Source organism: Corynebacterium sp. MC3, assembly GCF_900099485.1.
Classification (GTDB): Bacteria; Actinomycetota; Actinomycetes; order Mycobacteriales; family Mycobacteriaceae; genus Corynebacterium; species Corynebacterium pseudogenitalium.
In genome coordinates this window covers 57,090-113,181 of record NZ_LT622810.1, presented here as the reverse complement: position 1 = coordinate 113,181, position 56,092 = coordinate 57,090, and the positions used below count along the sequence as shown (strand labels likewise).

The window sequence follows — 56,092 nt, the reverse complement described above, 5'->3', positions numbered from 1 at the left end:
CATCAAGGGCGCCCAGCACGTGCGGGACTACCTCGGCCCGGAGCAGTCCGTGGTGTACAACGAGGCCCACGACAACTACACGATGTTTGACAAGCTCAAGGGCAGCATGCCGCACGCCTCTGATGGAGAGATCACAAAGCGTCACGCGTTGGGTACCGCTACGCAGTACTTAGCGAACGGCGCAGTGTTCATTCACGCAGGGCAAGAGTTCTTGCGCACGAAGTCGGGCGATCATAACTCGTATAAGTCGCCCGACGCAGTCAACGTATTCGACTACGACAGGGCAGCACAGTTCGCAAAGGAAGTGCAGTTCTTCCGCGACCTGAACGCGTTCCGCAAGCAGTACGATTTCATGCGCCTACCGAGCTATGGGGCGATCAACAACAAGTACACTCATGAAATCACTGCGGGAGCAGACAGCATCAACACGAACCACGTGGGCTACACCGTGAAGGACGCATTTGCAGGTGATATCGACGCCTTCGTGTACGTGAACGCTGCAGACGAACCATGGCAGGCCCCACTGCCTGCCGGCGAGTACGAAGTGATGATTCAGGGGATGGACGTCTACGACGAACCGCAGGCTCTTTCCTCGGACGGTGAAGTCGCTGTTCCACCGTTGAGCATTATGCTGCTGCGCGAGACCCCTGAGCCTGAGCCGTCGCCGGAGCCGACGCCGAGCGAGGAGCCGAGCACGACCGCGAAGCCGAGCACGACCGCGAAGTCGGAGCCCACGACGACGGTGAAGCCGGCGCCGAGCGTGAAGCCGAGCACGAGTGCGACCGCGAAGCCGAACCCGACTACGAGCGAGGAGCCGAGTGCGACCGCGAAGCCGAACCCGACTACGAGCGAGGAGCCGAGTACGACCGCGAAGCCGGACCCGACGACGACGGTGAAGAGTTCTACAATGGCAGTGCCGTCACCGAGCACGTCTGTCAAGCCAACCACGTCTACAAAGTCGGAGCCGACGACGGTGCAGCCGGAGCCGACGACGGTGCAGCCGGAGCCGACGACGAGCGAGGAGCCGAGCACGACTGCCAAGCCGGAGCCGACTACGACAGTGAAGCCGAGCACGACCGCGAAGTCGGAGCCCACGACGACGGTGAAGCCGGAGCCGAGCGTGAAGCCGAACCCGACTACGAGCGAGGAGCCGACCACGACCGAAAAGCCGGAGCCGAGCACGAGCGTGGAGACTTCTACAAAGGCAGTGCCGTCACCGAGTGTGTCTGCCAAGCCGACCACGTCTGTCAAGCCGGAGCCGACTACGACGGTGAAGCCGGAGCCGAGCACGACGGTGAAGCCGAGCACGAGTGTAAAACCAAAGCCGAGTTCGTCTGTCAAGCCGGAGCCGAGCACGAGCGTGGAGACTTCTACAATGGCAGTGCCGTCACCGAGTGTGTCTGCCAAGCCGACCACGTCTGCCAAGCCGACGCCAACCACGAGCGTTAAATCTGACTCGAGCAGTAATTCAAGTTCCGAGTCACGTGGAATATGCTCCAGCAATTCTTCCAGCCAAAGTAGTAAGGGAGACAATGGGAGCAGCACTGGTGCAGCCGTGTGTGGAGTGGTCTTTACCGGGCTCCTGCTGATCGCACTGGGCATCCTTGCCACAGTGCCCCCACTGAAGGACCAAATCGATCGGTGGTTGCGTAGTTTGTGATGCATTGAACTGCCTAGGATGGCAACCTAGGCAGTTCTCACGCGGTACCAATTTGAGTGATTTGTTCCCGCTCGCTTGAAGGAGAGGCTATTTCCTCAGGAGAGCGGGAAGGTCCTCTGTATGCATTTGCCTCACATTAAACGCACGGTATAAGCTGACTTTTACGCGTGTTTCAGCGTGCGCGGGGCTATGGCGCAGTTGGTAGCGCACCACACTGGCAGTGTGGGGGTCACGGGTTCGAATCCCGTTAGCTCCACAGAAAAAACCGCAGGTTGCTTAGGGCCTGCGGTTTTTGTGTTCCCGGACCGGCGCCGTCACCGCGACGCGCTCGCCGTTGCGCAGCGTGAACTCCAGCTGGTAGGCGTGCAGGAACATCCGCTGCGCGCCCGTGCGCGAGCCGTACGCGCGGTCGCCGACGATAGGGTGGCCCTCGTGGGCCGCGTGTACGCGGATTTGGTGGCGTCGTCCAGTAATGAGCTCGGCCTCGACGAGCGTGTTCGGCCCGCGGTTTTCCACGCGGCGGAATCGTGTGTGGGCGTCGTCGCCGTCGGCACGTACGACCATGGTTTTCGGTGTTCGCGCGATCGGGGCCTTTACGTCGCGTGTACCCGCCCAGCGTCCCTCCACGACCGCGCGGTAGATGCGGATCACGTTCTGCTCGCGGAAGGCTCGCTGCAGGTGGCGCAGCTCTGCATGGTTGAGCGCGATCAGCAGCGCCCCGGACGTCTCCTTATCGATGCGGTGCGCAAGCTCAGCGTCGGGGTACACGTCACGGATGCGCTCGATGACGCCGCGCCGCGTCCCGGTTCCCGCATGCACCGGCACCCCCGCCGGCTTATTTACTACCAGTGCCGTCGGCCCCTCCCACAGCACCTCAAACCCGTGGCCCTTACTTTTCGACGCCCTCTTCGCTTCCTTACAGAATTCGCCCGGCAACGTGATCACGTCCCCACCCCGGACGCGGTAATCCTGCTTGATGCGTTTCTGGTTGACCCGCAACGCCCCCTTGCGTGCGAGCTTGAACAGCATGGTCGCCGGGCACGTGGTGTAGCTGGCGAGGAACTTGTGCATCCGCCGACCGTCGTGGTCCTCCGGGACCGTGATCGCCGTGTATCCAGGTGGGGGAATGCGGGTGGTCATGGCTGGCACCATAGCAAAACGCCCACCGGCGGGCTGCCGATGGGCGAAAAGGGGAGCGGTTGACTACTTGAACACTGGGTTCTGCATGGTCAGACCGATGATATTCGTCTTTGCGCCGGAGTTGTTGATTCCGTGGAAGTCAATCTGCAGCTCGCGGACATCCTTCAGGTCGTACTTCAGGTTAAACGGCTCGTTGCCTGGGCGAAGCTGGAGGCGGCCGTCCTTACCGAAGGTGAAGCCTGGGTAGTCCTTCGGGTTGAGGAACTTCTCGGTGTCGCCTTCCCAGAACCGCACCAGCGTGTAGAAGGTCGATGGGGTGTTGTCCATGAAGTCGAACGTCGCGTCGAACTCAGAATATGAGTACGGAGTTGCGTTGTTCGCATTGTTGAATGACAAGATGTAAAGGTTGTCCCAGAAACGGCTGTTGCTGGCACGCCCCTCGACGTCGGTATCCCAGTTTCCCCATCGGTTGGGGTACAAAGCGACGTATGCGTCGTAGTCCGGGGTGCCATTCAGCATTACGCCGGCTTGCATCTGGCGGAACTCGTAGCCGTTGTTACGGCCTTCGAAGGTCACGTCCGCCAGTGGCACCGGCTTCGAGCCCGTGTACAGCGGTGCTGGCTGCGGCATGGTGTCGACCGGGTTCTCGGTAGTGGTCGGCGTCGTCTGGCTAGTGGTCGGTGCTGCCGAAGGGCGTGGGTTAGCCGTCGGGCGGGTGGTGCCCTGGTTGCCTGGCTTTGCTGGAGCTGTCACGCTTGGCTTGCTGTCATTCGACGAGCCCTTGATGCCTGCCTTGGAGGAAGTGTCGCCGCTGGCAAGGCCACCGATGATGCCGATGATCATGGTGATGGCAACACCAATGGCCGCAATAGCACCTTTGACGTCGCGCACGCCGAGCGCAGTGAATACTTGCTGCACTTCCTTTGGAAGCTTCACGTTGTCCATAAGAATCCTTAAGTCTCAGAGAGGATACGGAGAATTGCCAGGCAACACCTAGCTTACTGTGAGCGTAGTTTTCGGGGGGGGGGGCTGTCAAATGCTTTTTAAGATTGGCCTATAATTTACCCCCTAAGGTGGGTGCCATGTGTGAAACATCATTCGCTACCGTCGAGACGCAGGTCGGGACGTTGACGGTCGTCGTTTCGCCGCGCGGGGTGCGCCGGATCTCGTTGCCGACGGACGACCCCGCTGAGGTAATCCACGCCACAGGCGCGCGCCCCGGACCGATTGGTGCCATCCGCGGGCAGCTCGAGGAGTACTTCGCCGGGACACGAACGTCTTTCGATGTCCCGCTCGACCTTGAGGGCTTCCCGCCGTTCCGGACGAAGGTGCTGGGCGCGCTCCAACACGTGCCGTTCGGTGAGACGATAACGTACAAGGAGCTTGCTGCGGACGTCGATAATCCGGGGGCGGTGCGTGCCGTCGGCACTGCGTGCGCGAAAAATCCGCTGCCGCTGCTCATTCCGTGCCATCGGGTCGTGCGTAGCGACGGCCACCTCGGGCGCTACCGTGGTGGGGAAGACATGAAGCGATTCTTGCTTGCATTGGAGGGCCACCATGAACGATTTCAGTAAGCGTTGTACCGCGCCGGGCCAGGCGAGCAGCGAGGCCGCCGGCCTGCGCTGGCTGCGCGAGGGCAGCGAGGCAGTCGTGGAGGTCCGCGGCGTGGACGAGGAGCAGCGGACGTTGCGAATAGAACGCGTCGAAACCGTGCGACCCACTCGTGACGCAGCGCGCCGGGCGGGGGAGGAGCTGGCGAAGATTCACGCGATGGGCGCGGAAGCCTTCGGTGCGCCGCCGACCGGGTGGGATGGCCCGAACTTCATCGGCAGGGTAGAGCAGGACTGCGTGCCGGAGCAGCGGTGGGCGAAGTTTTATACCGAGCAGCGCGTGCTGCCGTTCGCTAGGAGCGCACATGTGGCGGGAAATATTTCGAAGCAGCAGCTAGAGCTCGTGGAACGCGCCTGCGCTGCGCTTGTTGAGGGGGACGAGGACGCCCCGCTGGCGCGTATCCACGGCGATCTTTGGGCGGGCAACCTGCTCTTCGACGAGTCCGGCCCGAGGTTCATCGACCCGGCGGCACACGGTGGGCACCCGTTGACGGACATCGCCATGCTGGCGTTGTTCGGCGCGCCGTTTTTGGAAGATATCCTTGCGGGCTACGAGTCGCGGGCAAGCCTGGGGGAGGACTGGCGTCGGCGCATCCCGATTCACCAGCTTCACCCGTTGGCCGTGCACGCGTTGACGCACGGCCCGGCGTACGCGGGGGAGCTTGCCAACGCCGCGCAAGCGACGTTAGACGTGACGGGCTAAGCCTTCCACCAGGAGGAATCTGGCCCTGGCGGCAGGTGTCGTTTGTGCTGGCCGATGCGCCAGAGGTGCTCGATGCGTTCCGCCGCCGCGGACGGAACGGTTTTGCCTTCGAGGTAATCGTCGATGTGCTGGTAGGTCACGCCGAGCGCTTCTTCATCGGGCAAGGCCGGGCGGTCCTCTTCCAGGTCGGCGGTGGGGACTTTCTCCCAGAGGCGAGGGTCGGCGCCGAGCTCGCGGAGGAGAGCTGCGCCTTGGCGTTTGTTGAGGCCGGCGAGGGGGGTGAGGTCTGCGGCGCCGTCGCCAAACTTGGTGAAGAAACCGGTGACGTTTTCCGCCGCGTGGTCAGTGCCGATGACCAGGAGGTTGCGCTCGCCGGCAAGCGCGTACTGCGCCACCATTCGAAGGCGGGCTTTCACGTTGCCCTTGTTGAAGTCGCTGAGGGGCGCCCCCAACGCACCGGCGACCTCATCGCTGAGCGCCTTCGTGGCAGGAGCAATGTCAACGGTCACCGTCTCATCCGGTTCGATGAAGCGGAGCGCCAACTGGGCGTCGTCCTCGTCGACTTGGACACCGTGGGGGAGGCGGACGGCGAGGAAGTGGGCGTCGACACCCGAGTCCCGCAGCCGCTCGACAGCGATCTGTGCGAGGCGACCTGCGAGCGTCGAGTCCTGGCCCCCGGAAATGCCGAGTACGAAACCGGCTGAGGAGGCTGCGCGGGCATAGTCGCAGAGGAATGCGACGCGACGCTCAATTTCTCGCGCGGGATCAATCGAAGGTTGGACCCCGAGCGTGTCGATGATCTCTTGCTGTTTGCTGCTAACTTGCGGTGAATCTGGCCGAGACATAGGAACCAGCGTACCCACGGTGCATATTGGTATGCATGCAACAACTCACCACTGCCCAACGAAGCTACGTCCGGAAGGTTGCGGGCGTCGCCGCGCTGGGCGGGCTGCTCTTCGGCTACGACACCGGCGTGATGAGCGGCGCGCTGCTCTACATCACCCCCGAATTCCAGCTCACGCCAGGGCAAGAAGGGCTTGTGACCTCGATGTTGCTCGTCGGCGCAGCGGTCGGCGCGCTCAGCGGCGGGTCGATCGCGGACAGGCTCGGGCGCAAACGCACCTTAATAATGGGCGGCCTCGTGTTCATCGCGGGCTCGCTGTGGTGCGCGCTTGCAGGATCGGTGGAAGCACTCGCGGCGGCCCGAACGTTCTTAGGAGTCGGCGTCGGCGGAGTGTCCATCGTGGCGCCGATGTACATCTCGGAGATGGTGCCCGCCCGGGTGCGCGGCAAGATGGTGTCACTGAACACGCTGATGATTGTGGTGGGGCAGCTGCTCGCGTACTCCGTGAACTCCGCACTCGCCTCGACCGGCAGCTGGCAGCTGATGCTCGGACTCGCCGCAGTGCCCGGAGCCGCGCTGGCCGTCGGCATGGCATTCCTGCCTGAAACACCCCTGTGGCTCGCCCGCCACCAGCGTATCGACGCAGCCCTCACCATCGGCTACCGCGTCGGCATGACCCGCGAAGAACTCACCCTCGAAACCACCGAAGACGCCGAGCTTCGCGCCCAGCGCGGCGGCGAGTGGGCACGTCTGCGCAACGTTCGGTGGCTACGCATGACCGTGCTGATCGCCGCGCTACTCGGCATTACGCAGCAGGTCACCGGTGTGAACGCCATCGTCTACTTCGCGCCAACGATGATGAACAAAGTCGGCCTCTCCACCGAAAACGCCGTCTACACCTCAATGATCATCGGCCTCGTGTCCGTTGTCGCGTGCTGGGTCGGACTGCAGGTCATCGACAGGATCGGCCGCAAACGACTACTGCTCATCGGCCTGAGCGGCAACGTCATCTTCCTCTTCGCACTCACGCTCACGTACCGTGCCGCGGAAAACAACGCCGCACTCGCGTGGGTCTCACTCGCCTGCATGGCGCTGTTCATCGCGTCGCAGCAAGCAGCAGTCTCGCCCACCACCTGGCTGCTTATCTCCGAGCTGGTCCCGCCACAAATCCGCGGCGCCGGCATGGGCCTCGCAGGACTCGCACTGTGGGTCATGAACTGGATCGTCGCCCAGTTCTTCCTCCCACTTGTCGACGCCCTCTCCGCCACCGCCACCTTCTCCATCTTCATCATCTGTGGCATCCTTGCAGCAGGATTCGTCCGCTACTTCGTCCCCGAAACAATGAACCGGAGTCTGGACGAAGTGGCGTCGGAAATGGAGCAACGCTACACCAAGTAGCAACGGCGTTTTGGTTTCCCCACGTGATGGGGTAATATAACGCGACGTGTCGCGACCAGACTGTTTCCAGTGGTCGCACGAAGATGAAGATCCTCGATTAGAAAGGAGCGCCCGATGAAGGTCCGCAAGTCGCTTCGGTCGCTGAAGAACAAGCCGGGCGCCCAGGTTGTGCGCCGCCGTGGCAAGGTTTACGTCCTGAACAAGAAGGAGCCACGCTTCAAGGCTCGTCAGGGCTAATTCAGCACTCGTGAAAACCCGCACCTCGTGTGCGGGTTTTTTCGTGCCCAGGGCACTAGGGTGGTGAAGGTGAAACGAGGGGTTAAGGGTCAAAATGTGTGTCTGGCTCGGCGTGTCGCGGGGGTTAGATTTGGCCTTTTTGAATGCCGATTGAGTGGGTGTAGTCGGTGTCGATAGCGTTGTCGTAGAGGGCTGGGCGTCCTGTTTCGTGGTCGGCTTGGTTCTCGGTTTGGGTCAGGGTGGATACTTTGGCGAGTTGGCCCTGGCCCCAGTCGGACTGCCTGGCGATTCGTACTGGATCGTCAGGCAGTTCCGTTTTTAAGTAGAGCCACCAATCCAGCATGCGGCGTTGTCGTTCGCCTGATCTGCCGCGGTGGGTTCTGGCGAGCAGTTTGAGCTGGGCGTTGATGCCGCCTTCTAAGCTGTTGGTGGTGGATTTGATCCGCTCGGGCGCAAGGACTCCTGCTGGCGGGTTGAGGTAGACAAACAGCATCTCGGACCGCCAAAGATGGTTGAGGCTGTTGTAGGCCTTGCGCACGTTGTGGTGGGTCCACACGCGGGTCCATGCACCTGTTTTGGGGTCTTTGATCATGGTTTTCTCGTTCATCCATTCCCGGTAGATCGTTGAAAACTCGTGTAGTTGCACACCCCACGCGGCGGCTTCATCCAGTGTGGTGATCCGGGTCAGTTTCAGCGCAAGTCGGTAGATGGTGCGCCCGGCATCGGTGCGTGGGTTGGTGGTGGTGTAGCGGCGGACCACGCGTTGGGCGTGGACGAGGCAGCGTTGAATTTTCGTAGTCGGCCAGCACTTTTTGATTGCGCTGTATGCGCCTTGGCCGCCGTCGATGACGGCGATGAGTGGGGCTTCGATGCGTTCAAGCAGCAGTTGGTAGTCGCGGGTGGTTTCGTGTTTGCACCAGTGCCAGGCGATCACGTGGTCGATGGTCGCCGCGACGATCAGGCAGCCACCGGCGGTGTAGGTGCCATCGAGAAATACCTGGTCGTAGATCCGCTTGTGGTGGCCGGCGGTGGGGTCAGGCACATCAACGAGCCAGCACCACTTGAAGCGCCGCTTCATGGTGGCGCGGCTAACACCGTTTCGTTTGGCTAGGTCGTCGAGTGATATTGCGGTGGTGCAATGCTCGATGAACTGGGTGAACACTGCCGCGTTGGTGATGTCGTTTCGACGTTTGACGCTGGAGGCGCCGCATTGTTTGCAGCGCCATCTGGTGGTGCCTTTGCTGGTGGTGCCGTTGCGTTTCATTTCACCGCCGCAGTGGCAGCGTGGTTGGTTCTTCGACATTGCGACACCACACCACGCCGCGCATAGCACATCACGGCTGCCACACCGAGGATTTCCCGTCGGGGGCTAGATATATGCTTCCGGAGCATATACTTTCCGGAAACCTACAGGTCAATCCGTGAAAATCCGCGATTCCGGACACACTTTTTGACCCTTAACCCGAAACGAGCATGCTGCGCCCTCCTCGCCGTGACCGCCCTCGGGGCCTGCGGGACACCCACTAACGACGCCCCGCCGACCATCACCGTCACCTCAACGACAACGCACCCGAACGCTCAGCCGCCTGCACCAGCTGACGAGCCGGTGGGCGAAGTGGGCGTCGATAAGCTGCTCTCCACTATCGCCGACGAAGTTGCCAACCAGTTCGGAGGCACCGTCGCCGTCGCCGCGGGCGGCGTAGGAAGCAGCGACGACCCAGCGATGCCAGCCTGGTCCACCATCAAAGTCCCCCTCGCAGTTGCCGCGTACCGCGTGGCGCCCGACACCGCGCAGCTCGCAGCACCCGCCGCGATCACCGCCTCAGACAACGACGCCGCGCTGCAACTCTGGAACGCCCTGCCACCCGGTGCCGGCGATACCGTCTTGGCCGAGGGCGGCGTACCAAAAACCATCAACACCGAACGCATCCGACCCGAGTTCTCAACCTTCGGCCAAACCATGCTCACCGCCGCCGAGGAATCCACTTTCATGTCCAATCTGAGCTGCCTGAGCGACGCCGGCCCCGTCCTTGAGTTGATGGGGCAAATCGTGCCCGGGCAGGACTACGGCCTTGGACAGCTCTCCAACGCGCGGTTCAAAGGCGGGTGGGGGCCCTCGATGTCCGGTGGATACGAAGTGCGCCAGATGGGACTCGTGTCAAATTCCGCAGAGCAGGACGTTGCTTTGGCTTTGGTCGTTGTCCCCGCCGACGGCAGCTACCAAACCGGCCAGGCCATGGCTAACGCCGTTGCAGAACAGCTCCGGAGCCAGCTAGATCAGCTGCCGGTTGCGGCATGCTGATTGGTTGATGTGGGTGTCCGCGGGGCGGACAAACAGCTGGCGAAGCTTGGCTCAACCCACCTCTCAATAAGTAAGGTTTCCGCGGCGCGGACACCGCTTCGTGATTTGCACGGACGATTCCCGCATTCCGCGGGGCGGACAATCTATCCGTTGTTACAACCCAACCTCCCGCACAGTCCGCCGCGCGGATTCCAACGAAGCTTTAGTCGACTCCAGTAGCATTCCGCGGCGCGGACAGAGCGAGTTCAGCTCAATACCCAAACGATTGCATCAAGGTGTCCGCCGCGCGGACACCCACCCACACACCCGTGCTCGAAAGTGGCGTCGCAAAGCACCCCGCGCACTGTCCGCCGCGCGGACACCCACCAACAAATATTTGAATAAACCTCTTGACACCACCATTCGAACACGTATACTAAACAAAACAACCAAAACACCAGGGGGAACCATGCACACCACCATCGACGCCGACACCATCATCAACACCATCGTAGAAAGCGCACGCCTGTTCGCATACTCACACGCAGAAATACTGACCGCGATCGCCGAATTCGACACCCACAACCTCGCCGAAGCCTACGGGTGTGCCTCAACCGGGGCATGGCTTGCCAGAGTGCTAAAAATGAAACGCACCCGCGCCTACGAATACGCCGCCGTCGCACGCAAACTCACCGCCTTTCCCACCATCCTCGACGCGCTACGACAAGGAACCATCGACTACACCAGCGTGCGCTACATGCTCGACTACGCCACCGACACAAACCAACACGAACTCGTAGAAATAGCCGCCGAATCTGGCTACCAAGGCCTCGTACACGCCCTGGCAGGCGCAACCCCCACCAATAGGCAACCCCAGGATGCTGGTGCACACTGCGGGCTGACCATCCGCGAAGACGGCCAATACCTACGCGGCTGGTTTTGCATGAACGCGACCGACGGTGTGGCCTTTCAAGCAGCCCTGCGCGCAGGCGCACACGCCTATGCGGATGACAACGCGATGGATGAGGCGGATGCGCAGATGATGCGCTCGACCTTCGGGCTGCCACCGGCACGATTAATGCTGCAATCACTGATGGGGATGGTGCACATGGTGCGCACCGGGGCCGCTAAGCATGCAACGATGGCGCCGGCGGCACAGGTGATGGTGCATATGACATCAGATGGGCGAGCATTTTTGCCGAATCACATGGCGGCGCCTGCCGCACGGCTTGCCAACTTGGTAGATCATGCAGATTTGATGGGTGTGCTCTATGACGCCCAGGGGCAGGTGGTCAGGTTTGGGCGCAAACGCAGGCTTGCAAGCCCGAAGCAGGTGCAGGTGTTGTTAGGGATGTGGGGGCATAAGTGCGCGGTGCCAGGGTGTGGGCATACCAGGTTTTTGCAGATGCATCATATTCGGGATTGGGCCGAAGGAGGTGCAACGGATGTGGAGAATTTGGTGCCGTTGTGCTCGAGGTGTCATTCGTTGGTCACTGATGGGTTTATCCGGGTGGTCAAGCCTGGGCCGGTGTTGTATTTCCGGTTTGCTAGTGGTGAGCAGTGGGTGTGTGAGCCTGGTCGGGTGGGGTATCGCGATGATGCTGCCGAGATTGAGTTGGATGGGTGGGGTGTGGATTCGTTTGCGGATGAAGCCGCACCGACGTGGGATTGGGACACACCCAAGGTTTAACCACGTCGGCGCATCTTCCTATGGCAGCATCGACTGAATCTGCTTCATGAGCTGAGGGTTCGTAGCGACGACACCACCAACCAACGCGATGATGCCCAGAATTACCAGTGCGGCGATTCCACCCTTCGAGGAACCGGAAGCGCTGCCGTCCTCTGCAACCTGAGGCTGCGTTGGATCTGAGGTAGGAGGCTCGGATTGTGTAGTAGTTGCCGTAGTTTTCTCAGAGGGTGCTGCAGACGATGTTGTCTTGCCTGTTGACTTAGTCGGAACCGGTGTCTGGCGAGGAGGCTCTGCAGCGGGAGTCGTCTCTTTCGGCTTCTGCGGAGCCGTCGAAGCGGTTGTTGTCTTGGTTGGGCGAGGCTTCGGCACCGACAGCGTGATTGTCTCGGAAGCTTGATTGCCGGCTTCATCCGTGGCGGTGATGACTACACGGTGTGTGCCCGAATCTTTGGTCGAACCAACAATCCGGTTCCCTTTATGTCGCAGTCCGGCTGGCAGGCCGGTCACGGACAAAGCGGTCTTGGTTGCGTCCTCGACTCGGATCGGCAGGTCGAACTTGGTTGCCGCAGGCGGGTTGTGGTCAACCAAGATGCGAGGCCGGACGGTGTCCACCACGCGGAATCCAATTGCGCCCTGGCCCGTATTTCCAGCCGCATCAAACGCCTTGACGGAAGTCTGGAAGTTGCCCAGCGCTGAAGGTGTACCGCTGATGGTGCGGGAGCTTTCGTCGAAACGCAGACCGTGTGGGAGACCCGAAACGGTAACCCGTTCCACCCCTACGCCGTCTGTTGCATCAACAACATGCGAGAACGGTGTACCAATTTCGTGCTCAAACTCGGCGTTTTGCACTGTTGGGGCAGTGGTGTCCTCTACCACCAGCTCGAGCTCCGCCTCGGATGTATTGCCACTGGTATCAGTAGCGATGACGGTGACAGAGTGCGAGCCGACCGCGTCAGTGACGCCATCGATGACGCCGTTGGTGTCGTCATAAGACAGGCCACGGGGGAGGCCGTCGACGCGCACACTGACTGGGGTTGCGTCGTCAACCTCAATGCTGATGGAGTCATTGAATTCTGAATTGGCTTCCCAGCGAGCGTTGCTCCGCATGTTGATGGCTGGCTTCTTCGTGTCGCGCACCTCGAGCTGAACTGTTTCCGTTGCAGTATTGCCAGCGGCGTCCGTGGCGGTTACCTGAAGCTCGTGCGTTCCGACGACGGTGGTCGTGCCGTAGATGTACTCCCTAAATGGCACGAGGCCATCAGGGAGTGCACTGACTGTCACAGTAAGGAAACTGTCGCTGTTATCAGTGACCGGAATCTTGTGGTCGGCGTACTCGCCAGCCTCCAGGACCAGCGCAGTGGTATCGATCACGGGCGGAGTGGCGTCGTTAATCTGGAAACTGATACTGCTCGATTTTTCGTTCCCACGTGCGTCGCGTGCCGTCACGGTTGCATCTTGTTCCCCAGGCTTCGTCGGTGTCCCTCGAACAGTGACGGTGGCGCGGAGCCGTGGTTCGTCGTACTGAATGTCCGCATACAGACCTTCTGGCAGGTCGGTTACCTCGACGGTCAGCTCGTTGTACTCGTCCGTGATGGTGAATTCGAACGGTTCGATTTCGGCATCGGAGTCGAGTTCTTTCTTTTCGACGTCCCCAATCACGGGAGCGGTCTCGTCAGTTGCTTTCGCGTATTCGTAAAGAAGGTCTTCTTGCCAGCCCTCCGGAAGCTCGACTGGGTTGGCGTCGACAAGGCTTTGGACTTCAATGCCTTTCACGTTGCCGTTGTCGTCGTAGTAGATCCCGGAAACAAGGCCTGCGACGTCGTCTCCGATGGTGACCGGCGTGTTGATCTCTGGGACGAAATCACCGTAGGGGAGAAGCAGGATCGCGTCGCCGATGGTGCCTGCCACGGTCAATGAACGCCAGTCGATACTAGCCGTGTCCCCCAGGTGTACTTGGTCGGTCGATAGGAGCGCTCCAGGAGTCTCGGCGTTTTCGCCCAGACGTGTGTCATCCGGGGCTTGGATGTATGGGAGATGTGCGTCGAAAAATGTGCCGATTTCGGCCAGTGCCCAGTGCTTGGGCCACCCGTATGTCGTAGAAACTCCGCGCGCCCCGCCCGGCCCGGTGCACGCAGGACTTGTGTAGATCCGCTGATGGACGTGATCGACGTATTTCGCTGTGCACTCCTGGTCGAGGAAGAGATCGCGATCGTTGTCGTCGAGGCCCACGGCGTCGCCTTGGTTGACCGCGACGGGGTTCTCGGCCTCGTCCTGCGCTTTTTGGTACGCGTCCCACTGTGCTTTCGCGAGGCCCGAGTAGTTGACGTACTCGTCGCTAGTTGGAGTCTCTTCCCATCCGACAGCAATACCGTATTTGTGGGCTTGACCTGTTCCGACTCTATCGTTCCCGGAGTTCACGCCGATAAAGTGACGCTTGCCGTCTTCATCAATGACCCAGTTTGGCCCGCCCGAATCTCCCTTATGCATTGGGTCGTCTTGTGTGAAGTGGATGACATTATTGATCACGCCCATGACGTAGTTCTGCATCACGTGGCCGGTCGTTTGACCGAAGCCGTACACCATCTGACCGACCCGGAGCATTGACGGCAACAGAACGCTGTCGGAGGTGTAGGCATTCTCTCCAAGTAACGCCGAGCGGTGTTCGGGGATATCGATGTAGCCCCAGTCTTTGCTCATGGTGCTGTCGGTGAGATCGCCCTCGAAATCGAACTCGGTCACCACCGTGCCTAGGTAATAGTTCCTGTTTTGTGTGTCGGTGAAGTAGAGAGGGCCGCCATCGCTGCAGTGACCAGCTAGGAAAATGCGGTTGTTGGGCTTATCGATGTATCCGACGGTGCAACCATGACCGTTGTTGAAAATTTTGTCACCCTGGTTAATCGTGCTTACTTCGCCCGGAGCATATGACAGCATGGATTCACGCTCGAGGAGTAACGCCACTTTGTTCGGTTCGCTTGTCGGAGGAACTTCTGGGTCTGCGAGGAGGACGAGTCCCTGTCTGTGGTCGTCGTTGTCAAAGACCCCCTCATACATCCCGAGGTAGCGGCCGCCGACTGAAACTGGTGCGCCATGTGTCAAATACGCATGGCTCGGAAGTGTAATCGCCAGGAAACCATCGGTGGTGTTCTCAATCGTTGCATCGTAGTCTTCCCGTGGGCCGTGAACGGTCACGGTATCTCCGGCCGAGAGGTACGAACCGAGAACTGGCTCAGCTGACTCACCGACTTGTGGAAGCAGCGAGTCCGGGATCGCGTAGGAAGCGAAGCGATTCAGGAAGAGATCTTTGTTGTGAGAAAAATCGGTCTGCCTGTCCTCGAAGTAGTGTATGGAGCCCTCGGAGTCGCGGTAGTACAGGGAATGCCCTTCGCCGCAAAGCGCGTCGGTATACACACGCCCATCCGCGATGTGGGCAACCTGGCAGATGTACTCATGGCCTCCCTTCGAGTACGACAATTTATCCCGCTGCTCGAACAGCTCCTCATGCTGATCGGGCACCCACTGACTTGTCGTCTGGGCTGTGGCGTCGGGCGGGGAGAAGACAGTGGTGCTCATCGCGAAGGCTGTGAAAAGGGCGATAAGCGTCTTACCAGGTCGGAAGCTTCGCATGAATTAAATGTACAGAATCTTCACGAGCTTCTCACAGTTTTGGTATAGGAGATGCGTCACGAAGTCCGAGCATGCGCTTGACCACGTTCTCAGCAGAGATGAGGCACATGGGCACACCGACGCCAGGAACGGTGGTTTGCCCCGCGTAGTACAGGTTGTCCACCTTGGCGGAAATGTTGCGACCGCGGAAGAACGCGGATTGCCGCAGGGTGTGCGCGGGCCCGATGGCGCCACCTGCGAAGGAGTAGTAGCGTCCGGCGAAGTCAGCGGGGCCGATGGTGCGCTTCACGACAACCCGTTCCCGCAGGTCAGCGACACCAGTGCGTGCGACGATGAGGTCCAGTGTCGCGTCAACGATGGCGGCGACACGCGGGGACTCTGCAGCGCCGTACGCGTCCCCGTGCCCGATCGACGGGTCGGCCGCAACCGGGATGAGCACGAACAGATTCTCACACCCGGCGGGCGCGACAGTCGGGTCCGTGGCGGAGGGCTTGCACACGTAGATCGAGCGCGATGCGTCGCGCGAGCCGCTGCTGTCAGCAGGGAACACGGCGTCGAAGTCTTCGCCCCACTCCTCGGAAAAGAACAGCGTGTGGTGAAGCAGTTCCGGCAGCGCACCGCGCACACCAATGAGCGCGAGTACGCAGCTCACACCTGGGTTGTGGTGCTTAAAGTGCGCCTCGGAATAGGTGCGAGCAGACGCGGGGAGCAACGAAGTCTCGGTGTGGTGCAGGTCTCCGGCGGCGACGACGACGTCGGCGGGCAGGAAGCGCGTCCCGCTTTCGCTGAGCACGTGTATGCCGGTGGTGGAGCCGTCGATAACTTCGATGCTGGTGGCCTCGTGCTCAAGCAGGATTTCGACGCCGTGCGCGCGGGCGAGCCGCTCGAGCGCGGTGACGATGCCGCTGAATCCGCCTTGTGGGTAGCGCACGCCGAGAGTCAGGTCGGTGTGGCTCATCAGGTGGTACAGGCTCGGGGTGTCGCGCGGCTGTGAGGACAGGAACACCGCCGGGTACTGCAGGATCTGGCGCAGGCGCGGGTCGCGGAAACGCTTGTCCACGTAGCGCTGCAGCGGCTGGAGCAGCAACACCGCGAGGGTGAATGCGCGGGAGACGACGTCGCGGTGCAGGAACGGCCGCAGCGAACTGAACGTGGTGTAGAGGAAGCGGTCGAGCGCGATGTTGTAGACGTCGGCCGCGCTGGCGAGGTAGTCGCGCAGCGCGTCGCCCGCGCCGGGCTCGAGGGACTCGAAGAGGTCGGCGACGGCGTCGGTACCGAAGGGGACGTCGAGAAGCGGGCGGTGTTCGGGGTAGATGCGGTAGCCGGGGTCGAGAAGTTGCAGGTCGAGCTCTGCCGCGGTGGAGGTGCCCATGAGCTCGAAGAAGTGGTCGTAGGCCTCGGGCATGAGGTACCAGGAGGGTCCGGTCTCGAAGCGGAAGCCGCCGATGCGCAACTCGTCCGCGCGCCCGCCGAGGTGCCCATTCTTTTCGACGACCACCACCGCCGAACCGCGCTTCGCCAGCAGGCACGCTGTTGCCAGGCCTGCGATTCCCCCGCCGATGATGACAACGCGCTCCGTCACTGCAGCCTCCTTCCCGTCGCCGCCGTCCGCGCGATGATGGCTGCTTTCCGCGGCGCGGACACCCGGACCCGTTGGGTGAGGATGGCTTCTGGTGGCGTGTCCGCGAGCAAGTCGGTGAGCGCTTCGAACAGGTTCGCCGCTACCGCGACGGCGACACCGCAGCGCTTGGGCAGCGCGGGGATGGCGGACCACGCGGCGTCGAAGTCGTGGCGGATGTCCGCGACGATCGCGTCTCGGCCGGCCTTGGTCAGCGGGTAAGAAGCCTGCGGGAAATAGTTACGGGCGAGCCGGTTGGTGTCGTCGGCGTAGTCGCGCAGGAAGTTCACCTTCTGAAACGCGGCCCCCAGCGCCCGCGCACCTTCCTGCAGCTTGCTGTACTCGGCCTGGGGAGGGCGTCGGCCCCCGAAGAAGACATCCACGCACAGCAAACCGATGACCTCGGCGGAGCCGTAGATGTATCGCTCGACGGACTCCTCCGTGTGCGCCTCGCCGGTTATGTCGTGGCGCATCGAGGTGAAGAACGTGGCGAGGTGGGCGTCGTCGAAGTTGCAGCGGCGCGCGGTATCGGCGAAGGCGTGCAGGATCGGGTCGGTGTGGAACGTGGTTGCTGTGGCGCTGCGGACGCGCTGCTCGTAGTCCTTGAGGGCTGCCGCGCGCTCGGGGGAGGGGGCGGCACCGTCCACAATTTCGTCGGCGATGCGCACCACCGCGTAGAGGTTGCGGATGTCGGTTCGCTGCGGCTCGGGAAGTAGTCGCGTGGCGGCGCCGAAGCTCGTCGAATAGCTGCCAATGACCTCGCTCGCGGCGCGCCGTGCCATGTGGCTGTAGCGTTGCTGCGGGCTGGGGTGGGAGCGAAACATTGGTGGGCTTTCAGGTCATCGGAAGTGATTTTTCATAGTCTAGGCTACATGTGGACCCGCGGTGGGAGCCGTGCTGGGAATACCACGCGTGTAACTACTATATGTAGTATCACTTGCAGAAATATCACCCAAGGTATAGTGTCTTCTCTTGTAGCGCCGATCAAGACGGCGCGGGGAAAACTCCCGAAATAGTCTTCATTTTATGTAGAGAGAGAGCCCACAGGTTATGTCTATTACCGTTTACACCAAGCCGGCGTGCATGCAGTGCAAAGCGACCACGAAGGCGCTCGAAAAAGCAGGGCTGGAGTACGACCTTGTAGATATCTCCGTCGACGACGAAGCACGTGACTACGTCCTCGCGCTCGGCTACCTCCAGGCGCCAGTTGTTGAGGTGAACGGTGAGCACTGGTCCGGGTTCCGCCCGGAGCGCATCCGTGGCCTGGCTGCGGCTTAACTCTTCAGACGTCTCGCGCCGCTAGTGTTTTTGCACATTGGCGGCTCTTTTTATGTAGGGGTCATACAAATGTTGATCGTGTACTTCTCGTCGTTGACGGAGACGACGAAGCGGTTCGTCGATAAGGTGGGGCTTCCCGCACGGCGCATCCCGTTGCGGCGCACCGACCCTGCACCAATTATCGACGAGCCCTACGTCCTCATCTGCCCGACCTATGGCGGGGGCGTATCGATGACGCACGTGAACACCAAACCTGTCCCGCCGCAGGTCATCAAGTTTTTGAATGACGAACACAACCGCAGCTATATCCGTGGCGTCATCGCGTCTGGCAACTCCAACTTTGGCACGGACTACGGCCTGGCTGGTGACGTAATATCGGAGAAGTGCAACGTCCCGTACCTGTTCCGCTTTGAGCTGCTGGGTACTGACGACGACGTACTACGCGTGCGCAACCAGCTGATTCAGTACGCGGACCGCCTCGGCCTGCTGCCGCTGACCCCCGAGCAGGAAGACGCGCTAGAGTCGGTTGGGCAGCTGCCGGGGCAGGAGAACGTACAACGCTTAGCGCAACTGCGCGAGAAATATACAAATAAATACCGCAACGCCGATCGTTAATTAACACTGAAGCATCAAGAGGATATCTGTGTCTACGAACCCTATTCATGGCAAGAATGTGCCGGAGCCAGTCAACGAGGCTGACATGCTGGACTACCACACGCTCAACGCACTGCTGAACCTGTACGACGAAAACGGTCAGATCCAGTTCGATAAGGACCGCGAGGCTGCGAATCAGTTCTTCCTGCAGCACGTGAACCAGAACACGGTGTACTTCCACGACCTCGAAGAGAAGATGAAGTACCTGGTGGACAACAAGTACTACGAGCCCGAGGTTATTGAGGCATATGACTGGGAGTTCGTGAAGGACACGTTCAAGCGTGCGTATGCCTTTAAGTTCCGCTTCAAGTCCTTCCTGGGCGCGTACAAGTACTACACCTCCTACACGCTGAAGACATTCGACGGTCGCCGTTACCTCGAGCGCTTCGAGGACCGCGTGGCGATGACCGCGCTCTTCCTCGCAGACGGTAGGGAAGAGGTCGCATCCGCGCTCGTCGACGAGATTATGACGGGCCGCTTCCAGCCGGCGACGCCGACATTCCTCAACGCAGGCAAGGCGCAGCGCGGCGAGCTCGTGTCTTGCTTCCTGCTGCGCATCGAGGACAATATGGAGTCCATCGGCCGTGCGATTAACTCCTCGTTGCAGCTGTCGAAGCGCGGCGGCGGCGTAGCGTTGCTGCTGTCGAACATTCGTGAGGCCGGCGCGCCCATTAAGCACATCGAGAACCAGTCGTCTGGTGTGATTCCAGTGATGAAGCTGCTGGAGGACTCCTTCTCCTACGCAAACCAGCTCGGCGCACGCCAGGGCGCAGGTGCTGTGTATCTCAACGCGCACCACCCTGACATCATGAAGTTCCTGGACACCAAGCGCGAAAACGCTGACGAGAAGATTCGTATTAAAACGCTCTCGCTGGGCGTCGTCGTCCCAGACATCACCTTTGAGCTGGCGAAGCGTAACGACGACATGTACCTGTTCTCGCCGTACGACGTCGAGCGCGTCTACGGCGTTCCGTTCGCCGACATCTCCGTCACCGAGAAGTACGAAGAGATGGTGGAAGACCCGCGCATCCACAAGTCGAAGATTAATGCGCGTCAGTTCTTCCAGACGCTGGCGGAGATCCAGTTCGAGTCCGGCTACCCGTACATCATGTTCGAGGACACCGCGAACCGAGCGAACCCGGTCAAGACTGGCCGCATTAACATGTCCAACTTGTGCTCCGAGATCCTGCAGGTCAATTCCCCGTCGGAGCTCAACGCTGACCTGACGTACGCGAAGGTCGGCCACGATATTTCCTGCAACCTTGGCTCCTTGAACATTGCGATGGCGATGGATTCCGACGACTTCTCCCGCACCGTCGAGACCGCAATCCGCGGTCTTACGGCGGTGGCGGACAAGACGTCGATTGACTCGGTGCCGTCGATCCGTGAGGGTAACGACGCCTCCCACGCCATCGGCCTGGGCCAGATGAACCTGCACGGATTCCTTGGCCGCGAGCACATCCACTACGGCTCAGAGGAAGGCCTCGACTTCACGAACGCCTACTTCGCGGCCGTGATGTACGAGTGCATCAAGGCATCGCACAAGATCGCAGTGGAGACGGGCAAGAAGTTCGAAGACTTCGAGCGCTCCGAGTACGCCACCGGCGAGTTCTTCGACCGCTACAACCCGGAGGATTTCCAGCCGAAGACGGAGAAGGTCAAGGCGCTGTTCGAAAAGTCGACGATCGCAGTGCCGACGGCCGAAGAATGGGCAGCACTGAAAGAAGCGGTCGCTCGCGACGGCATCTACAACCGCTACCTGCAGGCAATCCCGCCGACCGGCTCGATTTCTTACATCAACAACTCAACCTCCTCGATCCACCCGATCGCGTCGAAGATTGAGATCCGTAAGGAAGGCAAGATCGGTCGCGTCTACTACCCGGCGCCTCACCTGAACAACGACAACACCGAGTACTTCGACGACGCCTACGAGATCGGCTTCGAGAAGATCGTCGACACCTACGCTGTCGCTACGAAATACGTCGACCAGGGCCTGTCGCTGACCCTGTTCTTCAAGGACACGGTGACGACGCGCGACCTGAACCGCGCGCAGATCTACGCATGGCGCAAGGGAATTAAGTCCCTGTACTACATCCGCCTGCGCCAGATGGCCCTGGAGGGCACCGAGATCGAAGGTTGCGTGTCCTGCATGCTGTAATGCTGGTTGAGAACAGCGCTGTTTGAGAACAGCGCTGGCTTAGAACTCGACGAAGCCGTCCACTCCGCGCAGAAGGCTCCAGGATGCGTTTTCTGCTCCTGTTGAGTCGCCGGATTGGATGGCTTCTGCCACTTTCAGGTGGTATGCCATTGCATCAAGGTGTGGGTCGTTCGGCATGATGCCGTAGCGGGTGCGCCCTTCAAGCACGTACAGAATGGGAAGGGTGAGGGTGCTAAACATCTCGTTGCCGGAGCACTCCAATATTAAGGTGTGAAAACGTTTATCCGCCTCGAGGAACGCGTCCGTGTTGCCCTGTCCAGCTTCGGAGAGCTCCATGAGCTGTTCGGCGAGCGCCTTGAGTTCCTGTGCTTGTTCCTTCGTTGCGTTCGTCGCTGCGAGCGCTGCTGCGACCGGCTCGACTGCCTTGCGCAACTGGTCGAGTGACACGATCTGCTTCGCTCGGTGCGCTTCGCTGCTGAGACGCCAACGGATCACCGCCTGGTCAAAGACAGCCCAGTGTTCTTCCGGCAGCACCTTAATGCCGACTCTGCGAGAGGAGCTCACAAGCCCGAGCTGCTCCAGCGCGCGCATTGCCTCACGCGCGACTGTGCGCGAAATCCCAAACCGGCTGGAAAGATCCTGGAGCGTAAAGCGCTCTCCCGGCGCCATTGTCCCCGATACAATCTCGCCCCCAAGCTCGTCGAGCACCTTGGTCAGAAGAGGTCCTTCGGCGGATTCGGCAGGATCGAGGGTGAGAGGCATGCTATTCATCCTTTTTCTCGTATCGGAGAGTTTGAATTGAGACTATTAATCAGCATAACCCCGGCTGTGAACTACAACGCAACGAGTCGGGCATGGGTGGGGGTAGGAGGGGGTGAATCCTAAGGAGAAAGCGGTGTAGGGAACTGGTCGCGTTTGGCGAAAGTCAAAGTCGGCTGTCCGGAATGTACCCCCGCCAAGTGTCCGCCGCGCGGACAATCGCAACCGGCGCCGCTGCGTAGAGGCGCTTGCGCTAAGATGGGCGCCATGACTGAAGAGTATCTTGGCTACCTGCAGGCTCATAAGGAGCCGATGAAGGCGATTAACTGGAACGAAATCCCTGATGAGAAGGACCTCGAGGTGTGGGACCGCCTCACGGGTAACTTCTGGCTCCCAGAAAAGATTCCTGTTTCGAATGACATTCCGAGCTGGAACACGCTGACTGATGATGAGCAGCTTTCCACGATGCGCGTGTTCGCAAACCTGACGCTACTGGATACGCTGCAGGGCACCGTCGGTGCGGTATCTCTGCTGCCGGACGCGAAGACGCTGCACGAAGAGGCCGTCTATACGAATATTGCGTTCATGGAGTCCGTACACGCCAAGTCCTACTCGAACATTTTCATGACGCTGGCGTCCACCCCGCAGATTAATGAGGCGTTCCGCTGGACAGAAGAAAACAAAGAGGTGCAGCGCAAGGCTAAGATTGTAGAGTCCTACTACCGTGGCGACGACCCAATGAAGAAGAAGGTCGCCTCCGTCATGCTGGAGTCCTTCCTCTTCTACTCGGGCTTCTACCTGCCTTTGAACTGGGCGGTGCACTCGAAGCTGACGAACACCGCGGACATTATCCGCCTCATCATTCGCGATGAGGCCGTGCATGGTTACTACATTGGTTACAAGTATCAGGTTGGTCTGCGCGACGAGTCCCCGGAGCGCCAGGAGGAGCTCAAGGAGTACGCCTTCGATATTCTCTACGACCTGTACGAGAACGAGATTCAGTACACGGAAGATATCTACGATCCGCTGGGCTGGACCGAGGACGTGAAGCGTTTCCTGCGCTACAACGCGAACAAGGCCCTCAATAACCTGGGCTACGAGGGGCTTTTTCCGGTCGATGAGGCTCGCGTTTCGCCGGCGATCCTGGCGTCGCTATCGCCAAACGCGGATGAGAATCACGACTTCTTCTCTGGCTCGGGTTCCTCGTACGTCATTGGCAAGGCCGAGGAGACCGAGGATGATGACTGGGACTTCTAACCCTGTCAGCTGAGTGCTTTTGACGCCACTTCGTGCCACCGCAGCAGTTTGCGGTGGCGCGTTTTTCGTTTTCGGGCGTAAACGTGCCCAAACTTTGGGTTGATACTAAACGGGGGACGTGTGTGGGGGAGTTTCGAAACGTTGCGAGCGTACTGGCTTGTGCTATGTGTTTGGTGGCTGCTGTGACTGTTGGTGTTTCGGCAGGTAACTCATGGTGGCTGTTGTCAGGCCTTGGCAGGGGTGCGAGGTGGACGTTGGGGAAAGGCCCGGAAAGGCTGGCAAATGTATGGGCGCGTCACTTAAGATGATGCGGTATCACAATTAGCTTTCGTGTACCTGTTTTGTGCGCGAAAGTTACAGTCAGGAGGAACGAATGACCGCTGTGGCGCCAAGGCTGGAGACTAAAGTCCAGTCGACACGTCCGGAGCCAACTGGCAATGGCCGGATTGGCTCTCAGATTTATAAGCAGCTCACCACGACAGACCACAAAGAGCTGGGCATCATGTACATCATCATGTCCTTCATCTGGTTCTTCGTTGGTGGCTTGATGGCTCTGCTGATCCGTGCTGAGTTGTTCAGCCCGGGCCTGCAGTTCCTGTCCAACGAGCAGTTCAACCAGCTGTTTACCATGCACGGCACCGTGATGCTGCTTGCGTTCGGTACGCCAGTTGTGTGGGGCTTCGCTAACTATGTCCTGCCGCTGCAGATCGGCGCGCCGGATGTGGCGTTCCCACGTCTGAACGCGTTCGGCTTCTGGATTACGTCCGTCGGTGTTTTCGCGATGCTGGCTGGGTTCTTGACCCCGGGTGGTGCGGCTGACTTCGGCTGGACCATGTACATGCCGCTTGCTGACGCAACGCACACCCCATCCGTATCCGCGAACCTGTGGATCGTCGGTGTGGGCGCAACCGGTATCGGTACCGTCGCATCCGCGATCAACATGCTGACCACCGTGCTCACCATGCGTGCGCCAGGCATGACGATGTTCCGTATGCCAGCGTTCACCTGGACCGTGTTCGTCACCTCGATCATCGCGCTGATGATCTTCCCGCTGCTGCTCGCTGCTGCACTGGGCGTGCTGTACGACCGTCTGCTGGGCGGCCACATCTACGACACTGCAAACGGTGGCGCAATCCTGTGGCAGCACCTGTTCTGGTTCTTCGGACACCCTGAGGTGTACGTCCTGGCGTTGCCGTTCTTCGGTATCATCTCCGAGATCATCCCGGTCTTCTCCCGTAAGCCAATGTTTGGCTACATCGGCCTGATCTTCGCAACGCTCGCGATTGCTGGCCTGTCGATGGCTGTGTGGGCGCACCACATGTTTGCAACCGGTGCCGTCCTGCTTCCGTTCTTCTCCTTCATGACCTTCCTGATTTCCGTCCCGACCGGTGTGAAGTTCTTCAACTGGGTGGGCACGATGTGGAACGGACACATCACCTTCGAGACCCCGATGCTGTGGGCGATGGGCTTCCTGTTCACGTTCCTCTTCGGTGGTCTGACCGGTATTATGCTGGCTTCGCCACCGCTGGACTTCCAGCTGCATGACTCCTACTTCGTGGTTGCGCACTTCCACTACACCCTGTTCGGTACCGTGGTGTTCTCCGCAATCGCTGGTGTCTACTTCTGGTTCCCGAAGATGACCGGCCGCATGCTGGACGAGCGCCTGGGCAAGATCCACTTCTGGTTCACGTTCATCGGTTTCAACATGACCTTCCTGGTCCAGCACTGGCTGGGCAACATGGGTATGCCACGCCGCTACGCTGACTACCTGGATACCGACGGCTTCACGCTGCTGAACCAGATCTCCACGGTCGGTTCCTTCATCCTGGGCATCGGTATGCTGCCGTTCATCTGGAACGTCATCAAGTCCTGGCGTTACGGCGAGATTGTCACCGTGGATGACCCATGGGGCTACGGCAACTCGCTCGAGTGGGCAACCTCCTGCCCGCCACCGCGCCACAACTTCACCGCGCTGCCACGTATCCGCTCCGAGCGTCCTGCGTTCGAGCTGCACTACCCGCACATGGTGGAGCAGCTGCGCCGCGAGGCTCACAGCAACCACAAGGCTGATACCCCAGCAACGTGGAAGGGCACGAACTCCGGGAAGTAACCAGATGGTGAACCCCTCATCCTGACAGATCACACCCCTCATCGGTTCTCCGATGAGGGGTTTTGTGTTGTCAAAAGGTGCTACCCTCATCACAGTCAGCCAGTAACACGAAGGAGTACACCACCAATGACGGCGTTTGAGGTAGAGCTGCAAGCAGGTCTCAAGCCTGCGGTTATCACCGCGTCGGGCCCAGACCGCCCGGGCGTTTCGGGTTCGTTTTTCACAACCCTGTCGCGCCACAATGTCCAGCTGCTCGACGTGGAGCAGACGGACTTCCGAGGGCGCCTGATGCTGGCAGCCTTCGTGGGCATGGACCCAAACGACTTGGTGGATATCGAGCGTGAGCTGCGCGTCGCGCTGTGGGACTATGGTCAGCGTGTCACCATCGAGACGGATGTCTCCGCCCGCTCGGACCAGCGCCCGCGTTCCACGCACGTGGTGGTGGTCCTTGGCAACCCGGTTACGGCTGAGGCGGTTTCACGGCTGGGGACGGAGTTGGCGTCGGTAGGTGCAAACATTGACACGATTCGCGGGATCGCGCAGTACCCGGTGACAGGTTTGGAGCTGTGCATTACGATCCCGAATTACTCGCCGGGTGACGGGCAGGAGATCCGCAAGAAGCTCGCGGAGATCTCAGCAGAGCTGGGGATTGATCTCGCGATGGAACACGCGGGCTTGCACCGCAGGATGAAGCGCCTGGTGTGCTTCGACTGTGACTCGACCTTGATCACTGGCGAGGTCATCGAGATGCTGGCTGCGCACGCGGGACGTGAGGCGGAGGTCGCTGCTGTGACTGAGCGCGCGATGCGCGGCGAATTGGACTTTGAGGAGTCGCTGCGCGAGCGAGTGAAGGCACTGGCGGGGCTCGACGCGTCGGTGATTGAGCAGGTGGCGAAGGACATTGTGCTCACGCCTGGAGCGAGGACCACGATTCGCACGTTGAACTCGATGGGGTACCGCACCGCAGTGGTGTCCGGTGGGTTCATTCAGGTGCTGGAGGGGCTGGCTGAGGAACTGGAGCTCGACTACGTGCGCGCGAACACGCTCGAGATTGAAGACGGGAAGCTGACCGGTCGGGTGATCGGCAAGGTGGTGGACCGCCAGGCGAAGGCGGAGTTCCTGCGCGAGTTTGCTGAGGACAGTGGGCTGCGCATGGACCAGACGATCGCGGTGGGTGACGGCGCAAACGACATCGATATGCTCTCTGTGGCTGGTCTAGGCATTGCGTTTAATGCGAAGCCGGCGTTGAAGGAGATCGCGGACGCGTCGGTGAACCACCCATTCCTGGATGAGGTGCTCTACATGATCGGCATCCCGCGTGACGAGATCGACGACTCGAATGAACGCCAGGGCATCGACGGCCGCGTAGCACTGACAAGCCGCGAAGCATGAGCAGACAGTTAGCTTGGCAGCTCCTGCACGAGCGCACCAGCGCTGACTACCGACAGCGCACAGAGGACCCGCGCGACCCGGAGACGGTGCAGGCGATGCAGCTGGTGATCAACCTGCCGAAGCAGGACCCGCCGGCACGTAACGCCGTGCTAGTCGACGCCGCTCGCGCCACCGTCGCTGTCTGTCTCGCGGAACAAGCGGGCCAGCCCGGGCCGTGGCGGGAGCACCTGCAGCGCTGGTACGACCACCGCATCCGCAAGGTGACTCGCCGTGCGCGAAACAAGGCGTGGTTGGACGCGCAGGAGGTGCCCGGGGTGACGGTCGGGTCGGTGCGAGCGTTCGTGCCATCCGCGGTGTGCGACGTGCCACACGAGGTATCGAAGCTGCAGATCAAGGGGACGGACCTGCCGATGGAGTCGGTGGAGGGGCAGGTGGGGGCGTCGACACCTGTGATTGTGGTGGATGCTGGGCTCGAGATGTCTGCAGGGAAGGCGGCCGCACAGGTGGGGCATGCCTCAATGCTGCTTGCTGCGCAGCGCCCGCTCGAGTGGGTGCAGGCGTGGGCCGAGGACGGCTTCCCGCTGAGTGTCCGCGAGGCGGACAGCGGCGTGTTTGCGGAGTGCTTGGCGTACGCGCGCGAACACGACGGCGTGGTGGTCGCCGACGCAGGGTTCACGGAGGTCGCGCCAGGCTCGGTGACGGCGCTGGCGTTTAGCGAGCCGCCACTAAGCGTTGCAGCGCGCCTCTGACGGTATCGGGGTTGGTGGTCTCCCAGAAGGCTGGGAGGCTGCGGCGCAGGAATGAGCCGTAGCGCTTCGTGACTAAGCGGTTATCGAGCACAGCGACGACGCCGCGGTCACTGACCGAGCGCAGCAGGCGGCCCGCTCCCTGCGCCATGAGGAAGGCGGCGTGGGTCGCGGAGACCTCCATGAACCCGGAGCGCCCGGCAGCATCCGCGGCGTTGGCACGTGCCTGCAACAGCGGATCGTCGGGGCGGGGGAACGGGATGCGGTCGATGATGACAAGCGACAGGGAGCGGCCGGGGACGTCGACACCCTGCCAGAGGGTCAGCGTGCCGAACAGGCAGCTGTTCTCGTTGCGGGCGAACTTGTCCACGAGCGCGCCGGTGGAGTCTTCGCCCTGCAACATGATGTCGAAGGGGAGGCGTGTGCGCATCGCTTCCGCGGCCTGCTGGGCGGCGCGGCGCGAAGAGAAGAGACCGAGCGTGCGACCGCCGGCAGCGGTGATGAGCTCGGCGATCTCATCGAGCGTCGCGTCCGACAGGCCGTCGCGGCCAGGTGCAGGCAGGTGCTTGGCGGTGTAGAGGATGCCGGACTTCGCCGGGTCGAAGGGGGTGCCGGCGTCGAGGCTGTCCCATGTGTTGTCCGGAAGACCCCAGGAGGCCGCCATGGCGTTGAAGTTCCCGCCGACAGTCAACGTGGCGGAGGTAAGCACCACGGTGTGTTCGCCGAAGAGCTTCTCCCGCAGCAGGGCGGCGACGGAGAGTGGCGCGACGGCCACGGAGTCGTCGTACTTGTCGGAGCGCGTCAGCCACACCACGTCGTAGTGCTTGGCTGGGTCGTCCTCGTCGAAAACCTCGAGGATGCGGACGGTGGCGTCGTGCAGGTCCTCGAGGTGGTTCTTGAGGTTGCCGCGCTCGGCGGCGGTTTCCGGGTCGTTCGCGGCCTCGCCTTCGGGGGCGTCGGCGATGGCGTTGCGCGTGCGCCACAGTGCATCGCGGACACCGGTGAAGGCGCCGCGCGCGGGATCAGAGATGCGTTCCCAGCGGCCGGGCTCCTCCAGGGCGAGTGCCGCGTTGAAGTCGTCGGCGACGTCTTCGAGAATCGCCTTATCCGCACCGAGCTTGCCCGCACGCCGGGCAGCGAGCGTCAGCGCGCGGGCTGAGAGTTCGTTGGTGGCTACGGAGGTGATGCGCCCGTCGAGCTCGTGGGCCTCGTCGATGATGACGACGTCGTGCTCCGGCAGTACGTCAACGTCTGCGAGGGCGTCGATAGCTAGCAGCGCGTGATTCGTTACCACCACGTCGACGGAGCGGGTCTTCTCCCGCGCAAGCTCGGCGAAACATTCGTCGCCGTGCGGGCAGCGGCTCGCTCCCAGGCACTCGTTGGAAGTAACGGACACCTGGCGCCACGCCAAATCGGGTACGCCGGGTTCGAGGTCGTCGCGGTCGCCGGTCTCGGTGTCCTGCGCCCACTCGGCGACGCGCTTGACGTGCTTGCCCAGCCAGGAAATGTCGTCTTCCTCGATGAGCGCCTCCGGGGTCTCCTCGTCTAGCCCGATCTTGTGTAGGCAGACATAGTTGTTGCGGCCCTTCTGGATGGCGAACGTCGGGCGGCGCTCCAAAAGCGGTTCGAGGGCGTCGGCGAGCCGGGGCAGGTCACGCTCGACGAGCTGGCGCTGCAGCGCGATGGTGGCCGTCGATACGACGACGGTGCTGTCCGACTGCTGCGCGTGCCGGATTGCGGGGATGAGGTAGGCGAGCGACTTGCCGGTGCCAGTGCCAGCCTGCACGGCGAGGTGGCGTCCGGCATCGATCGCTTTGGTGACGGCCTTCGCCATCGCGACCTGCCCGGGGCGCTCTGCGCCACCGAGGGCGGCGACGGCGGCCGCGAGCAGGTCTTCGGTCGTTTGGGCGAAAGGCTGGTCACTCACATCGGGAAAGTCTACCTACTCGGTGGGCTCAGGGAAGCCGACGAAGCGCGTCGGGATCGCCGCATCGCCCTTCGCCAGCGCCAGGCCCTCCCACGGCAGGGTGGTGCGAGCGGTATTGTGCAGCTCGCGGGCAGCCTCGAGCTCGTCATGCTGGTCGACGACCTCTCCGTCCCGAATCAGCGGTACCACCAGGTCACGGTACTCGAGGGCTGGCTTCGTATCGATTTCCGCGCGCAGCGGGTAGATGAGCTCTGCCACCGCGACGCCGGAGGCGCGGTAGGCGCGCTTGGCCAGCTTCGCGCCGCCGTAGGTGCGCTTCCCGGAGGAACGCTTGGCGACGGGGTGGCCGTCGACCTCTACAAGCTTGTACACCAGCGTGGCCGTCGGTGCGCCGGAGCCGGTGACCACCGAGGTGCCGACGCCGAAGCCGTCGACAGGGTCGCCGCGCAGGCCCGCGATGGCGAATTCGTCGAGGTCGGAGGAGACGATGATCTTGGTGTTGAATGCGCCGGCCTCGTCGAGTTGGGCGCGCACGCGACGCGACACGATGCCCAGGTCACCGGAGTCGATGCGGATCGCGCCGAGCTCAGTGCCCGCGACCTCGAGTGCGTGCTCGATGCCTTTGGTGATGTCGTACGTATCGACGAGCAGCGTGGTGTCCTTGCCCAGACTTTCGACCTGTGCCTTAAACGCGGAGACTTCGTCGGGGCGACCTTCCTCGTCGACGTGCAGCAGCGTCCACGCGTGGGCGGCGGTGCCGGAGGCCGGGATGCCGTATCGGTAGGAGGCTTCCATGTTGGAGGTGCCGACGAACCCCGCGATGTAGGAGGCACGCGCAGCAGAGACCGCTGCCTGCTCGTTGGTGCGTCGCGAGCCCATCTCTATGATCGGGCGGCCATCAGCGGCCGTGACCATACGGGACGCGGCGGAGGCCACCGCGGAGTCGCCGTTGAGGATCGACAGGATGACTGTCTCCAGGATCACGCACTCGGCGAAGGTGCCGCGCACCGTCATGATGGGGGAGTATGGGAAGTAAATGTCGCCCTCGCGGTAGCCATCGACCTGGCCGGAGAACGAGTAGTCCCGCAGATATTCCTTGGCCTCGTCAGAGAGGAAGTCGAGCGCCTCGATTTGCGCGTCGGTGAAACGGAAGTTCTGGATGGCGTCGACAACTCGGGCGGTGCCTGCGACGACGCCGTAGCGGCGGTCATTCGGCAGGCGGCGGGTAAAGACCTCGAAGGCGCACTGCCTGTGTGCGGTGCCGTCTTGAATGGCGGCGTCGAGCATGGTCAGCTCATACATGTCCGTCAGGAATGCCGTCGAGTAGTTGGGGTGGGCCTGGTTTTCAGTCATGTTCGATGAGTGTAGTGCGTAGACGGGACTGCTGGGTGCATTAGCACACAATGCTTGCGGGCGTCGTGTTTCTGAAGCAGGTAAGGTGGTGCACATGAAAAAGACAGGAATTGTAGCGATGAGTTCGCCGATGGCGTCTCCTGAGCTCGACGAAGCCATTGACGTCGAGGTTGCGACGAGCGAAAACCTGCCGTGGATGTGCATAGTGTGGGACGACCCCGTCAACCTGATGAGCTATGTCACCTACGTTTTCCAAACCGTCTTGGGCTACGACCGCAAGCGCGCTCAGGAGCTCATGATGCAGGTGCACACCGAGGGGAAAGCGGTGGTGTCCTCTGGTGAAAAAGACAAGGTCGAGGGCGACGTGAAGAAGCTGCACACCGCTGGCCTCTGGGCAACAATGCAGCAGGCCGGATAGGCCAGGGCAAGGAGAGAGTAGCGAATGCAAGCTTGGCGGAAGAAGAAGGGCCTGTTGCGCTCAGGCATCAAATTTACGACGCTGTTTGACCCCCTCGAGCGCGAGATCATCGGGGACTTGACGGCGACGGTGTCCGAGGCGCTGATCGCCCGAGCGCAGTCCGCGCCGCGCGACGAGTTCTCGGAGATGATGGGGCTGTCCGTGGGGCACTCCGAGGCGCCGACGGACCCGAAGCTAGCCCGCCTGCTGCCGGACTTTGAGCGGGAGCAGGACGAGGAGTTCGAGGGCGACAACGGCCTGCTTCGCAGCTTGCACGAAAACGACATCATTAAGGCGAAGCTGACCAACCTGCAGGTGGTCAACGAGGCGCTGGGCCCAACCGGTGGCGTTGAGGTGACCATCGAGGAAGAGGAGGCGCACCAGTTCCTGGCGGCGCTCAACGATATGCGCCTGTACGTCTCGGCCGACGACCGCGGTGGCGAAGCCGCCGAGCAGCAGCGCGCGCAGCTCATCGAGTGGTTGGCGTTCTGCCAGGAGTCGCTGCTGCAGGCGATGATGGGCGAGTAAGCATATGACGCAACCTCCACACGCACCGAGGCCAGGCTGGGGCTACGGCCAGACTGGGCAGCCGGGTTACGGCAAGCCCTTCGACCGGCCGTTCTCGCACCCGGACCAGCAGCTTGCCGCGTTCGACGTCGACCCTGCGATGGACCCCGCCGCGCAGCGCAAGAGCAAGTTCAAGCAGCAGCGCAGAACCGGGCTGCTGTTCGCGCTGGGATACATCGCGATTATCTGGGCCGTGCACATCCTGAACATGGCGGTGTTCGGCGGAGGGCTGAATAACTTTGGCGTGCACCCGCTGGACCTGACCAGTATCTGGCACATCTTCACCTCGCCGCTGCTGCACGCTGACCTGGACCACCTGATCGGTAACACCGGCTTGGGCGCGCTCTTTGCGTTCCTGGTGGGGTACTCCGGTAAGCGAGTGTTCTGGGAGGTCACGGCCTTTGTGGTGCTGATCGGCGGCATCGGAACCTGGTTGTTCGGTGGTATCGGCACGAACCACATCGGCGCCTCGGGTCTGGTCTACGGCTGGTTGGCGTACCTGCTGGTACGCGGCTTCTTCAACCGGTCGGCGGGCCAGGTGTTGCTTGGTGTCATCCTCGGGTTTACGTACTCGGGTCTGATGTGGGGTGTGCTCCCACTGGTCGAAGGTGTCAGCTGGCAGGCCCACCTGTTCGGTGCGATTGGCGGCATGGCGGCAGGCATGATTATCACCTCGGACGATCCGCCGGAGCTCGCGATGAAGAAAGCGCAGAAGAAACAGCGCAAGAATCCGAATCAGCCCTATGGGCTAGGATGATGTGACGTGAAAACGCTCGAGAACAATGCTCCTATCGGTCTTTTCGACTCCGGCGTTGGCGGCCTGACAGTGGCCCGCGCCGTCATCGACCAGTTGCCCAACGAGTCGATGATCTACATCGGCGATACCGCGAACAGCCCGTACGGCCCGCAGTCGATTGCGCAGGTGCGCCAACACGCAATGCGTATCGCCGACGAACTCGTCGCCCGCGGCTGCAAGATGCTGGTCATCGCCTGCAACACGGCCACTTCCGCATTCTTACACGACGCCCGCGAGCGCTACGACATCCCAGTTGTTGAGGTGATTCAACCAGCGGTGCGGCGCGCAATCGCGACCACCCGAAACAACAAGATTGGTGTGATCGGCACGCAGGGCACCATCACCTCCGGGGCCTACCAGGACCTCTTCGCGCTCAACTCAAATTTGGAGGTGACGGCCACCGCCTGCCCGCGGTTTGTCGAGTTCGTGGAGCGCGGCGTGACGTCAGGCCCAGAGATCCTCAGTATCGCGAAGGAGTACTTGGCACCGCAGCGCGAAGCGGGCGTCGATACGCTGGTGCTGGGCTGCACCCACTATCCGCTCCTCTCTGGCATCGTGCAGCTCGCCGTGGGGGACGACGTCACACTCGTGTCCTCAGCGGAGGAGACAGCGAAGGATGTGCTCCGCATCCTCACTGAGCGCGACTTGCTGGCGGATCCTGAGGTGGAACCAACGCGAACCTTTGAATCCACCGGCGACCCGGCAGTGTTTGACTCCCTCGCGACGCGCTTCCTTGGGCCGATGGTGCACGCCGTAAACCACCCCATGAGCTAGGCCACAGCAGCCTGAATTCCATGACATGGCTACAAAACTGAGTGTTTTTAGTGGAAACGTTAGAAATTGCGTAGTTTTCATGGCACAGTAATTCCATGAAGTTGACCATTCTCGGGTGTTCAGGGAGTTTAGGCGCCCCCGGTAATCCCGGCTCGTCCTATGTGATCAGTACGCCGGGCAACCCGGACATACTGATGGACTTTGGGCCCGGCGCCTTGGCTGCGATGCAAACGCGCGAGGAAATGGATCCTTCCAACGCGCACCTGATTTTTTCGCACCTGCACGCGGATCACTGCTCTGACGTGCCCTCGCTGCTGGTATGGCGGCGCTACCATCCGGAGAAGCCCGCGGAGAGCGCGCATAAGCTGTACGGCCCAGGCCACGCTGCGACGCACTTTGGCCGCATGGCCGCGAACACCGCCGACGAGGTCGACGACATCAGTGACACCTTTGATGTACACACGTGGAGCCCTCGCACCCCGGTTGAGATAGATGGCGTGCAGGTCACCCCGTTCCCGGTGGATCACCCGGCGCAGGAATCGCACGCGCTGCGGGTCACGTGCAAGAAGACCGGCGCGACGCTGGTGTACTCGGGCGATAGCGGGGTCACGCCTAACCTAGTCGAGGCGGCCCGCGACGCGGATCTCTTCCTCTGCGAGGCCGCCTGGGGTCCGACATCCGAGGGGATGGCGCCCGGCATGCACCTGTCTGGTGAAGAAGCGGGGCGGATTGCGCGCGAAGCGGGCGTCAAAAAGCTCGTGGTTGTGCACATCCAGCCGTGGGCGGACCAGCAGGCCACGCTTGAGGCCGCTGCGCGCGAGTTCGGCGGGCCGACGGTGCTCGGCAAGCCCGGCGCCTGCTTCGAGCTGTAACGTAGTGCGTTACCCTGGAGGGCATGACAACTTCTGATTTTCTGCGCGCAGACGGGCGCGCGCTCGACGAAATGCGCCCGGTGCGTATCACCCGCTCGTTTACCTCGAACCCGGCAGGTAGCGTCCTTGTAGAGTTCGGCAACACCCGCGTCATGTGCACCGCCTCCATCGAGGAAGGCGTGCCGCGCTTCAAGAAGGATTCCGGCGAAGGTTGGCTGACCGCCGAATACTCCATGCTCCCGGCCGCAACCCACGAGCGCATGCCACGCGAATCGATGCGCGGCAAGGTGAAGGGCCGCACCCACGAAATCTCCCGCCTGGTCGGGCGTTCGCTGCGCGCCGCGGTGGACCTGCGCCAGCTGGGGGAGAACACGATCCAGCTCGACTGCGACGTCCTCCAAGCCGACGGCGGCACCCGCACCGCCTCCATCACCGGCGCGTACGTCGCGCTTGCGGACGCCATCTCCGTACTCAAAGAGCGCGGTGTCGTACCGGGTGAGCCGCTGCTCGCGCCAGTCGCCGCAGTCTCCGTAGGGATTATCGACGGCCGCGTTTGCCTCGACCTGCCGTACGAAGAAGACTCCCGCGCTGAAGTTGACCTCAACGTAGTGATGCAGGAGGGCGACAACTTCGTCGAAATTCAGGGCACCGGCGAGCACGGCCTGTTCGGCCGCGAGGAGCTCAATCAGATGCTCGACGTGGCACAGAAGGGTTTGAACGAGCTCATCCAGGCGCAGAAAGCCGCGCTGGCATGACGGTAAGGGTGCTGGTTGCGTCTAATAACGCAAAGAAGCTCAAAGAACTCCAGCAGGTACTCGACGACTGCGGCATCGACGGCGTGGAACTCGTCGCCCTCGGCGAGGTGGAGCCGTACCCGGAGCCGAAAGAAGACGGGCTGACGTTTGAGGAGAACGCGCTGATCAAGGCGCGCGCCGGGGTAGCAGCCACCGGGCTGCCGTGCGTGGCAGACGATTCCGGCCTGGCCGTCGCCGCGCTCAACGGGATGCCGGGTGTGCTCTCCGCCCGCTGGTCTGGGCATACCGGGCAGCATGGCGCCGTAGACACCGACACCGCGAACAACAACTTGTTGCTCGCGCAGATGGCGGACATCGCTCTGCGTGACGCGGCGTTCGTGTCCTGCTGTGCGCTCGTGACCCCGCAAGGCGAGGAGCTCACCGCCGAGGGCCGCTGGGAGGGTAGCCTGCTCGAAGCGCCGAAGGGCGAGCACGGCTTCGGCTACGACCCGATCTTCCAACCAGCCGACACCCCTGGTCGCTCATCGGCGCAGCTCACACCGGAAGAGAAAAACGCCCGCTCACACCGTGGGACGGCGTTGCGGGCGCTGGCACCGCACATCGCGGCGCTGCGCAGCTAGCGTGGGCGGCTAGCGTAGCTGGAACGTGCGCGTGACCTCCTTGCGGCGCTTCGCCTCCACCCAGAAAGACAAGAAGGGGACGACGCCAGAAATCGCGGTCACCGCCCACGTCTGCGCAGCCCAACGGGCCTTCAGTCCCAGGTTCAGTGATGTGACCAGGAACAGGATGTACGCCAGGCCGTGCACGCGCGCCACCCACTCCAGCATGGACACGTCCATGTGCAGGAGGTACTGCATGATCATGCGCGCGCATAGGAGCAGCAGCAGGATGCCCGTTGTCCACGCTGCGACAGAGAACGCCGTGAGCGCTTGCTTTACTCGGCGCTGACGCTCCGGGTGAATCTTGGGTGCTGCTGCGTTTGGCTGCGGCTGGGTCATGCTTTCAGGCCTCTCACTTTCTGTTGGGTTCGCTCTTCGGCTCGCTATTTGGTTCGCTGTTTGGATCCGCCGAACCACGACGGCGTGGTGCGAGCATTGAGTTGTATTCTTCCACATCGAGAGTAGGACGCTCCGGCAGGAAATCCTCATCAATCTCCACCGGATCACGGTTGCCGTCCGCACCGTAGCGTGCAAGGTCCGCCTCGTAGAGCTCATCCATCGACCCCGATGCGTTCAGCGCATCAATCTTTTCGTTCTCCATCTTTAACCCCGCCTTGTAGGCGTAGACGAAAAACGCACCGAAGAACGGCCACTGCAACGCGTACCCCAGGTTCTGGAACGTTCCTGTCCCGGACTGGTAGCGGGTCCACTGCCAGTACGCCAGCAGACAGCACGTAATCACCGCGGCGATGAGCAACACGACGTGCCACGCGCGAACCCGAACGTGCCGACGCTTCGGCGTGCCCTCTTCACCTGGGAAACTGTTCTGCTCGCTCACAGTGCTTCAGTCTAGCAACAACACTTATCGACGCCCCCTCCGGCAAGTTGTGCGGCCCCGATACTTGTTCTGCGGTTGCGTGTGTCCGCGAGGCGGAAACATTTGATGCGATGCTGGAAGGTTGGTGCTGGTAGGCGTGTCGCCGCGGACAGATAGAGGGGATCCTGTGTCCGCGCGGCGGAAGATGAAAAGGGGGTTGGTTGTCCGCGGGGCGGAAACATTTGATGTCTTGCCGCTGACAGGTGGAGCAGATCGCGTGTCCGCGCGGCGGACAACGGGGGAGTGGATCCTGAGTCCGCGCGGCGGAAGATGAAATGAGGTTGTGTGTCCGCGCGGCGGACACCCCTGATGCGTTCCCGGAAGGATGGAGCTGGTAGACGTGTTGCCGCGGACAGACAGAGGGGATCCTGTGTCCGCGGGGTGGAAGATGAAAAGGGGGTTGTGTGTCCGCGCGGCGGAAACATTTGATGTCTTGCCGCGGACAGGTGGAGCAGATCGCGTGTCCGCGCAGCGGACACCTCCCCCAACCTGGTAGCAGCAGCCCCGGTCCTTCCTGCTAGTTTGTGCCCACTTGTGCAGTGTGTAGGATGAAAGGCGCTTTATGCGCCCGTGGCGGAATTGGCAGACGCGCTGGATTTAGGTTCCAGTGTCTTTGACGTGTGAGTTCAAGTCTCACCGGGCGCACAAGAGGAAAGAGCCTCCGGGATTGCAAATGACGCAGTGTCGGAGGTTCTTTTGTGCGCGCCGCAAAAGCCAAAAGCTGGGCTTAAGGGACATTTTGTGTGTAACTAACTGCGTCCAGCCCACCCTTTTCTCACGCCTAAGCTGGGGTTCCACTGATGATCAATGCCGGTATCGAATTCTTTCGGTCCGTCGACCTCTTCCCGTTGACCTCTTCCGGTCGACCTACTCCGGTTTACCAACGCAGGTCAGCGCAAAATCGGCAAAATAGCCCCAAAACCATCCAAATCGGGCTGACCTGGGTTGGTCGACGCAATGAGGTCGACCGGAACACCCGAGCGCCTCGATGCGACCAGAATTGTGCACGTCAAGGGCTTTGCGCGTCCCCCTGGCTATATGTGGCCGCGCAACGCGCAGGCGGCTGGTTCTAGTCCCCTAGAGCCCTCGATGCCGCGGGTCCCTGCGCTACCCGCAGACTCCAGATCACACACCAGGCGTCATTCGGTGTTGATTTCTCAAAACGGGCGAATGGAACTGTTTTGAAAACCATATCTGGTTGTTGGCCGAGGTCATCCCGGGAAACCAGATAGATTTATACACACAAAATGTCCCTTAAGCCAAAAGCTGAGTAGCGGAAGCCGCAAAACTACGGCGCGTCGATCGGGAACTGGACGGAGCCGTCCGTCGACTGGGTGGGTGCTTCGTCCTGCTCCGGCCCGTAGATGAGCCAGCCGCCGAGGGCGACCAAGGCCGCGATCGCGATGGTCGCGATTATTGCGCGCTGCTTCTTGGGCTCGGCAGGGCGGTCGGGGTTGTACTCGTCTTTGAGGTAGGGGTCTTGGTTTGGCGTCGTATTCTTATCCACGGCGCCAAAGATATCATCTTATGCGCCGGTGGTTGCATTCAGGTCCCAGTCACGCAGGATGCGTTCGACGTGGCCGGTTGCGCGAACATTGTACTGCGCCTGCTCAACCTTGCCGTCGGCGCCAACGAGAATGGTGGAGCGGATGACGCCCTGCACGATACGGCCGTAGTTGTTCTTCTCACCGAATGCGCCGTAGGCGGTCATGGTTTCCTTGGACGGATCGGAAAGCAGGGTGATCTTCAGGTCGTGGTCTTCGCGGAACTTCGCCAACTTCTCCGGCTTGTCGGGGCTGATGCCGACGACAGCGATGTTGGCGTCGTTAAACACTTCGAGGTGCTCGGTGAAGTCGCAAGCTTCCTTGGTGCAGCCCGGGGTGTTGGCGCGTGGGTAGAAGTAGACAATAACGCGCTTGCCGGCGAAGTCTGCAAGCGAAACGGTTTCGCCTTTGTCGCTGGTCAGGGTGAATGCGGGGGCGGTGTCGCCTTGTTCGAGTCGAATGTTGTCAGTCATAATTCCCCGTTTTACACTAGATTGGTTGGAAGTTCTGTAAATAGTTAACACATCTAGGAGTATGTAGATCGTGGCACGAGATATTCATGACATTGAGCGCAGCCTTGCAGAGACCCGCTCGAAGCTCGCTAGCACCCTCGATGAGCTCGCAGACCGCGCTCAGCCATCCAACCTTGCAGACAGCGCGAAGAGCGAAGCTGCCAACTGGCTGCAGGATGAGACCGTCCAGAAGGTCCTGATCGGCATCGGCGTTGGCGTGGCAGCACTTGTCGGCATCAAGGTGTTTAATAGCCGCAAGCGCAAGAGCGAGCTGAAGAAGCTGCAGGAGCTGCTCTCTCAGCGCTAGTTCACAATCAAACCCCGCCCTCCACGCTGGAGGAGCGGGGTTTTCTGTTATTTCACGACGATCGTCGCACCTGCCGCTTCCATCTCACGCAGCGCGGCTTGCCCACGCTCTTCATCGACGGGGGAGCACAGGTCGGCGAGGACGCGGACGTCGAAACCCTCCTTGCGAGCGTCAAGCACCGTGGCGCGCACGCAGTGGTCCGTCGCGATGCCGCACACATCGACGGCGGTGACGCCGTTCTCGCGCAGCCAGTCGCCGAGCAGCACATCGCCGTCAGTGACGCCCTCAAACCCGGAATAAGCAGCGGTGTAGTGCCCCTTCCGGAAGTACTTGTCAATACTTATCGACGCCAGCGGTGCGCGCAGCTGTGCGCCATCGGTGTCAGCAACGCAGTGGACTGGCCACGTATCCACAAAATCCGGGTCCTGCGAGAAGTGGGTGCCAGGGTCGATGTGCCAGTCCTGCGTGGCGAGCACGAAGTCGTAGTCGTCTCTGTGTTCTTCGAGCAGTGTGCGCACGCCTTCGGCGACGAGATCACCCTTCGCGGTGCCGAGGGAGCCGCCGGGGCAGAAGTCATTTTGGATATCAACAAGGATGCAAGCGACAGTCATGCCGATAGCCTAGCCGGTGGCGCGCCTGCTCGGGGCGTTTCAAAGTATGGGGGAATTTATGGGGGATTTGGGTTAAGATACGAAAAATCCCCTGGCCTGCGGTACTGTTCCCGCTGGTCAGGGGGGTTAAGGTGGTGCGCCATCAGGGAATCGAACCCCGAACCCACTGATTAAGAGTCAGTTGCTCTGCCAATTGAGCTAATGGCGCTTGTTGTCTTGGAGGCTGTCCTCGTTGGCAACGTTGAATACAGTAACACTAAGGTTTGCAGGGTGTAAAATCGCCTGGTCAAGGTGGTTATTTTCGATCGTTATGTAACGGTTATCGTTTCGGGTCGTTGTAAAGTAGCGTTTCGTTGTGCTGGGGCGATAGTGTTGTTGGTTGCTAAAACTTCGGGTGTTGTGAGGAAGCGAGAAACGTGACAAGCATGCGGCGGTCTCTCATTGGTGTTGGCCTTGTCGCCGTGTTGGCGGCGGGTGTAGTTGGGTGCTCGTCGGAGGCGGGCAAAGGCATCAACCAGGTGGCGGAAACCACTGGTCAGACGACCGTCAAACCAGAGCCCCCGGCGTTTTCAGTGAAGGACGAGGCGACAGACGTCGAACCCCTCGACCCGATTACGGTGAAGTCCGAAGCCGGGCTCGAAGAAGTCGAGATGACCAACGAGGCAGGCAAGGTTATCGAATCGTCCTTCAACGATGACCGCACCGAATGGGAGGTCACCGAACCGCTTGGGTACGGCCGCTACTACACCATCGTGGCGAAGGATAAGGCTGGTCAGAAGAGGACCGTGAGCTTTTCCACGGTCGTCCCAGCGGCAACTACGAACGTCTACATGGGCCCGCTTGAGGGATCGACTGTTGGTGTTGCGCAAGCAATCACGTTCCGTTTCGACGTCCCCATCCAGGACACGAAGGCGCTTGAGGAGCTCATCGACGTTGAGACCTCGAACGACACCGAGGGCGGCTTCTTCTGGCTGGACCCATACGAGCTGCGTTGGCGCCCGAAGGAATTTTGGGAGCCTGGTACCACGGTGAAGGTGACGGCCGACCTCTACGGCAAGGACCTCGGCGGCGGCGTCTACGGCGCGCAGGACAACGAGACCACCTTCGAGATTGGGGACGAGGTGAAGACAGTCATCGACAACAACGAAAAGATGCTGCGCGTCTACCAAAACGGTGAGCAGATCCGTTCGTTCCCGGTATCGCTGGGTACCGACTTCCAGTACGACACCCCGAACGGCACCTACGTCGTTGGTGATGAGCACACCTCGCTCGTGATGGACTCCCGTACGTTCGGGCTTGGGCTGGGGCAGGGCGGCTACGTCACCCCCGTGGACTACGCCACCCAGCTGTCCTACTCGGGCATCTACGTGCACTCCGCGCCGTGGGCGGTGTGGGCGATGGGCTCTACGAACCAGTCGCACGGCTGCGTCAATGCGACGTACTCGGACGCGCAGTGGTTCCAGCAGACCGTAAAGCGGGGCGATCCGGTCGTTGTGAAGAATACGAACGGTGGCACCCTCAACGGCTACGACGGCCTTGGCTACTGGAACCTGGACTGGGAGCAGCGCTCCGGCGGTTCAAAGGACCCGAACGCTTAAGTCGGTCTGTTAGAAAAAGTTCCCGAGCAGGACTCGAACAAGATGCACCTACCCTACAAGGCAGCGGAATCGCTGGAGGTAATGACTACACTGATGACGTGGTGCTGTCTACTCGGGACAGGTGCGGGACCCCTGTGGTACTACGACGCGGTTGGTACACCCCGGATGCTAAAAGGGGAAAATGGGGCCCTTGGGGCTATGACAAGATCAGGCATAAGCACGGAATTTGGAACCTATATACGATAAACAAGTACTTTAAAGGGCTCTGCGAAGCGAGGATGGAAGGTACCGACCGTATCTATGAAACTCCTATCTATGAGGCTCTCCGTACAAATGACGGAAAGAAGATTGGACCTGGCAGATCGTTCGAACTTCGAGCAGTAATAGAAACTACAGTGTGGGTCCCTGGCGGACTAGAGCCACGTGGGGTGAAGACAATGTTCCCGCTACGTGAGTCCAATGATGGCAGCGACGTGGTTCCCCAGTGGTTCAATATTGAGAAAAACATAGATTAAAACAGGCGCGGTGAGGCAGGGGGTAAATGATTAACCGTGGCCGGTTCGTGGAATATAAAGCTCTGTGCCCATCTTTTTGTCTGCCTTCGCTCTCCTCAATTCTATAAAGCGTTGAGGCGTGTTGTCGTTAACGGTTCCGAGCCATTTTATTTTATCTCCGCAACCGTAGTCTAAATCCCCGGCGAATGGATCACCGGCAAGCTGATCTGCCCAGGCCTTGACAGCAGTATCTTCTTCCGATGAGACTCCCCCAGTACTCGGTATTGGGGGCATTTCCATGCCAACATACGCAAGTCCTTTCGTGGACATTACTGAGAATACGCAGTAGACGTACTGAGCCGTTCTCCAAGCTGCCCGTAGCTCGACAGCTCCGGAAGAAATGAGGTTTTCTTGAGCAAAATACCGCTTTAAAAGCGAATTCATGTAATAGGCAAAAGACGTTATGTTCCAATTGTCTACCATGTTTTACTCCTCGTATTCGCGCTACTGACAGTCAATGCAGCTTCCGCAGTCCATACCAACTGCATAGTACCTCTGAGTACTTTAGTGCCCAGAGGCTTATCTACATGGTACGTTCGCTACAGGTTCGTCGTTCTAACAGCCAGTCAGACAAGAAGGAACCGTGGCGTAGTTTCGGGATAGCCACATCGACGGTGCTGACCCGTGTATCCAGTAGTCGGTGGCGGTAGCCGTTGCGGTGGTTGACGCGGTTGTCGCTGGTGGTGCCGTAGTCAGCGCTGCCGACAGTATCGTCTTGGGAAGATAGAATTTGGTTGATGAAATCACCGAGCATCTGACGCGTCAGATCGGGTGATGCTTGAGTGAGTAGCTCTTCGAGGTATGCTTTTGGTTGCCAGTTGTGTCGGCACCGGGGGCTTAACTGTGAGAAGCGGGTCGAATAGCGGAGTTCTCCGCTAGGAGGTGTAAAAATTCCTCTGGGTCTTTAACCGTCAAGCGAATGGGTCTTCCGATATTGCGGTGTAGGAGGATATTTGCAGAACCGGCATGGAATGAAATAGTGCCATCCAGGAAGTGAACCCCAAACGTTTGGGATTCGAGTATGGGGCCCGAGGGAAGGATCTCCGCCCCCTTCAGAGATTCCAAACGAACGTTGCTAACTGGAATGCCAAGAACTGAAATCCGAAGGATTTCATCATTCAGCAACACCCCGACATTAAAGAAAATTGCCAGAGACACTAAAAGACCGCATGTGATAAAGGCGGTTTGATCTCTTCTGGTCAAGAAGTAGACACACAATAAGAGTACTGCGAAGATAAGTACGATCCGACTAAAATTATATCCAAATACTCTTGATCGATAACTTGAACCAGTCATGAATATCACTCAACTTCCTTCCAACTATCTTCATGGGTAGTAAGGCGAAAATCACCACTGAGCCCGGGAACTTTTTTGGGTTTCAGGCCCATTTCGGTCGACTAGCACATGTGTTTTCCCAGGTCTCGACGCCTGTCCATGAAGAACGTTCCCCGCTCATCGAAAGCTCCGGGAACAATTCTTGGCTTAACGTACCTGCCGTCGAAAGCAATGTGCCCCGCAACCTGTTTATACAGGCCACGGGGCACTCTCGGGGTGGCTGACGGGGCTCGAACCCGCGACACCCAGGATCACAACCTGGTGCTCTACCAGCTGAACTACAGCCACCATCGCTGTTTTTCAACAGCGGGAACTACTTTACAATGAAAGCCTAGGATTGCAAAAACCGCTGGTAGTGGGCGTGTGCGGCGGCTGCGGCGTCGGCTGCTTGCTCGGAATCTGGGCCCGGGGCCGGTGTGAATACGGAACGGCGGTAGTAGTCGAGCTCCTGGATGGATTCCACGATGTCGGCGAGCGCGCGGTGCGCCAGACCCTTCTCGGGCTGGTTGTAGTAGGCGCGCGGGAACCAGCGACGGGACAGCTCCTTGATGGTGGAGACGTCGATCATGCGGTAGTGCAGGGCGGCGTCGAGACGCGGCATCTGCTCCCGGATGAAGGAACGGTCGGTGGCGATGGAGTTGCCCGCAAGCGGCGCCGGGTGCTCCGGGTCGCAGTGCTTTGCAATCAGCGCGAGGACGGCGTCCTCGGCCTCCTTGATGGACACTGAGGAGGAGCGGATCTCGTCGAGAAGCCCGTTCTCGGTGTGCATGTTCAGTACGAAGTCGTCCATTTCGGCGAGCTCATCCTCGGTGGCGTGGACGACCAGGTCCAGGCCTTCGTCGAGAATCTCAAGCTGGGCATCGGTGACGAGCGCTGCGACCTCAACGATGACGTGGCGGGACGTATCCAGGCCCGTCATCTCCAGGTCGACCCACACGATGCGGTCGTTTTTTGCAGGGACATCCATCTATTCTTCTCCCATCTTTGCGTAGAACCGCCCCATGATCGGGGCGAGGGCGCCGCGCGGAGCGTACGTCGATACGAAATCCATCACCTTGGAAAGCGGGCCCGGCACCACGCGGCGCTTGTTGCTGCGCATCGCGCTGATGGTGTCCTTCGCGCAGGACTCGTACGTGGTCCAGAGGAAGTCAGGCACGACCTTGTCCACGATCGACTGCTCCTCCTCAGGAACTTCTGCCTCTCGCACCGGGCCCGGCGCGAGCAGAGTGCAGTGTACGCCGCTGTCCTTGAGCTCATAGTGCAGGGCCTCCGTAAACGTATTGACGCCCGCCTTTGTAAACACGTACGTTGCGTTGTTCGGGATCGGCGTGTTGCCTGCTGCCGAGCCGACGTTGCACAGTGCACCTTCGCCGCGCGGCACCATTTGGTCCAGTACCGCCTTCGTGATGCGGAACACCGCCGTCGCGTTGAGGTTGAACTGGTCCGTCTCGTAGTTCCAGTCCTGCTTCATAAACGGACCAAAGGAGGCGATACCGGCGGAGTTCACGCAGATGGTGATCTTCTTCTGCCCGATGTAGTCCAGCAGCGCGGTCACGTCGCGCTCCTTGGACAGGTCGGCCGCGAAGACTTCGGCGTTGATGCCATGCGCTTGTGCCAGCTCCTTGGCAAGCTGCATCAGCACCGCTTCTCGACGCGCCACCAGCAGCACGTTATAGCCAGCAGCAGCAAGTTGGCGCGCAACTGCCTCACCGATGCCCTGCGAAGCGCCGGTAATTAGCGCGAAAGAATCAGTAGTTGGGGAGGGAAATGTCATGCACCTCAGGGTACCCGACTGCCCGACTCCGCAATCGAGCGCAACTCCTCCACACAATCCTGGTACGCGCGGGCTCCAGCCGCGGTCAGGGTGACCCAGTCCACGTTTTTGTCTGGGTTCGCCTTGCGGTCCGTAAACAGGGACACGTAGCCGGCCTCTTTGAGTGCGTCGATGGCCGTGAGGTAGGCGTCGCTATCTAGCTGGGTGAGGGTGCGCAGCCGCTTGGGGTGCATCTCCTTGTTCTCCGCGGCGCCGACGTCGCTGGTCGTGGCTTCGGCCGCAAAGAGCGCGGCACAGATACTCAAGCACGAGGGTTGCAACAAGATGTCAGGCATTGTTCCTCCAGCTCCTCACGTACGTAACGACGAAAACGACGGTCGCGAACGCGCCGAGCAGACCGGAAAATATCTTGTTCTGGAGCGGGGCGACCTGCAAGAGCGATATGCAGAGGAAATACACGCCGAAGGGAAGCAACGACATTTTGGGGTCCTCTTTGACCGGCTGCCGGATGCTGGAGCGCACGCCGGTTGACCTGCGTCGCTCGATGACAACGATGCACCCGATGCAAGGCACAAACAGGAGGAACGGCCAAAACTGGTCGAGAACAAAGATCAGCGGCAGGCTCACCCCGAAGCAGACCGCCGCGCACAAGATCCACCCCCAAGGAACGGCCGGTTTCTCCCGGGTGCGTTCCTCAGTTTCATGCGCTGCGGCCAGCAACTCGCGGGCCTGAGCGGAAGACATTAAGACGGACATGGCGCCATGGTACATCGGGGGCGATGCTATTTTTGTCGGTAGCGTCGCGCTAGACCATCAATGTCGGCCCATCGTTGAAATGCGCGGCTGGTGTGTGCGATGACCGAATCCAAATCCGCGGCATGTGTAACGATGTACTCCATCAGTCGGGCGCCTTCTTCGCCTGCGGCTAAATCAGGTCCCTTGCCCTCTGGCTCTCGGACATGAACCGAAAACAAGCGCAGATAAGTGAGCCCAACGATAAGTGCGGTGCGCTTGTTGCCATCGGCAAACGGATGGTTATTGGCTATATGGACGGTCAGCGCGGCTCCTCTATCAAACACCGAGGCGTACCGGGGCTGGCCGCTGAATAACTGGAACGGGGCGTAAACTGCACTTTCCAAAGAAGCCCGGTCCACAGTAAATCCAAGATAACTCTCCGGTTCTCCGTTCGCGTTTACACGATCCCCGCAGCCTTGATTCACTGCGCACGCCAACTCCACGAGCATTTGAGCTAAAAGCTGCTCTCTGGAAGCTTCACTGTGGTCAGACAATTGCGTTGATTACCGGTCCGCGAGGAGTGAAAGGGTGTTGTGCCATTCCGCTTCGACTTCATGTGCAGTGACAAGCAGATGATCGAAGCTAGGAAGGTGATCCACGTCTGGCAGGGAAGGCGAGTCTGGGACAGAATGTCCTGACTGGAGCAACTCCGTGAACTCTTCGCGCATCGTGGTCATGCTCAAAGCGCTGCTACAATGCGTGCCCCCGACCGCGTTGCTGCGTGCTTCCTGCCAAGCTCGACCGTGGCTCATGTCTGACAACTCCGCGGATGTCAGCGAACCGTAGAAATTCACAACGCTTTCAATCGTTGCTCGGGCAAATGGCGAAAGTACCGAAGAATTCCCACCAGGAACGTGTGGGACCTCCCATCCACGCGCGACGTTTTCTGTACTGCGGCGGAGGTCATAGGGGACGGGTCCTTTTGCCCAAGCTTGCAGCTCTTCCTCGAATAGTGGCAGTCCGGTCCAAGCAAGGTGCCAGCCTTGGGAAAAGAAGCAGATTTTATAAAGCTTCATCTTGTCGACGCCGGGGATGAGTTCGGTCACATACTGGCCGGCGTCAAGAATATTGGACATAGTGATCACCAACTTTAGAGAGGCTTCAGGAACCCAACGGTACTCGAACCTAATGGACCGCTATCCTACCAGCACATACGAGTGTGCTACGAGTGAAGTTGTTTTGTTCGTGGGCTGTTCTTTACGGGGTTGCCTGGGCGGCTGGCGCGCCACGTGACAGGGGAGACGCCACAGTGCTCGGCACATTCCGGAACGCGCCATAGGCGCGGCCGGTCTACTCATCGATAATGATGGGCTGCACGGCTATGCCTTCTTTTTGTTCTTGTCGATGCCGTAACCGACGGCAAGGAAGGCGAGACCGAAAAGAGGGTTGGCGCCTGCAAGGGTGGTGATGATGCCGGTTCCGGCTCCAAGGAGTGTGAATCTCATTGTGGGTCCTTTCTTCAAACCCACCATACCAGCAAAAACACCCCCACCACCAGGCAAAACGCCAGGCAGCGGGGGTAAACGAAAAGCGCCCCCAGCAGGACTCGAACCCGCGACACACCGGGTAGAAGCCGGTTGCTCTAATCCACTGAGCTATGGAGGCTGGGCTGGGCGTCGATAAATCGGCGCCCAAGCCTTCGATAGTATAGCGCAGTTAGATTCCGCACAGCGCGCGGGTGGCGTCGCTGATGGTGGCCAGGCGGGCGTCGGCGGCGGCCCAGTCAGGTGCCTCGCCTGTTTTGACTGGCAGGACGACCTCGAGATAGCACTTCAGTTTCGGTTCGGTGCCGCTCGGGCGGATGACAACGCGGTCGTTGTCCGCGGTGCGGATCAGGATGCCGTTGGTGCCTGGGGTGGCGCCATAGCCGTTGCTCAGGTCGACGTACTCGACCACCTCTGAGCCAGCGAGCTCGGTCGGTGTGTGCGCGCGGAGGCGCTCCATGGCGTCGCTGATGATGGAGAGGTCTTCGACGCGGAAGGTCAGCGGCTGGGTACGGTACAGGCCGTACTTGTTGGCCAGGGCGTCGAACTGCTCGAGCACACTCATGTTGCGGGCCTTGAGCTGCGCTACGATCGAGCCGACAATTACCGCGGCGGACATGCCGTCCTTGTCGCGGGCGTGCGCCGGGTCGACGCAGTAGCCGATTGCTTCCTCGTAGCCGAACACGAGCTGCGGGGTGCGCCCGATCCACTTGAATCCGGTGAGCGTCGTCGCGTGTTCCAGCCCGTGAGCTGCCGCGATCTTGCCGAGCAGTCTGCCCGAAACAATCGAGCACGCCGTCGAGCCGCCCTGCGCACGCGACGCCACGTACTCGCCGATCAGCGCGCCGGTTTCGTCGCCGGAGAGCTTCACCCAGCCGTTGCCCAGCGGGGTGCCCGCGCTTGGGGCGGTGCGCGCCGGGACTGCGACTGCGCAGCGGTCGGCGTCGGGGTCGAGGGCGATGATGACGTCCGCGTTGACCTCGTTCGCCTTCTCGACTGCGAGGTCGAGGGCACCGTCTTCTTCAGGGTTGGGGAAGGCGACGGTGGGGAAGTCGGGGTCCGGCTCCCATTGCTTCTCGACGCCCACTACGTCCCCAAAACCAGCAGCCTCCAGGGTGGTGCGTGCCAGTTCGCCACCGACGCCGTGCATTGGCGTGAGCACGACCGTGATCGGTGGGGTGCCGTCGAGGTCGCTGAGTGCGCTGGTGGCGGCGACGTAGCCCTCGCGGGTGTCCACCTGCTCGATGTTTGTGTCGAGGGGGAGCTCCGTCGCGCCGGGTGCGGCGGCGATGCAGGCGGCGATCTCGGCGTCGGCAGGCGAGATGATCTGGCAGCCGGCGGCGTTGTCTGCGGCGACGACGCGGCCACCGAGGTAGACCTTGTAGCCGTTGTCCCACTTCGGGTTGTGGGAGGCGGTGACCATGATGCCGGCGTCGGCGTTGAGTGCGCGCACGCTGAAGGAGGTCAGCGGGGTCGGCTGGGCCAGCGGCAGCAGCATGGCGTGGCCGCCAGCACCGGCGACGACCTCAGCTGCGGCCTGCGCGAACTTGGAGGAGCCGTGGCGGGCGTCGCACCCGATGACCACACGAGGGGTGTCTACCTGCTGCTTGAGCCAATCCATGAGACCGGCGGTGGCGCGCATAACCACGGCCTGGTTCATGCGGGACTCGCCGAAGCCGATCTCGCCGCGCAGCCCGGCGGTGCCGAACTGCAGGGGGCCTGCGAAGGCCTTCGCGAGCTCAGCCTCGTCGTCGAGGACGGCGGTTAATGCCTCTCGGGTGGCGGGGTCGGGATCTTGCGCGATCCACGCCTCGGCCTGTGCACGAAGATCAGTAGCCATTGTTACTTCCACCCTTCCAGCACGGCAGCGGAGCTGGACAGGCCCAGGCGGGACGCGCCAGCCTCAATCATTTCCTTCGCGGTGGCGGCGTCGCGGATGCCGCCGGAAGCCTTCACACCGAGCTTGTCGCCGACGGTCTCACGCATCAGCTTCACGGCGTGCGCGGAGGCACCACCGGCGGGGTGGAAGCCTGTCGAGGTCTTCACGTAGTCGGCACCGGCCTCCATGGAAGCCTTGCACGCTGCGACGATCTCGTCGTCCGTGAGGACGGCGGACTCGATGATGACCTTGAGCAGCTTGTCGCCGCACGCCTTCTTTACCGCGGCGATGTCGTCGCGTACGACGTCCCACTTGCCTTCCTTGGCGGCACCCAGGTCGATGACCATGTCAACCTCGTCCGCGCCATTTGCGACGCTGTGCGCGGCATCGGCTGCCTTTGCCTCAGTTGGGACCGCGCCGGACGGGAAGCCACACACCACTGCGACCTTCAGGTCAGCTGGGGTCTCGATTGGCAGCATGGATGGGGAGACGCAGACGGAGAACGTGCCGAGGTGCGAAGCTTCGTCGATAAGCTTGGCGACGTCCTCGTGGGTGGCCTCCGGCTTGAGCAGCGTGTGGTCGATCATCTGGGCGACATTGTGGCGAGTAAGCATGTTGAAAAACTCCTTGATGTGTAGAAAGTGTGCAGGTTAAGCCGGTTGCTTCATGCGAGCGGTGAGCGCTGCGTAGAGCGCGGTGCCGGCGACTGCGATGATGGCCAGGATGAGCATGACGGTGGGGTAGCTGCCCGAGTTTTGTGGCAGGAAGCCTGGCACCCCAAGGCCGAGATCCACCAGCTTCGCGCTGTACGCGATGCCGAGCGGGACGGCGACGTTGATTGTGAGGTTGTAGAAACCGATTGCGATACCCGACTTCGCAGCGGGGATGTTGCCGATTGCCGTCGCGACCAGTGGCGCGTACAGCAGGGCGAAACCGCAGGCGAAGAGCAGGGAGGAAAGCATGAACACCCACGGGCTGGCTTCCATCCCGACTGCGAGGATCAGCAACGCGATGGTGATGGAGGCGAGTGCGGTGAAGATCGCGGGGCGCGTCGGCAAGAACTTGCCGATCTTGCCTGAGAGCGCGCCGACGATGACGGCGCCGGTGTAGCCCGGGATGAGCAGCAGGGAGGCGTCGTCAGCGCTGAGCCCGTGGACGGCCTTCGCCATTGCGGGGAAGAGCACCAGGTAGCCGAGCTGCACCGAGTAGACAATCGCGACGAGCACGATGGCGGTGACGTATGCGCGGTTTTGGAAGAACTCCGGGTTGACCAGCGGGCGCTTGCCCTTCTTCACGTGGGCGATGAATGCGACCAGCGCGAGAACCAGCGGGATGAGCCACAGTACCTGGAAGGCCTGCATGAACATGATGGCGCTCGTGGCCAGAACAGCGATGAGGAAGAGCCCGAGCCAGTCGACGTGGCCCGACTCCAGCGAGGCCTCCTCCGGGACCGTCTTCATGATGACCGGGACGGCGAAGACCAGGATGAGCGGGATGAGGAACATCGCGGTCCACGAGATATGTGTGGCGATGTAGCCCGAGGTCAGCGCGCCGAAGAGCGTCGCGCCCTGGAAAGCAGAGGTGGAAAAGCCCAAGTAAGTCTTCTGATCCTTCTCGCTGAGGTGCTTGGTCACGTAGATGACGTAGAGCGTCTCCGCCGCGGCGAGGCCGGTGGTCTGCACCACGCGGCCGACCAGCACCAGCCCCCACACGTTTTGGCCGAGGTAGCCGATTACCGAGCCGACCAGCGTCAGCGTGATACCGACCATCAGCAGCTTGCGGATACTCACCACGTCAGCCAATGCCGCGTACACCACCGCGCCGATGCCGATGATCACGCCCGCGAGCGAGGCCTGCAAGCTGACCTCGTTGAGGGACAGATTCAGCGCCTCACCCATCGAGTCGGTCATGAACTTGAAACCGTTATCGATGATCAGCGAGAACACGAAGGTAAACAGGATGATCGGCACGGCCCGCTTCGGGCTGAGCGCCTTTTGAACTGTTTGAGATGTCATGGTGAGTTCCTTCAAACGTGTGGGGACGGGTTGTGGTTTAGACGGCGGCCAGCGGAAGCGCCAGCTCCATCATCTGGGTAAACGCGTTCTGGCGCTCCTCAGCGGAGGCCTTCTCGCCGGAGCCGATGACGTCGGACACGGTGAAGATGCCCATCGCGTCAACGCCTGCCTCGGCGGCGACGGCGTAGAGGCCGGCGGATTCCATCTCGACGCCGAGCACGCCCATCTTGGCCCAGCGGTCGTTGACGTCGTCCTTGAAGTTGTAGAAGACGTCGGAGGACAAGATGTTGCCCACATGGATGTCGACGCCCTGCTTCTGCGACTCCTTGTAGGTTGCCTCGAGCAGCTTCCAGGACGCGGTCGGGGCGTAGGTGCCCGGCAGGTCGTACTGCTCGATGAAGTGCGAGTCCGTCGATGCGGAGGAGGCGACGATGATGTCGAAGAGCTTCATGTCAGGCTGGAAGCATGCGCAGGAGCCGACGCGGATGAGCTTCTTTGCACCGAAGAAATGAATGAGCTCGTAGGCGTAAAGGCTGATGGACGGAATGCCCATGCCGGAGCCCATCACGGAAACTTCGTGGCCTTGGTAGGTGCCGGTGTAGCCGAGCATGTTGCGCACGGCGTTGAACTGGACTGGGTTTTCCAGGTAGGTCTCTGCGATGAACTTCGCGCGCAGTGGGTCGCCCGGCATGAGGACGGTTTCAGCGATAGGTCCGGTTGGGACGATGTGCGGGGTGGAGACGGTCGGGGTGGACATGTGCAACTCCTTTTGCAGTATCTGGTTGACCTTTCGGTGTCCACTCTAAGACCGCTAGGAACATATGGCAATATTAAAGTTTGCAAATGTTCTGATTGGGGGTGCGATACACCCCAGATGGGGGAGAAGGGGCGTCAATTAGCGAGTTTTCGCAATCTCCAGCACCCGAACCGCCGTCGGCTGATCAATCACCAAATCACTGGCCAACCCCATCCACAGCGCCGTCTCAATCGCCTCAGCTTTGTACAAACCACCAGCTACCAGCACTCGACGCGGCCTCGCCCGCAGCTCGTCGAGCTCAATGCCCACCGTCAGATCATCAATTCTTTTCGACGCCACATCCCCCTCCCGCGTGTAGAACCGCGAACAAGCGTCACCCACCGCAACTCCGAGCAGCTCCCGCGACATCTCCTCAGACAGGTACCCCAGATTCATCAGCAGACTCTGCTTTCGCACGGAGCCCACCGTGAACACCGCCACGTCCGTCTCTCGCCCCTGCTGCAGTACGTCGGCGATGTGGGAATCCTGCTCCACGATCTCCTTAGTTTCCACTCGCTCAAAAATGACAGGCAATGGGAGCGTTAACGCGGGCGCGTTGAACGCGGTGCAGAAACCGGTGATTGTCTCAAAGTCATTCGTTGCCAGGTTGGAACGCGACGACCCACCTTTCAACTGCACAATCTGGCGCGCCCGCATGTTCGTCGATCGTAGATTCCGCGCAATGTTGAGGAGCGTCTTTCCCCAGGACACACCCACCGAAAGGCCATCCAACGGCATCGACTCCAGGTAGCGCGCGCCCGCTACCCCAAGATCCTCCATGATCGCTGCAGATGGGTTCGCCGGGTGAACAATCCGCACACCCTCCAGCGCGTACCGGGAGGTGAGATCCTCGATCAGGATCTCGTCCGCCTCCTGCGGGTCGTGTACCTCAATAGTGACGTAGCCACGGTCCTTCGCGTGCTGCAGAAGCTTCGCCACCGTAGGACGGGAGCAGCCCATCTCCGCAGCAACCTCCGCCTGACTCAGCTCCGAGCGGTAATACAACTTGGCAGCCGTCAGCGCATCCCGATCACGTGTGTCCATGCACTACAGCGTAGCGCCTGGGGGTTTGCCCTTAACTGTGTGGCAGTATCTTGGCTAGACCCCAAGCGAAAGGAAAACCATGAGCAACGACGAAGTAACGATGCCACGCAAAGAATACGAGGCGCTGAAACGAGAAAATGCTCGACTGCGCAAAGAAGTCAAGCTGTGGAAGGACACCAGTGATGTCCTGGGAAAAGCTATGGGGTCTCTGCCAAAGCAACATGGCGGGACCTCCGACGCGGCGGAAAAATTCTAAGCCCCGAAGAAACGAAGCGGTACGAGGAAGGAGTACGTCAAGAAAACGAGTTCCTGGATCTACTCATGAGCGTCGGCCACTCCACGCGCCGTGCGTGTGAAATTTTGAGGATCTCGCGCTCGAGGCGCTACTACCAGGCCAACCCGAGGCCCAAGAAAGAAAACCCGATCCCTCACCGCGAACGAAACATCCCACGTATTCCGGATTCAGATGTACAACAGATCCTCGATCTTTTCGACGCCCACCCCGACCTGAGCGCGGACGCCATCTATCAGAAGGCGCAAGACAGCGGGTTGCAGCTCGCGAGCTTGCGGACTTTCTACCGCATCGCCCGTGCACACGGGAAGCTACAGCGTCAGCGCCGCGCTGCTGAATCAGACTCGTAAATCCACCGTGGCGTTTTTCGCGACGGACCCTCTGCGTTGGGTGTCCGCGCGGCGGACACTTATTGGTGGTGGGTTTTCTGGAGCTGCTGGTGAGAGGGCTGCCGCGGACAGAGTGCGGTCAGGGTGTCCGCGGGGCGGACAGTTCTTTGGCGATCCGGTCTCACCGGTTGAGTGTCCGCGGGGCGGACAGGGCAAGTGGTTGGTTCTGCCCAATCCGCGAGGTGGGAGAGGTGCCGCGGACATGGTGTGGCATGCCAGTTGTCCGCGGGGCGGACAGGTTTTCTGGGTTGGGGCATCCCCGGGTGAGTGTCCGTGCGGCGGACAGGGTAAATGGTTGGTTCTGCTCAATCCGCCAGGTAGGAGGGGTGCCGAGGACAGGCTGTGGCAAGCCGAGTGTCCGCGGGGCGGAATCGGCGAACGGTGGATGGCAGCGTTCTTTTAAGTGAACTGTCCCCGACAGGTCCGAGTCCTGGTGGGGCTGAGCAAGAAGCTATTGCTCACACTAGTGACGTGGAGGCGGAGAAGTGGGCGTCGAAAAACTTGGGAACAGGCAGATTTCGAACGTAGGGTAGTGAGCATGTCAAATGCGCAGGTTGCCTCAAAGTCGGCGGTGAAAGCGGCGTTTCCGCTGTATCTTGCGGCGGGGCTCGTCGCGGCGCTCATCGCCGGGGTGATTTCGGAGATGTTCGCGGGCGCCTCGCTCGCGGCGTTGGGTATCCCGGATCCGGGGGCGTTGACGACGTTCGGCCTGCCGGCGCTGCGGGGCGCAGCGTGGGTACTGGCCGCGCTGGCTGCCGGGTCCTTCCTCTTCTCTGCGTGGTTGCTGCCGCCGAAGCAGACGGGACAGGATCTCAACGGCGCGCGCCTGACCGTCGACGGGGTGATTGCGTCGCGGACTGGCGCGGCGTCGTCGGCGGGGTTGGCGCTGATCGGAGTGGTGATGGTGCCGCTGGTGCTTTCCGACGTCTCAGGCCAGCCGCTGAGCACCGTGATGTTTGAGGTCGACGCCTGGGCCCTGGCGCTGGACAAGGTTGCTGACGCCCGCGTCTGGCTGATTGTCGCGGCAATCGCGGCGTGTGTGGCCGTGGCGGGGTACCGGGTGTCGTGCTGGTGGTCGCAAGTGGCTTTGTTCATCGGCTCGTTGTTGGCGATTATGCCGCTGGCGCTGACTGGTCACTCCGCGACCGGTGGCGACCACGACTTCGGCACGAACTCCTTCATCTGGCACCTGGTATTCCTGCTGGTGTGGGTTGGCGCTCTGATGGCGCTGGTGGCGCACGGTTTCAGGTTGGGGCCGAACTTGGCCCTGGCGGTGCGTCGATACTCGCGCATCGCGCTGTTCGCGTTCGTAGCGATGGCGGTGTCGGGCGTGATTAATGGCGCGATCCGCGTGCACCTGGATGACATCACCCGCTACGCCTACGGCTGGGTGCTGGTGGGCAAGCTGGTCGGCATCCTGGTGCTTGGCTTTATGGGGTACGCGCACCGCGAGCGTACGATTCCGGCGCTTGAGGTGGAGGGGCCGTCGCAACGCAGAGCGTTCGTACGGCTCGGCGCGGTGGAAGTGCTGGTGATGGCCGCTGTGACCGGCCTAGCGGTGACGCTCGGGCGCACTCCGCCGCCACCGCCGCGGGACCCGAACCTCACCCCGATGCAGATCCAGATGGGCTACAACCTCGAGGACCCACTGACCTGGTCGAACTGGGTCGGGCTGTGGCGATTCGAGCTGCTCTACAGCGTGATCGCGATCCTGCTGGCCGTCTACTACCTGCACCTGACGCGCCGGGTGAGCGGATGGTCCAAGGGGCGCACGGCGTGGTGGCTGCTGGGTTGCGCGACCGTCGTAGTCACGATGTGCTCCGGCATTGGGCTGCACATGCCAGCCTCCTACTCGGCGCACATGACGGTCCACATGATCCTGTCGATGGGGGTGCCGGTGTTCCTCGTGCTGGGCGCGCCACTGTCGCTCATTATCGACGCCTACCCGTCCGGCGAGTTCAACCCCCGGCTGTGGGCGCAGTCCTTCCAGCGCAGTAAGTTCCTGCGCATCGTGACGTACCCGCCGGTATCCGCGGTGCAGTTCCTGGTGTTCTTCTATGTCATGTACGTGTTCACTGACCTGTACGAGCTGATGATTTCGGAGCACGCGGGCCACGTCATCATGAACGCGGTGTTCCTGGTGTCGGGCTACTTTTACTTCTGGGAGCTCATCGGCCCGGACTACATCGAGGGGCGCGTGACGGCGAAGACGCGTCTGCTCTGGCTGTGGATCTCCATGCCAGTGCACCTCTTTATGGGCGTGTACCTCATGCAGCTCAACACCGTGATGGGCGAGGAGTTCTACCGCTCGCTGCTGCTGCCGTGGGACCCGGATCTGCTGGCGGACCAGAAGGTGGGCGGCGGTATCGCCTGGGCGTCGGGCTCGTTCCCGCTGGTCATCGTGTTCGGTGTGCTGTTCATCCTGTGGTGGCGCGAGGACCGCGCAGAAACCGCAGAGGTCGACCGCATCGCGGACGAGACTGACGACGCCGAGTGGCGCGCCTACAACGAAATGCTCGCACAGTACACGTCGGATACCCCGCAGCACAAGGGCTAATCGACGATTCCCTGGGATCTGTGGAATTCTAAAAATCAATCCACAGGCTGCAAGGCCGCATCCTTTCTTTTCTGTTTCTGCACTGGAAAGCTCCGAGTTGTACCAGTTCAGCAAACAATTGAAAGGACACAACAATGAGCCAGATGAACGTCACCGTATGCGGAAATTTGACGGCAGCACCGTACTTTAAGTGGTTCCCGGCGTCGGGAAACTCGGTGTGCAAGATGCGCATCGCGTCCTCCCGCAGGCGGCGCACAGGTGAACAAGACAACCAAGGCCGCGACATTTGGGAGGACACGGACCAGCTCTACATCGACGTTGAGTGCTGGAACCAGCTCGCCATCAACGCGCGCACCTCACTGTTCCGCGGCGCGCCGGTGATGGTCTCCGGCCGGTTGGTCACGGAGACC

At 61.0% G+C, this 56,092-nt stretch carries 54 protein-coding genes, 5 tRNA genes and 2 pseudogenes (2 of these 61 only partly in view); 29 read left to right on the top strand and 32 right to left on the bottom strand.

Going from position 1 to position 56,092, the window contains the following annotated elements; genetic code table 11:
* Positions 1-1,660 carry the 3' portion of a type I pullulanase gene (pulA, locus tag BQ4436_RS01550; RefSeq protein WP_070975272.1) on the top strand. The gene continues 2,237 nt to the left of window position 1, outside the view, so the window shows 1,660 of its 3,897 coding nt (coding positions 2,238-3,897); its start codon lies off the left edge, out of view; the stop codon is at positions 1,658-1,660.
* 183 nt (positions 1,661-1,843) lie between these two features.
* A tRNA-Ala gene (locus BQ4436_RS01545) sits at positions 1,844-1,916 on the top strand.
* Positions 1,917-1,936: 20 nt separating this feature from the next.
* Here BQ4436_RS01545 and BQ4436_RS01540 read toward each other — a convergent pair.
* Both BQ4436_RS01540 and BQ4436_RS01535 read right to left on the bottom strand, forming a co-directional pair.
* Positions 1,937-2,800 carry an RluA family pseudouridine synthase gene (locus BQ4436_RS01540; RefSeq protein ID WP_070975280.1) on the bottom strand — a complete coding sequence of 288 codons (864 nt, stop codon included), beginning with the start codon at positions 2,798-2,800 and terminating at the stop codon, positions 1,937-1,939.
* A gap of 63 nt (positions 2,801-2,863) precedes the next feature.
* Complete coding sequence (locus tag BQ4436_RS01535; protein WP_070975271.1) at positions 2,864-3,745, bottom strand: hypothetical protein; 882 nt, start codon at positions 3,743-3,745, stop codon at positions 2,864-2,866.
* Between the two features lie 137 nt (positions 3,746-3,882).
* Between BQ4436_RS01535 and BQ4436_RS01530 the strand changes: the two genes are divergently transcribed.
* Together BQ4436_RS01530 and BQ4436_RS01525 are read left to right on the top strand one after the other, a co-directional pair.
* Positions 3,883-4,374, top strand: coding sequence for a methylated-DNA--[protein]-cysteine S-methyltransferase (locus BQ4436_RS01530; protein ID WP_070975270.1), 492 nt, complete (start codon positions 3,883-3,885; stop codon positions 4,372-4,374).
* Positions 4,358-5,113 (top strand): fructosamine kinase family protein, encoded by a 756-nt coding sequence (locus tag BQ4436_RS01525; protein ID WP_070975269.1) that lies wholly within the window; start codon positions 4,358-4,360, stop codon positions 5,111-5,113. Before BQ4436_RS01530 ends, BQ4436_RS01525 begins: the two co-directional genes overlap by 17 nt.
* Here the strand turns inward: BQ4436_RS01525 and nadE are convergent.
* Positions 5,110-5,958 (bottom strand): ammonia-dependent NAD(+) synthetase, encoded by an 849-nt coding sequence (gene nadE / locus BQ4436_RS01520; protein WP_070975268.1) that lies wholly within the window; start codon positions 5,956-5,958, stop codon positions 5,110-5,112. The genes BQ4436_RS01525 and nadE overlap by 4 nt on opposite strands.
* Positions 5,959-5,993: 35 nt before the next feature.
* Here nadE and BQ4436_RS01515 point away from each other — a divergent pair, with 35 nt between their 5' ends.
* Entirely contained in the window at positions 5,994-7,355 is a 1,362-nt protein-coding gene (locus tag BQ4436_RS01515) for a sugar porter family MFS transporter (RefSeq protein ID WP_070975267.1), read from the top strand.
* Between the two features lie 114 nt (positions 7,356-7,469).
* A complete protein-coding gene (gene ykgO / locus BQ4436_RS01510) occupies positions 7,470-7,592 on the top strand; it encodes a type B 50S ribosomal protein L36 (RefSeq protein ID WP_018020497.1) in 123 nt (40 codons plus the stop codon).
* A 124-nt stretch (positions 7,593-7,716) separates the two neighbouring features.
* Here the strand turns inward: ykgO and BQ4436_RS01505 are convergent, their stop codons facing one another.
* The gene (locus tag BQ4436_RS01505) at positions 7,717-8,895 is read right to left on the bottom strand and encodes an IS256-like element IS1249 family transposase (protein WP_005323424.1); all 1,179 of its coding nucleotides are present in this window, start codon (positions 8,893-8,895) and stop codon (positions 7,717-7,719) included.
* A 189-nt stretch (positions 8,896-9,084) separates the two neighbouring features.
* Here BQ4436_RS01505 and BQ4436_RS01500 point away from each other — a divergent pair, with 189 nt between their 5' ends.
* Together BQ4436_RS01500 and BQ4436_RS01495 are read left to right on the top strand one after the other, a co-directional pair.
* On the top strand, positions 9,085-9,894 hold the full coding sequence (locus tag BQ4436_RS01500; protein WP_143000756.1) for a serine hydrolase: 810 nt from the start codon (positions 9,085-9,087) through the stop codon (positions 9,892-9,894).
* A gap of 448 nt (positions 9,895-10,342) precedes the next feature.
* Positions 10,343-11,563 (top strand): HNH endonuclease signature motif containing protein, encoded by a 1,221-nt coding sequence (locus tag BQ4436_RS01495; RefSeq protein ID WP_070975266.1) that lies wholly within the window; start codon positions 10,343-10,345, stop codon positions 11,561-11,563.
* 18 nt (positions 11,564-11,581) lie between these two features.
* Here the strand turns inward: BQ4436_RS01495 and BQ4436_RS01490 are convergent, their stop codons facing one another.
* The 3 genes from BQ4436_RS01490 to BQ4436_RS01480 are packed head-to-tail and all read right to left on the bottom strand — an operon-like array spanning position 11,582 to position 17,629.
* Positions 11,582-15,187: a putative Ig domain-containing protein gene (locus BQ4436_RS01490; protein WP_070975265.1), complete on the bottom strand. Its 3,606-nt coding sequence runs from the start codon at positions 15,185-15,187 to the stop codon at positions 11,582-11,584.
* Between the two features lie 31 nt (positions 15,188-15,218).
* On the bottom strand, positions 15,219-16,769 hold the full coding sequence (gene crtI, locus BQ4436_RS01485) for a phytoene desaturase family protein (RefSeq protein WP_070975264.1): 1,551 nt from the start codon (positions 16,767-16,769) through the stop codon (positions 15,219-15,221).
* Positions 16,766-17,629, bottom strand: a complete 864-nt coding sequence (locus tag BQ4436_RS01480) for a phytoene/squalene synthase family protein (RefSeq protein WP_255366081.1) — start codon at positions 17,627-17,629, stop codon at positions 16,766-16,768. The genes crtI and BQ4436_RS01480 overlap by 4 nt, the downstream gene beginning before the upstream one ends.
* 226 nt (positions 17,630-17,855) lie before the next feature.
* Between BQ4436_RS01480 and nrdH the strand changes: the two genes are divergently transcribed.
* The 3 genes and pseudogenes from nrdH to nrdE all read left to right on the top strand — a co-directional run bounded on the left by nrdH (position 17,856) and on the right by nrdE (position 20,895).
* Positions 17,856-18,083 (top strand): glutaredoxin-like protein NrdH, encoded by a 228-nt coding sequence (nrdH, locus tag BQ4436_RS01475; RefSeq protein WP_070361976.1) that lies wholly within the window; start codon positions 17,856-17,858, stop codon positions 18,081-18,083.
* 69 nt (positions 18,084-18,152) lie between these two features.
* A pseudogene (gene nrdI / locus BQ4436_RS01470) lies at positions 18,153-18,575 on the top strand (class Ib ribonucleoside-diphosphate reductase assembly flavoprotein NrdI); the annotation flags it as partial.
* Between the two features lie 208 nt (positions 18,576-18,783).
* Positions 18,784-20,895, top strand: coding sequence for a class 1b ribonucleoside-diphosphate reductase subunit alpha (nrdE, locus tag BQ4436_RS01465; protein ID WP_070478486.1), 2,112 nt, complete (start codon positions 18,784-18,786; stop codon positions 20,893-20,895).
* A gap of 39 nt (positions 20,896-20,934) precedes the next feature.
* Here nrdE and BQ4436_RS01460 read toward each other — a convergent pair whose 3' ends face one another.
* Positions 20,935-21,657 (bottom strand): FadR/GntR family transcriptional regulator, encoded by a 723-nt coding sequence (locus BQ4436_RS01460; protein ID WP_070975261.1) that lies wholly within the window; start codon positions 21,655-21,657, stop codon positions 20,935-20,937.
* A gap of 264 nt (positions 21,658-21,921) precedes the next feature.
* Here BQ4436_RS01460 and nrdF point away from each other — a divergent pair, with 264 nt between their 5' ends.
* From nrdF to BQ4436_RS01440, 4 genes are all read left to right on the top strand, one after another.
* On the top strand, positions 21,922-22,911 hold the full coding sequence (gene nrdF, locus BQ4436_RS01455) for a class 1b ribonucleoside-diphosphate reductase subunit beta (protein WP_070363445.1): 990 nt from the start codon (positions 21,922-21,924) through the stop codon (positions 22,909-22,911).
* A gap of 373 nt (positions 22,912-23,284) precedes the next feature.
* Positions 23,285-25,021: an aa3-type cytochrome oxidase subunit I gene (ctaD, locus tag BQ4436_RS01450; protein WP_070361980.1), complete on the top strand. Its 1,737-nt coding sequence runs from the start codon at positions 23,285-23,287 to the stop codon at positions 25,019-25,021.
* A 126-nt stretch (positions 25,022-25,147) separates the two neighbouring features.
* Entirely contained in the window at positions 25,148-26,413 is a 1,266-nt protein-coding gene (serB, locus tag BQ4436_RS01445) for a phosphoserine phosphatase SerB (RefSeq protein ID WP_070975260.1), read from the top strand.
* Entirely contained in the window at positions 26,410-27,162 is a 753-nt protein-coding gene (locus tag BQ4436_RS01440; protein ID WP_070975259.1) for an aminoacyl-tRNA hydrolase, read from the top strand. Before serB ends, BQ4436_RS01440 begins: the two co-directional genes overlap by 4 nt.
* Here the strand turns inward: BQ4436_RS01440 and BQ4436_RS01435 are convergent.
* Both BQ4436_RS01435 and BQ4436_RS01430 read right to left on the bottom strand, forming a co-directional pair.
* Positions 27,125-29,086: an ATP-dependent DNA helicase gene (locus tag BQ4436_RS01435; protein ID WP_070975258.1), complete on the bottom strand. Its 1,962-nt coding sequence runs from the start codon at positions 29,084-29,086 to the stop codon at positions 27,125-27,127. The genes BQ4436_RS01440 and BQ4436_RS01435 overlap by 38 nt on opposite strands.
* 15 nt (positions 29,087-29,101) lie before the next feature.
* On the bottom strand, positions 29,102-30,439 hold the full coding sequence (locus BQ4436_RS01430) for a nicotinate phosphoribosyltransferase (protein ID WP_070975257.1): 1,338 nt from the start codon (positions 30,437-30,439) through the stop codon (positions 29,102-29,104).
* A 118-nt stretch (positions 30,440-30,557) separates the two neighbouring features.
* Between BQ4436_RS01430 and clpS the strand changes: the two genes are divergently transcribed.
* The 7 genes from clpS to rdgB all read left to right on the top strand — a co-directional run bounded on the left by clpS (position 30,558) and on the right by rdgB (position 35,280).
* Complete coding sequence (clpS, locus tag BQ4436_RS01425; protein WP_071565662.1) at positions 30,558-30,857, top strand: ATP-dependent Clp protease adapter ClpS; 300 nt, start codon at positions 30,558-30,560, stop codon at positions 30,855-30,857.
* A 24-nt stretch (positions 30,858-30,881) separates the two neighbouring features.
* On the top strand, positions 30,882-31,424 hold the full coding sequence (locus BQ4436_RS01420; protein ID WP_070361986.1) for a DUF2017 domain-containing protein: 543 nt from the start codon (positions 30,882-30,884) through the stop codon (positions 31,422-31,424).
* A gap of 4 nt (positions 31,425-31,428) precedes the next feature.
* Positions 31,429-32,220, top strand: a complete 792-nt coding sequence (locus BQ4436_RS01415; protein WP_070975256.1) for a rhomboid family intramembrane serine protease — start codon at positions 31,429-31,431, stop codon at positions 32,218-32,220.
* A 6-nt stretch (positions 32,221-32,226) separates the two neighbouring features.
* The gene (murI, locus tag BQ4436_RS01410; RefSeq protein WP_070975255.1) at positions 32,227-33,033 is read left to right on the top strand and encodes a glutamate racemase; all 807 of its coding nucleotides are present in this window, start codon (positions 32,227-32,229) and stop codon (positions 33,031-33,033) included.
* 95 nt (positions 33,034-33,128) lie between these two features.
* The gene (locus tag BQ4436_RS01405; protein WP_070975254.1) at positions 33,129-33,905 is read left to right on the top strand and encodes an MBL fold metallo-hydrolase; all 777 of its coding nucleotides are present in this window, start codon (positions 33,129-33,131) and stop codon (positions 33,903-33,905) included.
* Between the two features lie 23 nt (positions 33,906-33,928).
* Positions 33,929-34,660 (top strand): ribonuclease PH, encoded by a 732-nt coding sequence (gene rph, locus BQ4436_RS01400; RefSeq protein ID WP_070478462.1) that lies wholly within the window; start codon positions 33,929-33,931, stop codon positions 34,658-34,660.
* Positions 34,657-35,280 (top strand): RdgB/HAM1 family non-canonical purine NTP pyrophosphatase, encoded by a 624-nt coding sequence (rdgB, locus tag BQ4436_RS01395; RefSeq protein ID WP_070975253.1) that lies wholly within the window; start codon positions 34,657-34,659, stop codon positions 35,278-35,280. Before rph ends, rdgB begins: the two co-directional genes overlap by 4 nt.
* 9 nt (positions 35,281-35,289) lie before the next feature.
* Here the strand turns inward: rdgB and BQ4436_RS01390 are convergent, their stop codons facing one another.
* Positions 35,290-35,658: a DUF3817 domain-containing protein gene (locus BQ4436_RS01390; protein WP_070361992.1), complete on the bottom strand. Its 369-nt coding sequence runs from the start codon at positions 35,656-35,658 to the stop codon at positions 35,290-35,292.
* A gap of 13 nt (positions 35,659-35,671) precedes the next feature.
* Positions 35,672-36,157 (bottom strand): hypothetical protein, encoded by a 486-nt coding sequence (locus tag BQ4436_RS01385; protein WP_070975252.1) that lies wholly within the window; start codon positions 36,155-36,157, stop codon positions 35,672-35,674.
* A gap of 603 nt (positions 36,158-36,760) precedes the next feature.
* Here BQ4436_RS01385 and BQ4436_RS01380 point away from each other — a divergent pair.
* Positions 36,761-36,841: transfer RNA gene (locus BQ4436_RS01380), tRNA-Leu, on the top strand.
* 643 nt (positions 36,842-37,484) lie between these two features.
* On the opposite strand, the gene BQ4436_RS01375 is transcribed toward BQ4436_RS01380, so the two are convergent.
* Positions 37,485-37,703, bottom strand: coding sequence for a hypothetical protein (locus BQ4436_RS01375; RefSeq protein WP_070975251.1), 219 nt, complete (start codon positions 37,701-37,703; stop codon positions 37,485-37,487).
* Positions 37,704-37,721: 18 nt separating this feature from the next.
* Positions 37,722-38,213, bottom strand: coding sequence for a thioredoxin-dependent thiol peroxidase (gene bcp / locus BQ4436_RS01370; RefSeq protein WP_070975250.1), 492 nt, complete (start codon positions 38,211-38,213; stop codon positions 37,722-37,724).
* 70 nt (positions 38,214-38,283) lie between these two features.
* Between bcp and BQ4436_RS01365 the strand changes: the two genes are divergently transcribed.
* Positions 38,284-38,559, top strand: coding sequence for a DUF3618 domain-containing protein (locus BQ4436_RS01365; protein ID WP_070361996.1), 276 nt, complete (start codon positions 38,284-38,286; stop codon positions 38,557-38,559).
* 47 nt (positions 38,560-38,606) lie between these two features.
* Here BQ4436_RS01365 and BQ4436_RS01360 read toward each other — a convergent pair whose 3' ends face one another.
* Together BQ4436_RS01360 and BQ4436_RS01355 are read right to left on the bottom strand one after the other, a co-directional pair.
* Positions 38,607-39,170 (bottom strand): isochorismatase family protein, encoded by a 564-nt coding sequence (locus tag BQ4436_RS01360; RefSeq protein WP_070478456.1) that lies wholly within the window; start codon positions 39,168-39,170, stop codon positions 38,607-38,609.
* A gap of 132 nt (positions 39,171-39,302) precedes the next feature.
* Positions 39,303-39,378 (bottom strand) — tRNA-Lys (locus BQ4436_RS01355).
* A gap of 217 nt (positions 39,379-39,595) precedes the next feature.
* Between BQ4436_RS01355 and BQ4436_RS01350 the strand changes: the two genes are divergently transcribed.
* Entirely contained in the window at positions 39,596-40,768 is a 1,173-nt protein-coding gene (locus BQ4436_RS01350; RefSeq protein WP_070975249.1) for a L,D-transpeptidase, read from the top strand.
* A gap of 545 nt (positions 40,769-41,313) precedes the next feature.
* Here the strand turns inward: BQ4436_RS01350 and BQ4436_RS11430 are convergent.
* The 16 genes and pseudogenes from BQ4436_RS11430 to BQ4436_RS01280 all read right to left on the bottom strand — a co-directional run bounded on the left by BQ4436_RS11430 (position 41,314) and on the right by BQ4436_RS01280 (position 52,444).
* Complete coding sequence (locus BQ4436_RS11430) at positions 41,314-41,745, bottom strand: hypothetical protein (RefSeq protein WP_083329376.1); 432 nt, start codon at positions 41,743-41,745, stop codon at positions 41,314-41,316.
* Between the two features lie 103 nt (positions 41,746-41,848).
* Positions 41,849-42,133 (bottom strand): annotated as a pseudogene (locus tag BQ4436_RS11425) (transposase); the annotation flags it as partial.
* A gap of 739 nt (positions 42,134-42,872) precedes the next feature.
* Positions 42,873-42,945: transfer RNA gene (locus BQ4436_RS01340), tRNA-His, on the bottom strand.
* A gap of 43 nt (positions 42,946-42,988) precedes the next feature.
* Positions 42,989-43,624, bottom strand: a complete 636-nt coding sequence (gene orn / locus BQ4436_RS01335) for an oligoribonuclease (RefSeq protein ID WP_070975248.1) — start codon at positions 43,622-43,624, stop codon at positions 42,989-42,991.
* Positions 43,625-44,431: a mycolate reductase gene (gene cmrA, locus BQ4436_RS01330; RefSeq protein ID WP_070975247.1), complete on the bottom strand. Its 807-nt coding sequence runs from the start codon at positions 44,429-44,431 to the stop codon at positions 43,625-43,627.
* Positions 44,432-44,436: 5 nt separating this feature from the next.
* Positions 44,437-44,766: a transcriptional regulator gene (locus BQ4436_RS01325; RefSeq protein ID WP_070975246.1), complete on the bottom strand. Its 330-nt coding sequence runs from the start codon at positions 44,764-44,766 to the stop codon at positions 44,437-44,439.
* Positions 44,759-45,187, bottom strand: a complete 429-nt coding sequence (locus BQ4436_RS01320) for a hypothetical protein (protein WP_143000755.1) — start codon at positions 45,185-45,187, stop codon at positions 44,759-44,761. The genes BQ4436_RS01325 and BQ4436_RS01320 overlap by 8 nt, the downstream gene beginning before the upstream one ends.
* A gap of 26 nt (positions 45,188-45,213) precedes the next feature.
* Positions 45,214-45,720, bottom strand: a complete 507-nt coding sequence (locus BQ4436_RS01315; RefSeq protein ID WP_218117848.1) for a type II toxin-antitoxin system death-on-curing family toxin — start codon at positions 45,718-45,720, stop codon at positions 45,214-45,216.
* A 9-nt stretch (positions 45,721-45,729) separates the two neighbouring features.
* Positions 45,730-46,302, bottom strand: coding sequence for a Panacea domain-containing protein (locus tag BQ4436_RS01310; protein ID WP_070975244.1), 573 nt, complete (start codon positions 46,300-46,302; stop codon positions 45,730-45,732).
* A gap of 243 nt (positions 46,303-46,545) precedes the next feature.
* Complete coding sequence (locus BQ4436_RS12375) at positions 46,546-46,671, bottom strand: hypothetical protein (protein WP_255365827.1); 126 nt, start codon at positions 46,669-46,671, stop codon at positions 46,546-46,548.
* An 86-nt stretch (positions 46,672-46,757) separates the two neighbouring features.
* A tRNA-Arg gene (locus tag BQ4436_RS01305) sits at positions 46,758-46,831 on the bottom strand.
* 51 nt (positions 46,832-46,882) lie between these two features.
* A complete protein-coding gene (locus BQ4436_RS01300; protein ID WP_070975243.1) occupies positions 46,883-48,550 on the bottom strand; it encodes a phospho-sugar mutase in 1,668 nt (555 codons plus the stop codon).
* 2 nt (positions 48,551-48,552) lie between these two features.
* Complete coding sequence (gene deoC, locus BQ4436_RS01295; RefSeq protein WP_070478440.1) at positions 48,553-49,203, bottom strand: deoxyribose-phosphate aldolase; 651 nt, start codon at positions 49,201-49,203, stop codon at positions 48,553-48,555.
* Positions 49,204-49,239: 36 nt separating this feature from the next.
* Positions 49,240-50,604 (bottom strand): MFS transporter, encoded by a 1,365-nt coding sequence (locus tag BQ4436_RS01290; RefSeq protein ID WP_070975242.1) that lies wholly within the window; start codon positions 50,602-50,604, stop codon positions 49,240-49,242.
* A gap of 37 nt (positions 50,605-50,641) precedes the next feature.
* Complete coding sequence (gene deoD / locus BQ4436_RS01285; RefSeq protein WP_070975241.1) at positions 50,642-51,361, bottom strand: purine-nucleoside phosphorylase; 720 nt, start codon at positions 51,359-51,361, stop codon at positions 50,642-50,644.
* A gap of 138 nt (positions 51,362-51,499) precedes the next feature.
* Positions 51,500-52,444, bottom strand: a complete 945-nt coding sequence (locus tag BQ4436_RS01280; protein ID WP_070362010.1) for a sugar-binding transcriptional regulator — start codon at positions 52,442-52,444, stop codon at positions 51,500-51,502.
* Between the two features lie 79 nt (positions 52,445-52,523).
* Between BQ4436_RS01280 and BQ4436_RS12115 the strand changes: the two genes are divergently transcribed.
* The 4 genes from BQ4436_RS12115 to BQ4436_RS01265 all read left to right on the top strand — a co-directional run.
* Entirely contained in the window at positions 52,524-52,700 is a 177-nt protein-coding gene (locus tag BQ4436_RS12115; protein WP_176754781.1) for a hypothetical protein, read from the top strand.
* Positions 52,701-52,765: 65 nt separating this feature from the next.
* Entirely contained in the window at positions 52,766-53,086 is a 321-nt protein-coding gene (locus BQ4436_RS01275; protein ID WP_070975240.1) for a helix-turn-helix domain-containing protein, read from the top strand.
* A gap of 577 nt (positions 53,087-53,663) precedes the next feature.
* Positions 53,664-55,682 carry a bifunctional copper resistance protein CopD/cytochrome c oxidase assembly protein gene (locus tag BQ4436_RS01270; RefSeq protein WP_070975239.1) on the top strand — a complete coding sequence of 673 codons (2,019 nt, stop codon included), beginning with the start codon at positions 53,664-53,666 and terminating at the stop codon, positions 55,680-55,682.
* A gap of 134 nt (positions 55,683-55,816) precedes the next feature.
* Positions 55,817-56,092, top strand: the 5' portion of a protein-coding gene (locus BQ4436_RS01265; protein WP_070975238.1) for a single-stranded DNA-binding protein. It continues 345 nt past the right edge of the window; only the first 276 of its 621 coding nucleotides appear in the window; its start codon is at positions 55,817-55,819; the stop codon falls past the right edge of the window.

Bases quoted from the DNA above. Each gene is read 5' to 3' on its own strand.
- BQ4436_RS01310 (WP_070975244.1), bottom strand. From the start codon at position 46,302: ATGTCCAATATTCTTGACGCCGGCCAGTATGTGACCGAACTCATCCCC.
- BQ4436_RS01325 (WP_070975246.1), bottom strand. From the start codon at position 44,766: ATGCCTGACATCTTGTTGCAACCCTCGTGCTTGAGTATCTGTGCCGCG.
- deoD (WP_070975241.1), bottom strand. From the start codon at position 51,361: ATGTCCACCCCGACCGTCTCCACCCCGCACATCGTCCCAACCGGACCT.
- BQ4436_RS01275 (WP_070975240.1), top strand. From the start codon at position 52,766: ATGAGCGTCGGCCACTCCACGCGCCGTGCGTGTGAAATTTTGAGGATC.
- BQ4436_RS12115 (WP_176754781.1), top strand. From the start codon at position 52,524: ATGAGCAACGACGAAGTAACGATGCCACGCAAAGAATACGAGGCGCTG.
- clpS (WP_071565662.1), top strand. From the start codon at position 30,558: ATGAGTTCGCCGATGGCGTCTCCTGAGCTCGACGAAGCCATTGACGTC.
- BQ4436_RS01490 (WP_070975265.1), bottom strand. From the start codon at position 15,187: ATGCGAAGCTTCCGACCTGGTAAGACGCTTATCGCCCTTTTCACAGCC.
- BQ4436_RS01320 (WP_143000755.1), bottom strand. From the start codon at position 45,187: ATGTCCGTCTTAATGTCTTCCGCTCAGGCCCGCGAGTTGCTGGCCGCA.
- BQ4436_RS01280 (WP_070362010.1), bottom strand. From the start codon at position 52,444: ATGGACACACGTGATCGGGATGCGCTGACGGCTGCCAAGTTGTATTAC.
- BQ4436_RS11430 (WP_083329376.1), bottom strand. From the start codon at position 41,745: ATGGTAGACAATTGGAACATAACGTCTTTTGCCTATTACATGAATTCG.
- cmrA (WP_070975247.1), bottom strand. From the start codon at position 44,431: ATGACATTTCCCTCCCCAACTACTGATTCTTTCGCGCTAATTACCGGC.
- bcp (WP_070975250.1), bottom strand. From the start codon at position 38,213: ATGACTGACAACATTCGACTCGAACAAGGCGACACCGCCCCCGCATTC.
- BQ4436_RS01480 (WP_255366081.1), bottom strand. From the start codon at position 17,629: ATGTTTCGCTCCCACCCCAGCCCGCAGCAACGCTACAGCCACATGGCA.
- nadE (WP_070975268.1), bottom strand. From the start codon at position 5,958: ATGTCTCGGCCAGATTCACCGCAAGTTAGCAGCAAACAGCAAGAGATC.
- orn (WP_070975248.1), bottom strand. From the start codon at position 43,624: ATGGATGTCCCTGCAAAAAACGACCGCATCGTGTGGGTCGACCTGGAG.
- ykgO (WP_018020497.1), top strand. From the start codon at position 7,470: ATGAAGGTCCGCAAGTCGCTTCGGTCGCTGAAGAACAAGCCGGGCGCC.
- BQ4436_RS01525 (WP_070975269.1), top strand. From the start codon at position 4,358: ATGAACGATTTCAGTAAGCGTTGTACCGCGCCGGGCCAGGCGAGCAGC.
- BQ4436_RS01405 (WP_070975254.1), top strand. From the start codon at position 33,129: ATGAAGTTGACCATTCTCGGGTGTTCAGGGAGTTTAGGCGCCCCCGGT.
- BQ4436_RS01530 (WP_070975270.1), top strand. From the start codon at position 3,883: ATGTGTGAAACATCATTCGCTACCGTCGAGACGCAGGTCGGGACGTTG.
- rdgB (WP_070975253.1), top strand. From the start codon at position 34,657: ATGACGGTAAGGGTGCTGGTTGCGTCTAATAACGCAAAGAAGCTCAAA.
- BQ4436_RS01390 (WP_070361992.1), bottom strand. From the start codon at position 35,658: ATGACCCAGCCGCAGCCAAACGCAGCAGCACCCAAGATTCACCCGGAG.
- ctaD (WP_070361980.1), top strand. From the start codon at position 23,285: ATGACCGCTGTGGCGCCAAGGCTGGAGACTAAAGTCCAGTCGACACGT.
- BQ4436_RS01270 (WP_070975239.1), top strand. From the start codon at position 53,664: ATGTCAAATGCGCAGGTTGCCTCAAAGTCGGCGGTGAAAGCGGCGTTT.
- BQ4436_RS01415 (WP_070975256.1), top strand. From the start codon at position 31,429: ATGACGCAACCTCCACACGCACCGAGGCCAGGCTGGGGCTACGGCCAG.
- serB (WP_070975260.1), top strand. From the start codon at position 25,148: ATGACGGCGTTTGAGGTAGAGCTGCAAGCAGGTCTCAAGCCTGCGGTT.
- BQ4436_RS01300 (WP_070975243.1), bottom strand. From the start codon at position 48,550: ATGGCTACTGATCTTCGTGCACAGGCCGAGGCGTGGATCGCGCAAGAT.
- BQ4436_RS01440 (WP_070975259.1), top strand. From the start codon at position 26,410: ATGAGCAGACAGTTAGCTTGGCAGCTCCTGCACGAGCGCACCAGCGCT.
- BQ4436_RS01495 (WP_070975266.1), top strand. From the start codon at position 10,343: ATGCACACCACCATCGACGCCGACACCATCATCAACACCATCGTAGAA.
- nrdH (WP_070361976.1), top strand. From the start codon at position 17,856: ATGTCTATTACCGTTTACACCAAGCCGGCGTGCATGCAGTGCAAAGCG.
- BQ4436_RS01290 (WP_070975242.1), bottom strand. From the start codon at position 50,604: ATGACATCTCAAACAGTTCAAAAGGCGCTCAGCCCGAAGCGGGCCGTG.
- BQ4436_RS01420 (WP_070361986.1), top strand. From the start codon at position 30,882: ATGCAAGCTTGGCGGAAGAAGAAGGGCCTGTTGCGCTCAGGCATCAAA.
- nrdE (WP_070478486.1), top strand. From the start codon at position 18,784: ATGCTGGACTACCACACGCTCAACGCACTGCTGAACCTGTACGACGAA.
- BQ4436_RS01535 (WP_070975271.1), bottom strand. From the start codon at position 3,745: ATGGACAACGTGAAGCTTCCAAAGGAAGTGCAGCAAGTATTCACTGCG.
- deoC (WP_070478440.1), bottom strand. From the start codon at position 49,203: ATGCTTACTCGCCACAATGTCGCCCAGATGATCGACCACACGCTGCTC.
- nrdF (WP_070363445.1), top strand. From the start codon at position 21,922: ATGACTGAAGAGTATCTTGGCTACCTGCAGGCTCATAAGGAGCCGATG.
- BQ4436_RS01360 (WP_070478456.1), bottom strand. From the start codon at position 39,170: ATGACTGTCGCTTGCATCCTTGTTGATATCCAAAATGACTTCTGCCCC.
- BQ4436_RS01515 (WP_070975267.1), top strand. From the start codon at position 5,994: ATGCAACAACTCACCACTGCCCAACGAAGCTACGTCCGGAAGGTTGCG.
- BQ4436_RS01505 (WP_005323424.1), bottom strand. From the start codon at position 8,895: ATGTCGAAGAACCAACCACGCTGCCACTGCGGCGGTGAAATGAAACGC.
- BQ4436_RS01430 (WP_070975257.1), bottom strand. From the start codon at position 30,439: ATGACTGAAAACCAGGCCCACCCCAACTACTCGACGGCATTCCTGACG.
- BQ4436_RS01540 (WP_070975280.1), bottom strand. From the start codon at position 2,800: ATGACCACCCGCATTCCCCCACCTGGATACACGGCGATCACGGTCCCG.
- rph (WP_070478462.1), top strand. From the start codon at position 33,929: ATGACAACTTCTGATTTTCTGCGCGCAGACGGGCGCGCGCTCGACGAA.
- BQ4436_RS01350 (WP_070975249.1), top strand. From the start codon at position 39,596: ATGCGGCGGTCTCTCATTGGTGTTGGCCTTGTCGCCGTGTTGGCGGCG.
- BQ4436_RS12375 (WP_255365827.1), bottom strand. From the start codon at position 46,671: ATGAGATTCACACTCCTTGGAGCCGGAACCGGCATCATCACCACCCTT.
- BQ4436_RS01460 (WP_070975261.1), bottom strand. From the start codon at position 21,657: ATGCCTCTCACCCTCGATCCTGCCGAATCCGCCGAAGGACCTCTTCTG.